Below are 56,458 nucleotides of genomic sequence, written 5' to 3'. Positions count from 1 at the left end.
CTTCTCGCTTCTGTTCTCCGGCCAGCGGTACGTGACGAGCGGCGTCTCGGCCATCGTCATCAGCCTCGCGCCCGTCCTCACGCCGCTTTTCGCGTGGCCGATGCTCCCCGACGAGCGCCTCGACGCGTTCGGCTTCCTCGGCGTCCTGCTGGGGTTGGCCGGAACGGTACTCATCGCCCTCGCCTCGGGGTCGGTCGGCGGCCAACTGCTCGGCGTCGTCCTGCTGTTTCTCGCCGCCGCGGCGTGGGCGTTCGGCTCGGTGCTCGTCAAGCGTCTCCCCGGCAACCCGCCGGTCGTCCCGATGCAGGCGTGGATGATGCTCCTCGGCGCGGGCATGCTCCACGTCACGAGCCCCGTCCTCGGCGAATCCGGCCTCGAAAGCGTGGCGTGGTCGCCGCAGGTCGTCGCCGCGCTCCTGTTTTTGGCCGTGCTGTGTAGCGCCGTCGGCTTCATCGCCTACTTCGTCCTGCTCGACCGCATCGGCGCGGTCGAAATCAGCCTCGTCAACTACGTCACGCCGGTCGTCGCCGCCATCTCCGGCTGGGCGTTCCTCGGCGAGCGCGTCGGCCCCGTCACCATCGCCGGCTTCGCGCTCATCCTCCTCGGCTTCGCGTTCATGAAGCGCGACGCGCTCGGCCCGCTGGGTCGCCGCCTCGGCGTCCGCGTCGGTCTCGTCGCGCCCGAGCCGGCGGTCGACCCGGACGCCCTCCCGGCCGACGACTGAGTCGGTCCCGTCGCCGACCTCGCAGGCGGTCGGCGGACGCTCGCGAAACTGTCGCTCCGAGGGTGACGGCGCGAGTCTCGACCCGTCTTCAAAAAAAAGCTCCGTCACGTCCGACGCCGATGTTAGAGCCGGCGTCAGTCGCGTTGCTCAGTTGCTGGTCTCGTTGCCGGACGACGTGGTCGTCTCGTTCGCGGTCGTCGTCTCGGTGGCCGTCGCGGTCGCGGTTTCGTTCGCGGTCGTGGTTTCGGTGGTCGTGACCGTCTCGTTTGCCGTCGTCGTCTCGGTGACCGTCTCGTTCGTCGTCGTTGTGGTCGTCTCGGTTGCCGTCGCGGTCTCCTCGGCGGCGACTTCGTGGGTCGCGAGGACTTCCTCGGCACCCTCGGTGCCGACCCAGACGACTTCGACCGTCGAACCGGTCTCCGCGGACTCGATTTTCTGGAAGTTACCGACCGAGACGGGGAAGTCTTCGGTCTCTTCGCTGTCGTCGACCCACGTCGCGGCGCGCTCGTCGTCGACGGCGACGTAGACCTCGCTCGTCGACTCGTCGGTGATTTTCTCGCCGCCCATGTGGACGACGCGGAGGACGCCGCCGTTCGTGCGGAAGGCGAGCTCGGGGTCGGGAACCTCGGCCGGCTCGGCCTCGGTCGTCGTTTCCCCGGCGGTGCCGTTACCCGTCTCGTTACCCGAGGTCGGCTGTGACTCGGAGCCACCGCCCATACAACCGGCGGTGGTGAGGAGGGCTCCCGTCGCGGCGACGCTCTTCAGGAAGGTACGTCGTTCCATACGCCACGATTTGCAAGCTACTATATATGTCTTTTAGTTTACAGTTTGGGGCTAGATAACGACGCACACGACGGGTTCTCATAGTTCGTATATCGAGTAATTACAATAATCCGACCTGTCCGAGCACCCAGAGAGCGACGAGCACTGTGGCCGCGCCGAGCGCGACGAGGAGCAGGGCGATAGCGGCGACCGCGGCCAAGAGGAAGCGCCGGTCGGCCGCCGCGGCCGCGGGGGAGGCGTCGTCGTACCGGGTCTCCAACAGCCGGACGTTCCGGGCGTTGGCCTTCCACGCCGCGTCGAACACGTCGCCGACGAGCGGGAGCGACCCGACGGTCGCGTCGAGGACGACGTTGCCGAGCATCCGCGCGAGCGTCGCCCGCGGCACGCCGAGCATGGCGGCCTCCACGAGGATGTACGCCGAGAGCGCCGAGGCCGTCGCGTCGCCGATTCCCGGCACGAGCCCCAGTATCGGGTCGAGACCGACGCGGTAGTTCGTCCCCGGAATCTCGAACGCCTCGTCGAGGTAGAAGCTCACCGCGCGGAGCCGCGCGAGGGTCTCCTCGTCGCCGACGCCCGCCGACTCGAAGTCGACGACTGCGTCGGGTTCTAACGGTTCGTCGCCGACGCCGACGCCGTCGCTCGTCGCCGCGGGCGTCGCCGAGGAGTTCGTCGAATCGTCCACACCCAGCGAGTCGCGCGGGCGGGACTTGAGGATAGCGTCGAGCGGAAAAACGAGCGCGACGCGTCGCCCCCACGATTCGGGCGAGCGCGTCGCAGAGCTACGAAACCGGACGCCGTCGTCTGACCAAGCCGGACGCGGGGCCGACGGCGGACCCCCTGTGGTCGGTGGCCGAGCTTAGAGGCCCACCTCCATCGCGCGCTCGACGACGCCCGCGCCGTAGCGCTCTTCCAACTCCTCGTGTTGGTCCGGGCGGTTCTCGTACACGTCTTGGAACAGGCTGATGGGCGTCATCGCGGCCTGATAGGTCGCCTCGTCCCACATGCGGTCCTTGGCGATGTCGATTTCGGTGCCGCCGATGCGGAGCGTCGCCGACTGCGTCATGGCGATAGCGCCGCGGCCGGCCTCCTTGGCCGCCTCGAACTCCTCCATGGAGTCGACGATGTCGTCCATGCTCGGGACGTACGAGGTCAGCCCGAGCAGTTCCTCGCGGAGTTCGTCCGCGGTGAGTTCCCGCGCGTCGCCGCCGACGCGGAGTTCGTAGCCCTCGTCGGTGGGTTCGAGCGAGAGGCGGTCGCCGTCGTACGCCTCGACGCCGTCCTCGGACGCGAGTTCGACCTCCTCGCCGCCCGCATCGAGGAGCCAACTGCCGGTCTTCGGCGGGAGCGGCGAGGTGTTGGCCTCGACGACCTGCCCGGGCGTGAGCGACCAGATGCCGAGCATCCCCTTCGCCTGGTTCTCGGTCATGCGCTCGCGGTAGCCCTCCACGTCGCGGATGTCGTCGTAGGGGCCGTCCACGGCGATACAGCCGGCGGCGCTGGCCCCGCGGGAGGTGTTGTGTCGAAGCTCCGGCCACGCCGGGAGTTCGCCGGTGGGCGTCATAGCCCGCATGTCCTTCGTGTAGTCGACCTCGCCGTCGACGAGGAGGAACAGGCGTTCGAGGTTGTTCGTCGGCTTGCCCATCTCGTCGCGGAGGTCGCCCATGGCGAGTTCGGCCTCGCCGCTCTCGATGATGACCGACATGGCGAGGCTCCCCTCGTCGAGGCCGTGTTCGTTCTCGACGATGGTGAAGAACTCGTCGGCCTTCTTCCAGTCGTCGATGCCGCCGACCTCGGGGATGACGAAGCCGTCGATGTGCTCGACCGCGCCCCGCTCGGGGTCGGTGATGTCGAGCATGTGCTGGAAGCCCTGATACCGGGTCTCGGGGCTGTCGCGGTGCCAGACCATCCGCGGGTGAATCTCGCCGGGGAAGTCGGCTCCGCGTTCGGCGACGACCTCGACGATGTTCTCGGCCCCCTCGTCGCGCATCGACGGCGCGGTGGCGTCCTCGTTGTCGGGGACCCACACGTCGGGCGCTTGCATCCCGCGGAGACCGGCCGCCCGTCGGAGCATCTTCGCGGAGTCGTCTTCGCCCTCGACGGCCGTCGGCGAGGTGAAGAACGTCCGCACGAACTCGCGGTCGTGTCTTCGCTCAGTCATCGTCGTTGCTCGTGATGGGGTCGGCCTGCTCCTCGCTGAACCCTTCGGACTCCTCGATGCGCCGGCGCGCCTCGGGGTCGAACTGCGTCTCGATGTCCTGATACCGCGAGACGAACGACAGCTCGTGGTGGCTCTCGGTCGGGTGGTCGAGGTAGCGCTGTTCGAGGTCGAACTGGCCCTCTTCGTCCTGTTCGGCGAGCTTCTTGAAGTCCTCGTAGACGGAGTGCGCGCCCGAGTGGAGGCCGAACAGCGTGATGAAGATATACTTGTAGCCGAGGTCGCCCAGCTCCTGGAACGTCAGCGGGTCCTCCTCTTCGGACCACGCGAACGACGACGAGTAGTTGAACGCGAGCTTCAGGTCCGGGTGGGTCTCGTGAATCTCCTCGGCGTAGGCGACGGCGTCCTCGCGGGACGGGTTCGGCATCTCGGGCCAGACGATGTCGACGCCGGCGTCGGCGTAGATGCGGCCGCGTTCGACGTGCTCGTCCCAGTCGCCGTTCGAGGAGCCGTAGGCGTCGGTGCGGGCGATGACGACCGTGTCCTCCGACTGCTTGGCGTCGACGGCCGCCTCGAAGCGAGCCTTGGCCTTCTCGCGGGAGACGATTTGCTTGCCGGCGATGTGACCACAGCGCTTGGGCGTCGTCTGGTCTTCGATGTGGACGGCGGCGACGCCGGCCTTCTCGTACTCGCGGACGGCGCGGCGGACGTTGTGGATGCCGCCGTAGCCCGTGTCGCAGTCGGCGATGACCGGGAGGTTCGTCGCCTCGACCATGCGCTTTGCGTTCTCGACCATCTCGGTCATCGTGACCATCTCCAGGTCCGGGAAGCCGAACTGCCCGAGGACCGTCGAGTAGCCGGACATGTAGGCGGCGTCGTGGCCCGTCATCTCGGCGAGGCGGGCGTCGAGGGCGTGGTACATGCCGGGGGCGAACACGAAGTCCTGCGTGTTCAGCATCTCCCGCAGTTCGCGGGCCTTCTGGTTGTCAACATCCTGTGCGAAGACGTCGCTGTCGAGTTCGGTCGGGTTCATTGGGTGTCGGTGGACTGCATCGTTCGCTCGATGCGGTTCAGTTGGGCGCGGAGCGCGGCCAGTTCGCGCCGGATAGTGGTCATCTCGTCGTCCTCGCCCGGTTGTCGGATGAAGGGGACGAGCGGCGCGTCCATGTTCTCCTCGTTGTTGGGGTAGCGCCGCGCGGCGCGAGGGCGAGTCGTCGTCGAGCGAGGGGTGGTCGGCGTGCGGGTCGTCGTGTCGGTTCGGGTCGTGTTGTCGCGGTCTGTCATCGGTTACGTCGGTGGGGTCGGCGGTCGGTAGCGGTCGGTTCGAATCGCGGTCGTCGAGCGGTCGGATGCGTGGTGTGCTTCGGATACTACCATCGGATGTCTCCTCACCCGGTTCGACTGCCGAGGAGTACTAATAGTTAATGATTGATAATGATAATATTAGTTAATGACTTAGTTCTGTACGAACGGATATTAGGCCCTAATTTGACACGTGGTAACACATCTAACTGCTTGAGCGGGGTTCGAGCGTCGTCGGTTTCCCCGGCGACCGGGCGTGCCACGCCGTGACGGGGCGTTCCGCGGACACTACGCTTAATCGCGTCCACGCCCGACGACGCACCAACGAATGGCATCCGCGATTGAGATACGCGACCTGACGAAGTCCTACGGCGACGTCCGCGCCCTCGACGGCGTCGACCTCGACGTTCCGGAGGGGTCGTTCTTCGGGCTGTTGGGGCCGAACGGGGCGGGCAAGACGACGTTCATCAACATCCTCGTCGGCCTCGTCCGCAAGACCGGCGGCGAGGCGAGCGTCTTCGGCTACGACGTGGAAGACGACTACCGCGAGGCCCGCGACCGCATCGGCCTCGCGCCCCAGGAGTTCAACGTGGACCGCTTTTTCCCCATCCGTGAGGTGCTCGAACACAAGGCGGGCTACCACGGGATTCCGCACGACGAGGCCGCAGAGCGCGCCGACGAGGTGCTCAAGCGCGTCGGCATCTACGACAAGCGCGACACCCGCTTCGACTGGCTCTCCGGCGGGATGAAACGCCGCTTCATGCTCGCGCGGGCGCTCATCACCGACCCCGACCTGCTCATCCTCGACGAGCCGACCGCCGGGGTCGACGTGCAACTGCGCCACGAACTCTGGGAGACCATCGTCGACCTCAACGACAGCGGGACGACCATCCTCCTTACGACCCACTACATCGAGGAGGCCGAACGCCTCTGCGACGAGGTCGCCATCCTCGACTCCGGCTCCGTCATCGAGGTCGCCAGCCCCGAGGAACTGATGGACCGCGGCACCGACGACATCGTCGTCCAACTCCGCGACCCGCCGACGGCGGTGCCCGACTTCGCCGCCGACGACGACCGCGTCGACGCGGTCGAATTGGACGGGACCCGTCTCGTCGTGACGGCGCAACAGGGCGGCCTCGTCGCCCCCGACGTGGTGCAGGCGCTCGACCGGCAGGGCCACGAAATCGTCGACCTCGAAATCTCCCGCACGTCGCTCGAAGAGGTGTTCGTCGAGATGACGAGACAGGGTGAGGGCCGCGCCACCGCGGAGGTCGAACAATGAGCCTCGCGAGTCTCACGAGCCTCGACGTGACCGGCTTTTACGCCCTGCTTCGCCGCGAGGTCCTCCGGTTCGTCCGCCGCCCGCGCAACACGTTCGTCCCGCCGTTTATCACGAACGTGCTGTACTTCTCCGTGTTCGGCGTCATCCTCGGCGAGCGCATCAACGAAATCGCGGGCGTCCCGTACATCCTGTTTATCCTCCCCGGCCTCATCGTCCTCGGAGCCGTCTCCAACGCCTTCGAGAACGCCTCGTTTTCCATCTTCCACGGCCGCTGGAACCGCTACATCGAGGAGGCGCTCACCTCGCCGCTTTCGTACTCCTCGATGGTCGGCGCGTACGTCCTCTCCAGTGCGACCCGCGGGGTGCTCGTCGGCGCGCTCGTCGCCCTCATCGGCGCGTTCTTCACGTCCGTCGGCGTCGCCCAACCGTTCTACCTCGTCGCCTTTATGCTCGTCATCACCCTGCTTTTCGCGGGCCTCGGCGTGGTCGGCGGCCTCTGGGCCGACGACTTCGACGACCTGACGATGATGAACCAGTTCATCCTCCGCCCGCTGGTGTTCTTCGGCGGCGTCTTCTACTCGCTCAACGAGATTCCCGAGACCTTCCAGCAGGCGTCGCTCCTCAACCCGATGGTGTACATGGTCAACGGCGTCCGCTACGGCTTCCTCGGCGTCACCGAGGTGGACCCGAACCTGTCTCTCGGCGTGCTGACGGCGCTCACGCTCGGCGTCGTCGGCCTCAACGTCGTGCTGTTCCGTCGCGGCTACGGGCTGACCGACTGAACCGGTCACGACTCCCGTTTTTCGGTGTCTCGGCGTCGCGGCTTCACTCACGATCCCGACGCGTGCCGACAGTCGTGTCCGCAAGACTGTCTTTTCTAATGACAACTATTTTGACACCGGCTCTAGAACTCTCGTCCGCAGTATGGTATCAAAACCCTCCTCCGCGGCGTCGACGCGGACCGTCTCGGTCCTCGCCCTCGTCGCGGCCGTCCTGGTTGGAGCATTCCTCGCCCCCGTCGTCTACGACGCGGCCGCGCCCACCCCAGACAGGGTCGCGGTCATCTCGGTCGACGGGACCATCACCTCCTACACAGCTGACCAGCTGGAAGAGGATCTCCACGAAGCGCGAGAGAACGAATCGGTAAAGGCGGTCGTCCTGCAGGTCGACAGCCCCGGCGGCTCCGCGGCCGCCTCCGAGCGGATGTACATGGCGGTCAATCGGACCGCCCAAGAGATGCCCGTCGTTTCGAGCGTCCAAGGCGCGGGCGCGTCGGGCGCGTACTACACGATGCTCCCCTCCGAGAGCATCTACGTGACGCCCTCCTCGATAATCGGGAGCGTCGGCGTCCGCGGGTCGGCCCCCATCGGCGGCTCGTCCAACGAGATTCGCACCGGGCCAGACAAGGCCTCGATGACCGTCGACCAACGCGAAGCCCAGATTGAGACGCTGAAACACGCCTTCGTCGGTAGCGTCATGGAGCACCGCGGCGACGAGCTCTCGCTGTCGCGCGAGGAAGTCGCCTACGCGAAGGTCTACACCGGCGCTCGCGCCACGCAGAACGGCTACGCCGACGATATCGGCACGCTCCAGACGGCCATCGACCGCGCCGCCTCCGAGGCCGGCCTCGAAAACTACGAGGTCGTCGAGAAGGAGCCGCCGACCCGCTCGGGAATCATCCTTCTCAGCTCGCAGAACGGCAACTCGACGGTCGTCGTCGACGAGAGTCCCATGGGCTACGACGGCGTTCGCGCCCCGCAGTTCCTGATGGTGTACGGACAGGTGCAGTACGAAGACGAGGTGATCGGCAATGTCTCAGCGTAACCTACTCCGCGGGGCGGCCGTCTTCGCGGTCGCGCTCGCCCTCATCTTGGTCGGGGCCGCGGTGGCACCCTACGCCGTCCAACTCGGCGGCAACGACTCGGCAGACACCCAAAACGCCGCGAAACAGGCGTTCGACGCGGACGAACTCGTCGCCACGCCCGGCCCCGAATCGGGCGAGGTGGCGATGGACTCGAACGCCGCACCGAAGACCGTCCTCATCGACGTGGCCCACCAAAACGACGTGAGCGAGTCCGACGTGCAACCGCTCGTCGACGCCCTCGTCGCCAACGGCCATCAGGTGAAGTACCTCACCCGCGAGGACGCCCAGCGGGACTTCAACGCCTCGCTCCGGCGGGCCGACGCCTTCGTCGTCGTCAACCCCGAACGGCCGTACACCAGCGACCAGCTCGACGGCCTCCGGTCGTTCGAAGACGCCGGCGGTCGCGTCGCCCTCCTCGGCGACCCGCAGTCCGCGGGCACGACGAGCATCCTCGGTCTCATCACCGTCTCGGTGTCGTCCGGGACCACCGGCGGCGACGCCGGCCTGACCTCCGACTACGGGGTCTCGTTCGGCTCCTCGTCGCTGTACAACATGCACGACTACTACCTCAACTACGAGAACGTCTACGCCGCGCCCGAGGGCGACACCGCCCTGACCGAGGGCGTCGACGAGGTCGTGTTCCGCGACGCCGCGCCGCTTTCGATTTCGGACGACAGCGTCTCGCCGGCGCTCGTCTCCGGCGGCGAGACCCGCGTCGAGTCGGTTCGCAAGACCGGCCCGTACACGGTCGCCGCCCAGAGCGAGACGGTCGTCGCCATCGGCGACGCCGACTTCCTCGCGCCCGAGTCGGCCTACGAGGCCGACAACGAGGTGCTCGTGGGCAACCTCGCGGACTTCCTCGTCTCCGGTGACAAGGAGTCCGGCGCGCCCGAACCGGCCACGCCCGAAGCCGGCGCCCCGGCCGGTCCGGCACCGGGTTCGACAACGGGCTCGGCACCCACCCGAGGAACCACGCCCACGCCGGCGTAACTGCGTCGCCCCGACGCGACCGAAGCCGGCCGCCCGCGTTCCCGTCTCGAACTCGACTTTTTTGTCACTCGCCTCCGAGCGACCGCTGAGCCGCCGTCAGGCGTCGTCGCCGCCGTCGGCGACCCTGTCGGCGATGCGGTCGGCGTCGGCGTCGTCGGCCGCGCGGCTTCGCTCGACCAGCCGCGCGAGGATGTCCGCCGAGACGCCGGACACGTCGCCTGCCTGAATACCCCACAGCGTCGCGTAGAGGCCGCCGAGTTCGACCAGTTCGTCGTGGGTGCCCGATTCGACGACTTCGCCCTCGTCGAGGACGACGATGGCGTCGGCGCGGCGAACCGTCGAGAGCCGGTGGGCGATGACGAGCGTCGTCCGACCCGCCGAGAGGCGGTCGAGCGCGCGCTGAATGAGCAGTTCCGTCTCGGTGTCGACGGCGCTGGTCGCCTCGTCGAGGACGAGAATCCGCGGGTCTTGGAGCATCGCGCGGGCGATTGAGAGCCGCTGGCGCTGGCCGCCCGAGAGCTTCACGCCGCGCTCGCCGATGCGGGTGTCGTAGCCGTCGGGGAGCCGCGAGACGAACTCGTGGGCCTCGGCGGCTCTCGCGGCCGCGACCATCTCCGCCTCGGTCGCGTCGAACGCCCCGTACAGGAGGTTCTCCCTGACCGTGCCGTCGAAGAGGTACACGTCCTGACTCACGTAGCCGATGGCCTCGCGGAGGTCCCGGATTCGAACGTCGCGCACGTCGCGGCCGTCCACGCGGACCGCGCCGCCCGCGGGTTCGTAGAGCCGGAGGAGGAGCTTTGCGACGGTGGATTTCCCCGCGCCCGTGGGGCCGACGAGCGCGACGGTGTCGCCCGGTTCGGCCGCGAACGAGACCTCGCGGAGCACCTCGCGGCCGGTCGCGTAGGCGAACGACACGCGGTCGAACTCCACGCGACCGGCGACCGCGTCGAGGGCGGCGGCGGCGGGCGCGTCGCGGACGACGGCCTCGCGGTCGGCCAGTCCGAAGATGCGCTCGCCCGAGGCGCGGGCGTTCTCGTAGGAGTTGACGATGCGGCCCGCGCCGGACAGCGGGTCGATGAACCGCTGGGTCATGAACAGGAACGTGACGAACTCGCCGACGAGCAGGTCGCCGGTGAAGGGCCCGGGCGGGCCGAAGATGAGCCAGACGCCGCCGATGGCGAACGTGGCGGCGAACGCGACGCCAGCGAGGAGTTCCATCGACGGCTGGTAGAGGTAGTCGAGCCTGACGACCGCGAGGGCGCGCCGGTAGTAGTCCATGGAGGCGTCGGCGACGCGGTCGGTCTCGTAGTCCTCGGTCGCCGAGGCCTTGATGACCTCCATCCCCGAGACGTTGTTCTCGATGCGGGTGTTGAGCGCGCCGACGCTCTCGCGGAGCGCGCGGTACAGCGGCCGAATCGTCCGCATGAACCAGACGGTGAAGACCGCGAGTAGGGGGACGGCCACGAGCGTGACGACCGCGAGCTGGGCGTTCAGGTAGAACAGCACGCCCGCGATGCCGACGACGGCGACGACCAACTGGAGGCCGCCCGAGAGCGTGCTGTCGAGGAACGTCCGGAGGTTGCGCACGTCGCCGTCGAGAATCGACAGCACCTGTCCGGTCTGTTTGTCGTCGAAGAAGGCCATGTCGAGGCGCTGGAGCGCGTCGTAGGTGTCGACCCGGACGGCGTGCTGGACGCGGTTCGAGTAGACGGCGAGGCCGAGACCCTGCACCCACGAGAGCGCGACGCCGCCGACGAACGCCCCGATGACGAGCCAGAAACTCAGCCAGAACTGCCCGGAGACGGTCGTCGGTAACCACGTCGACGGGACCAACGGGAGGGCGTACGCCGTGTTTCTGAAGAACACCGCGTCGATGGCGACCCCGAGGACGAGCGCCGGCACGACCGCGATGAGTCGCCCCAAGACGCTCGCCAGTAGCCCGACGACGAACCACGCGAGGTTCTCGCGTCCGTACTCGGCGAACAGGCGGACCATCGGGTCGCGCCCGGCTTGGTGGCTCACTTACCTGAGGTAAGCGTCCAGCGGCTATGACGTGCGCGGTCGGGGTGATTCGCGTCGTCGCCGTCGGCCCGGCGCTCTCTTCTCGCGCCGTCGGCCCCCGCGTCCCCGCGCGAGTGAACAGCGATAAGACCCTCACGCGCCGAGTCGGATTCATGCGCCAATTCATCGTCATCGGCCACGACGCGCCGACGACGCCCGACTTCTCGCTCGACGACATCGCGGGCGGGGCCGGCCGACTCGACGTGCTCTGTCGCTGTGTCAACTCCGCGTTCTTCCTCTCGCACGACATCCGCGAGGACGTTCGGGTCCACCTCGTCCTCGGCGACGAGTACACCGTCCGCTTCGAGGGCTCGGAACTCCGCCGACTCAACCCCGACGAGCGCTCCACCGCCGCCCTGATTCGCAAGGCGCTCGAAAAGCGCGAGGAGGCCATCGGCCACATGCCCGCCGAGTCGTCACCGGGGGTCTCCATCCGCCGGATGGGCTTCGAGACGACGCTGGAGGAGGCCGCCCGCGACGCGACCGTGGTCGAACTCCACGAGGACGGCGACCCCGTGGTTCAGGTCGAACCGCCCGAGAACCCGCTTTTCGTCCTCTCGGACCACCACGACTTCACCGACGAGGAGGCCGAGTTGCTGGCGGCCGCCGCCGACGAGCGGGTCCGCCTCGGCCCCGAGATTCTCCACGCCGACCACTCGATTACGGTCGCACACAACTACCTCGACACCGCGGGCTATTCGCGGTACTGAGTCGGGGTCGGCGGTGTGTCACGCCGTCTGACGGTGGCCCACAATCACAACTGTTAAACGCGACGGTGGCTTGCCTCAAAATGCGGGCCGGTGGGGTAGCTTGGTATCCTTCGGCCTTCGGGTGGCCGTAACCTCAGTTCGAATCTGAGCCGGCCCATATTCTCCCCACCTTTCACGACCCACGAGCGACAGCCAGTGGTCTGAAAGGTGTGGGAGATTTCACCCGGCGAAGATTCGAATCAGGGAACGAACGAAGTGAGTGACCGTGGTTCGAATCTGAGCCGTACTCGCGAACGCAGTGAGCGGGTGCTTGCGACGAGCGAAGCGAGTCACAGTGGCCCATTTCTACCCCTTTCAACGCCAACGAGCACCGCGTAGCGTGTGTGAGTCCACCCGAAACAGTTGTCTGGACGACTGAAGATTCGAACGCCCGAGCGACAGCGAGGGACGTTCGAATCTGAGCCGGCACCTGTACCGAAACCACCTGAGTTTAGGACGGTATCTGTGAACGAGCGTCACTGCCGAGTCGCTGGTGAGACAGTCGCACAGCTGAGTCAACGAAACACTGTTTCACTCGCAACGCCCCCACTCGCGCCCCGAGAACCGAAGCAATTATCAATTTTAGGTGGGCCTAAAAACTATGGAGCACGACGAGACGCCACGGACGGGACTGACGCGGCGCGACTACGTGAAATACGGCGGCGCGGCCGTCGGCGGCGGCCTGCTCGCCGGCTGTACCGGGGGAAGTGATTCGGCGTCGACGGCAGACGCCGACACCGAGTCGGCGGCGAAGACCGCGACCGAGGCGACCACCGACACGGAGACCGAGACGCCCGCGGACGCGTCGTACTCGGTGACGATGTCGCCGGTCGGCACCGTCGAGTTCGACGAGCCGCCGCAGAGCATCTTCACGCGGCTTTCCCACCACGCGGGGATGGCGTTCGCGCTCGGCCGCGGCGACGACGTGAACGCGGTCAACGGGCCGGCGTACTACGACGCGACGTGGAAGCAGTTCACGGCGCGGCTCCCCGGCGTCGAGGTCGACTGGGCGGACCTGTACCCCTCGTGGGAGACGAGCAAGGAGAAGCTGTACGAACTCGACAGCGACGTGCATCTGGCCGACCCGGCGTGGGTCGTCCAACTCGAACAGTGGGACATGGCCGACATCGAGGAGGTCGCCGACAACATCTCGCCGTGGTTCGGGAACTCGCTGAGCGGCCGTCACGCGTCGCCGACCGATGAGTGGACCGGCGACTACGAGTACTACACGCTGTGGGAGCAGTTCGAGAAGGTCGCGCAGGTGCTCAGAGAGGAGGAACGCTACGAGGCGCTCGCGGCCGTCCGCAACGACCTGCTCGCCACCATCGAGGAAGGGCTTCCGCCGGAAGACGAGCGCCCGAGCGTCGTGTTGCTCACCGCGTCCGACATCGAAGGCCAGATTTGGGCGTACACGGTCGGCAACCCCGGCTTTATGACCTCGCACATCCGGCCGCTCGAACCGCACGACGCGTTCGAGGGCTCCATCGAGTCCGGGTCGACCGTCGACTTCGAGGCGCTGTTGGAGGCCGACCCCGACGTGGTCCTCTTCCTGAGCGGGATGCAACCGAGCGTCAGCATGAACGACCTCCGGGCGACGCTCGAAGCCGACCCCGTCGCCGCGGAGATTTCGGCGGTCCGGAACGGCCGCGTCTACCCGCAGGGCGCGCGCTATCAGGGGCCGATTCTCAACCTCTTCCAACTCGAGATGAGCGCCAAGCAGTTCTATCCCCAGACGTTCGGCGAATGGCCGACCTCGGACGGCGGCCCGTACCCCGAAATCCCCGTGGACGAACAGCTGTTCGACCGCCAGCACGTCGCCGACATCATCAACGGCGACTTCTGAGCGGCGGTCGCCCACGCCGCACCGACGGCCCCGCCAACCGGCCCCGCATTCTCCGTCGCCGCCCGACACAAGAGATTTGTGCCGTCCTCGACTTCACCAGCTAGACAGATGACGGACCGACCCGCGGTCGACCGCCGGGCGTTCCTCGCCGCGCTCGGGAGCGCCGGCGTCGGGTCGCTCGCCGGGTGTTCTGCCCTCGGCGGCGACTCGGCCGAAACCACCAGCACCGCCGCCCCGACCGAGCGCGTCGACGACGACGTCGCCCGCGACCTCGCGGCGCGGTTCGCGCCGACGCTCTACTTCGAGGCCGACGAGACGTGGTTCCCGACGGACCCTCGGTCGTACGCGAGCGACCGAGACGGCGAGACGGTCGTCGACGGCTTCGACGCGCTCGACGGCTATCACGCGACCCAGCGGGAGACCGGCGAGCGAGCACCGGAGCCGACGGTGTTCTACAACGTGGTCGGCTACGAGGGGTCGTCACTGACGGCGGTGCAGTACTGGTTCTACTCGGTGTTCGACCAGTTCACGACGAACTTCCATTGGCACGATTGGGAGGTCCTGCACGTCTTCGTCGACACGGCGGACGACGAGCCGGTCCCGCAGTTGTACGTCGCGAGTTCCCACTCGCGGTCGGTGCCGAACAACGAATTTCTCGACCCGGACCCCGCGCGCCCGCCGCGGGTGCTTTCGGAACTCGGGTCGCACTCCAGCGCGCTGTCGCTCAACGACCGGGCCGACCGGTTCCAGCGGCTCCCGACGGGCGGGACGTTCGCGGACATCACGAACCGGGCGTTCGACCGCATCGAGGACGCCGCGGAGATTCCAATCGCTTACGGGCTCCCGCGAGACGAGGGCGCGCGCCTGCCCTACGTCGTTCCGGAACTCGACGGCGCGCCGGTGTACGAAGACGAGCGGCTCCCGTCGGTCACGCGCGACTCCCTCGTCGGCGAGGCGCTCACGGTGCGGTCGTTCGACGCGCTGTCGTCGCCGCCGACGGACCTCCCGGCGCGGTCGACGGGGCTGGTGTTCGCCCCCGAGACGGCCGGCGACAGCGACGCCGACATCGAATACGCGCTCGTCCCCGCGGGCGAAGTCGAGCACATCGCCGCGTTCACCGGGCCGCAACTGAGCTTCGAGTTCGCGGTCCCGGGCTTCGTCGAGGACGCGATTGCGAGCCACCTCACGACGACGAGCGCGCCGTGGAGTCAGCCGCGCTACGCCGACCCCGCGGCCGACATCTCCGACCCGACCCACCGGAGCGCCCTCGCCGAGCGGTACGACGTCGTCGACGCGCCCTCGACGCTCAACACGCTTTTCGTTCGGGTGACGGAGGCCGTCACCGACGCGGACGCGCCGGACGGCGAGGGCGTGACGACCCGCGAGTCGGGCGTCGAATCCGTCCTCCTCTTGGAGAGCGACCCCGAGGCCGCGCCGACGTTCGGCGGTCTCGGCGTCCTCCGGGGCGTGCCCGCGGGCGAGCACCGACTCACGGTCAACGGCGCGGGGGCGGCTCCCCACAGCGAGACGGTTCGCGTCGGTGACGCGGGGTCCGGGCCGGCGTCCGCGACGGAGACTGAATCGTCATCCGGCGACGGTGACGGAGAAACGGTCACAACCGCGGGGGTGGACGGCGAAGTCCCGCTCGTCGCGCGGGAGTCGGCGACGAAAGTCGAGGTCGACGCCGACGGGACCGACCGCGACCTGGCGGCGCTCGCGCTCGAAGACGATTTCGGCGGCCGACTGTACGACGCGCCGCTGTCCGGGCCGGACGCCGTCTACGTCCACCGCGGCGGCGCGTACACCGTCGAGGTCCGCGACAGCGACGACGAACTCGGCGCGTTCCGGGTGAACCCCGACCCCGTGAACGGAGAGTCGGATTCGGACGGCGACGCCGCGCCCGACCCGATTCCGAGCGTCCGCATCGACGAGCCGCGGACCGGGAAGGCGTCGCTTTCGACGTTCCTCGCAGACATCTCCGCGGAGACGGCCGCGGCGGTCGCGGCGGTCGACGACGACAGTGACGGCGCTGACGATTCGGACGACTCGGCGGAGACGGACACTCCGAACGACTCGACGGGAACTGCGGCGAGCGGCGGACGAGAGAACGCGGTTCGCGGGCTGGCGCAGGCGCTCGACTCGGTCGCGGAGGCCGCACGCAGAGCCGCCGAACGCGCCGAGGCGGGCGACCGCGGACGGGCGGACGAGAGTCTCGACACCGTCGCCGCGCGACTCGAACGCGTGGCCGAGCGGCTGGCCGCGGCTCGCGGGGAGCTCCCGGGGTCGCTCTCGCGGGCGACCGACCGGCGACTCGAACAGGCGCGGCGGCGCTCCGAGCAGGCCCGTGCGGCCGACACGCTCTGAGTGGTGCGTGGATAGGTCGCGTAGCCGACCGGCCGCGAACGCGTCGCTCGCCGGTCGAATATACGCAAAATGTGAGTTATCGTTCTGCCGCGAAACGCGGCGTACTAAATTAGTTTAAAGGCGCGTGAGGTTCGTCGCGCGGGGGCCCTTGGGGGCCTGCTCGATGTCGAACTCAACATCCGTGCCTTCTTCGAGGTCCGGGCCGCCGATGTCTTCCATGTGGAAGAACACGTCGTCGTCAGCATCGTCCGTCGAAATGAAACCGTAGCCGCCAGTGTCGTTGAAGAAATCAACGTTTCCTTTCGCCATTGCTTTTGAACACACACGCCCTTTACGGATAAGACTTGTGAGGGTCGTGCTGTCATGGGGGTTATTTTATTGAATCTTTTTCTGAATCGTCGGTGTTTGTAGACGAATGTTCTGGTATGTCGGTTCTCCCCCGCACTCGCCCCGAGGTTCGTCGCCGATTCCGCGATATCCTGTGGTATCGGCAGTTCTGCGCTCGGACGCGTCTGCCCCCAGCCGACGAGGCTTTACGCGTGGCCGGTCGGTCTCCGACACCGTGGATGCTAACGACGTTCGTCGGAAGTGGGCAGACCGGTCGGGAGAGTTCTCCCCGGAGTACTACGCGTACTACGGGCCGAACGAGACGAGCGAGTCGATTCGGCGCGTCTTCGAGGAGCGTCTCGACCCCTCGGCGTCGATTCTCGAACTCGGCTGTGGTCCCGGTCGGCACCTCTCGCACCTCCGCGAACACGGCTTCGAGAACCTCCACGGCGTCGACATCAACCCCGACTGCTTCGAGGTGATGGCCGACGCCTACCCCGACCTCGCCGACTGCGGGACGTTCTACGCCGACGCAATCGAGGCGGTCGCCGAGGAGTTCTCTCCGGGCCAGTTCGACGCCGTCTACTCCGTCGAGACGCTCCAGCACGTCCACCCCGACGACGCGTGGGCGTTCGAGGCGGTCGCTCGAAGTGCGAGCGACTACGTCGTCACCGTCGAAAACGAGGGCGACCGGTCCGTCCCGCCCGAGGACCGCGGCGTCAACGACGAGGAGTACGACTTCCCGCTGTACTACCGCGACTGGGCGGCCGTGTTCACGCAGTTCGGCTTCGAACAGGTCGCCCGCGAGTACGGCGACCGCGACACGCTCCGGGTGTTCCGCCGGACCGAGTGAGGCCGCGAGCGCGGCCGCTCCGCGCTCACCTCAGAAGCCGCCGTAGCGGAGATACACAATCTCGGCGATGAGGACGAGTTGGAACAGCCCCTGCACGCCGCCGAGCATGGCGTTCTGTTTTCCGATGGCGAAGATGACGCCGGGGTCCGGGTCGTCGGAGGTCATCTCGAAGTACATCCGTATCTCGCCGGGCATCAGGAAGCCGAAGCCCTGCACCGAGAGGACGGTGACGACCGCCAGCGCGACGATGATGGCCGGGGTCGTCATCTGAAAGTCGCCGATGGTGGTCGCGACCCACGCGAGCGACCCGACGGTGGCGACGGCGAAGACGACCTGCCAGCGCCGGTCGCGCCACGCGTTCAGCCGACGCCCGAGCAGGAGGAGCGTCGGAATCAGGTTCGCGGCGGTGAACAGCGCGAGCCACGGTTCGGCGTGGGGAAACACCCCGAGTCGCTGGGCGAGCGTGATGCCGCCCGCGATGGTGACGAGCGCCATCGACGGGAGGAAAAACGCGGTCTTCGGCGTGAGGCGCTCGAACACCGCGGCGCTCTGTTCGTCGGTCAGCCCGCCGATGACCGGCCCGAGAATCGCCCCCATGAACAGGTCGGTGCCCGTCCACAGCAGGCCCGCCATGACGTGGACGAACGTGTGTTGCTGGAGCGACCCGACCGTCACCGCGTACGCGAGTGCGACCACCGAGACGGCGACGATGCCACCCGCAAAAGCCGGGTTCGCCCGTCGTGCCATGCCCCCGATTGTCCCACCAATCGTTGCCCTGTGTTGGCTCATCACGTTCGAGACGTGTACTAGCGGTGATAAAGCCGGCGACGGACGCACTTATCCCCCTCTAACTCCCACCCTCCGACCATGACTGACGCCCTCTCGTTCGATATCACGAGCGTCGACGACGTCGCGGCCAACCGCAACGAGGTCGTCGCCGCGGTCGAGGCCCACGCGGGGACCATCGCGCGCGAGCTCGCCATCCTCCAGGGCGGCGACTACGGCCAAGAGACGTTCAAGACGCGCCGCGGGACGTGGACGCTCAAGTACGAGGCGGGCGCGCTCCAGTACCTCCGGTTCAAGGGGAAGTCGGGCGGCGAGACGTACGTCGTCTCGACCAAACAGCCCCCGGAGCCGAAGGCGCTCGGAACGGCGATGCAGGACTACCCGGCGTTCGTGGAGGCGTACAACGACCACGTCGAGTCGCTCGACGGCGTCCTCGACGACGTGCCGACGGAGTTCCCCGCGGTGACGACGACCGAGGAAATCGTCGCCCAGCGGGACCAACTCGTCTCGACCATCCGCGAGGTGGCCGACACCATGGCGGGCGAACTCAACCGCTTCGACGGCGAGTACGGCACCTTCACCCAGCGGGTCGGCGGCACCCGCTGGGAGCTGAAGTGGGACGGCCCGCGGGCGTCGTACCTGCGCGTCGGCGGCGAGGGCGGCATCTACCTGCTGTCGCAGTACGAACCCCCCGCCGCGCCCGACGTGCGCGAACTCGCCGGCGACTTCGTCGCGTTCGTCGAGGCGTACAACGAGTACGTCGACGACCTCGAAGCCGACCTCGCGACCGTCTCGTTCGACGACGCTGGGTAGCGGGGTATCGCGACGCTTTTGGAAACACCGCCGCCACGTGAAGACATGAGCGACGACGACCTCGCGTGGGAGACAACCGACACGCGCATCGACTACTCGTGTCCCGGCTTCGACATCCGCATGGACGACGTTCGGCTCCCCGACGGGACCGAGACGGACTTCCACTACGTCGACGAGCCGGCGGCGGTCGTCGTCCTCCCCTTCACGCCCGACGGCAACGTGGTCGTCATCGACGAGTGGCGACAGGCCGTCGGCCGGACGAACCGCGGCCTCCCCGCCGGCGGCACCGAACCTGACGACGACGACTACGCGGCGGCCGCCCGGCGCGAACTCGCCGAGGAGACCGGCCACGAGGCCGAATCGGTCGAGCCGCTCGTGACCGTCGAACCGTCCAACGGCATCGCCAACTCGGTCCACCACTACTTCGTCGCGCGCGGGTGCGAGCCGAGCGCCGACCAGAACCTCGACTTCAACGAGAGCATCCGCCCGACGACGGTCGACTACGACGACCTCACGCGGGCCGTCCTCGCGGGCGAGGTCCGCGACGCGCGGACGGTCCTCGGCGTGCTCTACTACGAACTCGCCGGCGAGTAGTCGGCCCGTGCGCGTCCGGTCGCGTTGTGCCCGGTCGCTCGCGTCGCGTTCGCCCCTCGAACCCCGTTCCGAGGCGAGAAGGATTTTGACGCCGGCGCTCCAACTGGTCGCCTGTGGCTACTACGACGCGCCTCCCTGACCTCGCTCGGTCCTTCCTCGCGGCGATCGCCCTCGGCGGCGGCGGTCTCGTCGTCGGAACGATACTCGTCGTCATCACGCAGTTCGCGGCGGTGAGCGCGGGCGTCGAACTGACGCCGCTCGCGCTCATCGTCATCTCGCTCGTCCTCCTGCAGGGCATCGCCTTCGGCGGCGTCGCCCTCGTCTACAGCCGGTACCGCGGCCTCGACCGCTCGTACTTCGGCGTCTCCGTCCCGTCGCTCCGCGACGTCGTCGCGGTCGTCCTCGGCTACGTGACGGCGCTCGCCGCGGCGTTCGTCGGCGCGTTCCTCGTCTCGACGTTCGGCGTCCAAGCGGGGTCGAACCAGGTGACCGAAATCGCCGCGCAGGACCCCGAGGTGCTGTTGCTCCTCGTCCCGGCGTCGTTCCTCCTCATCGGCCCCGGCGAGGAACTGCTGTTCCGCGGGGTCGTCCAGAACCGCATCCGCGAGTCGTTCGGCCCGGTGCCGGGTATCGCCCTCGCCAGCGCCATCTTCGCCGCGATTCACTACGTCGCGCTGACCGGCGGCGCGGGCGGCCGACTCGTCACCATCGGCATCCTGTTCCTCCCGAGCGTCGTCTTCGGCACGGCGTACGAACTGACCGACAACATCGCCGTCCCGGCGCTCATCCACGGCGCGTACAACGCGACGCTGTTCTCGCTGGCGTACCTCGTGTTCAAGCTCACCGAGATGAACCCCGGCGGGGTTCCGACCGGCCTGCTGTTCTGAGCGGCCGGGGATACCAGCCTTTTTCCTTCGCTGGCCCCTCGAACAGACGTGTTCTTCTCCACACTCGTGTCGGTAGTCGAGGGACTCGTCCCGGCGGCCGTCACGGGCGATATGCTCGTCGTCTTCGCGCTCATTCTCCTGTCTCTCGTCTTGTTCGCCACCGAGTGGCTCCCCATCGACGTGACCGCCATCGTGGTGATGGTCCTCCTGATGATGCTGGAGCCGTGGACGCAGATTTCGCCGCGAGAGGGCCTGTCTGGGTTCGCCAGCCCCGCGACCATCACCGTGCTGGCGATGCTCATCCTCAGCACGGGCGTCAACCGGACCGGCGTCGTCCAGCAAATCGGACGGAAGATGGCCGAGTTCGCCGGCACCAGCCGCACGAAGCAACTCGCCGCGACGATTGGCGTCACCGGCCCGGTGTCGGGATTCATCAACAACACGCCGGTCGTGGCCATCCTCGTCCCGGTCGTCGTCGACCTCGCGCACAAGGGCAAGATCTCGCCGTCGAAGCTCCTCATGCCGCTTTCGTTCGCCTCGATGCTCGGCGGCACCCTGACGGTCATCGGCACGTCGACGAACATCCTCGCCAGCGACATCGCGGCCCAACTCGGACAGGAGTCGCCCGGTCTCGGCCTCCACGCCTTCGGCATGTTCGAGTTCACCAAGCTCGGGGTCATCGTCTTCGCGGTCGGCGCGGTCTACCTCATGACGGTCGGCGTGCGCCTGATTCCCAAGCGGGTGCCCGCCGAGGACGACCTCGTCGAGGAGTACGCGCTCCAGGAGTACCTCGCCGACGTGGTCGTCCCCGCGGACTCGTCGCTCATCGGGCAGACCGTCCAAGAGGCGCTCGGCGACGACGACCTCGACATCGACGTGCTACAGCTCATCCGCTACGGCGAGCAGTTCCTCGAACCGCTGGCCCGCAAGGAGATTCACGAGAACGACACGCTCCGGCTCCGCACGAACCGGGAGACGCTCGAACGAATCATGCGCTCGGAGGGGCTGACGTTCGTCGGCGGCCCCCGCTCGGAGAGCGACCTCCACCCGGGCGAAGCAGAGCCGGTCATGGTCGAGGTCGTCGTCCCCTCGGGCTCGTTTCTCGTCGGCGAGAGCCTCGCCAGTTCGACGTTCCGACAGCGCTACGACGCGAACGTGCTCGCCTTTCGGACCCGCGGGAAGGTCGTCCGCGACCGGTTCGAGGACATCGACATCCGCGTCGGCGACACGCTCCTCGTGCAGGCCCCGCCCGACAGCCTCACGCGCCTCGTCCAAAACGAGGACTTCATCGTCGCCCACGAGTTCGACGACGTCGACTACCGAACCGAGAAGACGCCGTTCGCCATCGCCATCATCGCCGGGGTCGTCGCGCTCCCGGCGTTCAACGTCCTCCCCATCGTCGTCTCGGCGCTCGGTGGCGTGGTCGCGATGATTCTCACCGGCGTCCTCAAGCCGAACGAACTGTACAAATCGGTCGAGTGGAACGTCATCTTCCTGCTCGCGGGCGTCATCCCGCTCGGCGTCGCGCTCCAACAGACGGGTGCCGCGGCGCTCCTCGGCGACGCCGTCGCCTCGACGGCGACGGTCCTCCCCGCAATCGGCGTCCTGTGGGTGTTCTACCTCGCGACCGGGTTGCTCACGAGCGTCATCTCGAACAACGCGAGCGTCGTGCTCATGATTCCGGTCGCCGCCAGCGCCGCCCAATCAATCGGGGCCAACGCGTTCTCGTTCGTCCTCGCCGTGACGTTCGCGGCGTCGACGGCGTTCATGACGCCGGTCGGCTACCAGACGAACCTGTTCGTCTACGGTCCCGGCGGCTACAGGTTCTCCGACTTCCTCCGCGTCGGCGCGCCCCTGCAGTTGCTCCTGTCGGTCGTCACCGTGGCCGGCATCGCCTTTTTCTGGGGCGTCGGCGCGTAGGCGCGTCCTCTCGGCGCGCGAGCCGGCGGAAAAACGTTCGTCGGGCGCTCGCTCGCGCGCCGGTCGTCTGTCGTCGGTCAGTTCGGGCGGTCGTCGTCGCCGCCGTCGGCCCGCATCGCCCGGTTGGGGGCCGAAGCCGCGGGCGTCGCGGTTTCGCGGCCCGGTGCGCCGCCGGCCGCGCGCCCGGATTCGAACCGCGCGACGAGCGATTTGAGCTGTTGTGCGCGCTCCGACAGCGACGAGGACGACGCCGCAATCTGCTGGGTCGCCGCCGTCTGTTCTTCGGCCGCGGCGGAGACGTTCTGCGCCTCGGACGCCGTCCGGTCGCTGAGGTTCGTTATCTCGTCCATCATCGTGACGACCTCTTGGGTCGACTGCGCCTGCTCGTCGGTGGCGCTACTGATAGACTGGATGGAGTCGTTGCTGTCTTCGATTTTGTGGACGATTTCCTCGAGCACGTCGACGGTCTCGCCGACGGTCTCGCGGCTGGCTTCGACCTCGGCCTGCGTCTCGAAGGTGTCCTCGGCGACGTTCTCGGTCGACTGCTCGATGTCGCCGATGAGCGAGTCGACCTCCTGGGTCGCCTCGGCGGTCTCCTCCGCGAGCGTCTTCACCTCGCTGGCGACGACGGCGAACCCCTCGCCCGCGTCGCCCGCGCCCGCCGCCTCGATGGAGGCGTTGAGCGCGAGGATGCTCGTCTTCTCGGCGATGTCGTCGATGAGGTCGACGACCTCGCTGATCTGGGTGACCGACTGCTGGAGGTCTTCGACCTCCGTGACGGTCTCCGTCGACCGCGACTCCAACTGCTCCATCTTCTCGATGGTCGAGCTGGCGGCCTCCTGGCTCTCCTTGGCGCGCCCGACGGTCTGTTGGGACTGCCGCGCGATTTCCTCGGACGACGAGGCGATCTCCTCGATGGTCGCAGAGAGGTTGCTCAGTTCGGACTCGGCGGCGTTGAGGTTCCGGTGTTGCGTCTCGTTGCCCGCCGAAATCTCTTCGATGCTGTTGGCCACGTCCGTGCTCGTCGTCTTCACGGCGTCCGCGCTCGCGGTGACCTCGGAGCTCTCGTCGTCGACCTGCTCGGCGAACGTCTGTATCTGGACGATGACCGAGTCGATGGCCTCCAGCATTTCGTTGAACCCGCGGCCGATGCGACGCATCGCGTCGTTGTCGCTCTCGGCGTCGACGCGGACGGTGAGGTCGCCGTCGGCGGCCGTCTGCATCGCGTCGCCGTAGCTCTCGGCCTGCCGTTCGAGGTCCGTCGTGAGCGCGTCGAGTTCGCGCCGCCGTTCTTCGGCGTCGCTGACGAGCTCCTTCATGTCCGCGACGATGGCGAGCGTCGCGGTGCCGCCGATGGCGAAGACGGCGACCGTGGCGGTCATGAGCGGCGAACTCGCGAGGTCGAACACCTCGGGATAGATGCCGACCTTTTCCAGCGTGAGGCTGGCCATCCACAGAATCGCCAGCACGGAAGCGAACGCGTACGTCAGCCAGAACGACGCTTCCGCGTCGGTGTCGCGGTAGTTGAGCCACGCCAGCACCGCCGCGCCGATGAACCCGAGGGTTCCGATAGCGTCGAAGAACGCGTCGATTATCACGAGCCCTCACCGCCTTTGATGACGTTTTTCCGGCGGACGTACGCCGCCGCGAAGAACGTGACTCCCGCGAGGCCGATGCCGAACGCGTGCTCGACGAAGTTGAGCACCGACCCGAGGAACAGCGCCTCGACGTTCGTCGCGACCATCCCGACGACGAGCAGGACGTAGCCCGCGGCGAACAGTTTGGTCTCGTCTCTGTACTGCGTGATAACCGGTACGAGCCCGACGAGGGCGACGGCGAGCGCGGTTACTTCGAGTGGCGATAAGTCGGCTAACATCTGACTGTTCGGTTGAGCCAATCTCTTTGTAAACTGTTCGCCCAAAAAATCACGTTTGATACCTCTCGTGTATATTATCTAGAACATATCAAGGAATAATCTGGTATGTATCCGTGCGTCCATTTTTCGGCGGCCGGCCGCCCCGCGAACGCAACCCTTACCGCCGCGCTCGGGAAACGCCACTCCATGCGCGACCACTTCGAACTCCGCGACGGGGACCTCGCCGGCCGCATCGGCCGCCTTTCGGTCCCGCGTGCGGGGGTCACCGTCGAGACGCCGGCGCTCCTGCCGGTCGTCAACCCGAACATCGACACGATTTCGCCCGCGCGACTGGAATCCGAGTTCGGCGCGGACATCCTCATCACCAACTCCTACATCATCAAGACGAACGAGCACCTCCGCGAGGAGGCGCTGGACGTGGGCCTCCACGAGATGCTCGACTTCCACGGGGCCATCATGACCGACTCGGGGTCGTTCCAGCTCGCCGAGTACGGCGAAATCGACACGACGACCGAGGAGATTCTGCAGTTCCAGCGCGACATCGGGACCGACATCGCCACGCCGGTCGACATCCCGACGCCGCCGGACGTGGCCCGCGAGCAGGCCGAGACGGACCTCGAAATCACCAGGCAAGCTCTCGCCGACGCCGAGGCGGCCGACACGGGCGAGATGCTCGTCAACGCGCCCGTTCAGGGGTCGACCTACCCGGATCTCCGCGAGGAGGCCGGCGGCCACGCCGACGCGACCGACCTCGACGTGTTCCCCGTCGGCGCGGTCGTGCCGATGATGAACGCCTACCGCTACGACGACATGGTCGACGCCGTCGCGGCCGCCAAACGCGGTCTCGGCGTCGACGCCCCGGTCCACCTGTTCGGCGCGGGCCACCCGATGATGCTCGCGCTCGCCGTCGCGCTCGGCTGTGACCTGTTCGACTCCGCCGCCTACGCCCTCTACGCCCGCGACGGCCGTTATCTCACGGTTCGCGGGACCGAACACCTCGAAGACCTCGAGTATCTCCCGTGTACCTGCCCCATCTGCACGGAGCACTCGCCCGACGACCTCCGGGCCGCGGGGTCGAAACGACAGGAGCAACTGCTCGCCGAGCACAACCTCCACGTCACCTTCGCCGAACTCCGCCGCATCAAGCAGGCCATCCGCGACGGCGACCTCATGGAACTCGTCGAGGAGCGCGCCCGCTCGCACCCGGCGATGCTCGACGGCTACCGGGCCCTCCTCGACCACGCCGACCAGCTCGAACGCGAGGACCCCGCCTCGAAGGGCGCGTTCTTCTACGCCTCCAACGAGAGCGCACACCGACCCGAGGTCGCCCGCCACCACGCCCGCATGGACCGCCTGACCGCCGAGGGGCACGTCCTCCTCACCGAGGGCGGTATCCCCTCCGGCGACGACTTCGACGCGACGTGGCGCGTCGTCCCGCCGTTCGGTCCGTTCCCGCGGGCGCTGTCCGAGACGTACCCGCTCACCGCCGAGGTCCCCGAGCGACTCGACCGCGACGCCTACGAGCAGGCCGCCCGCGGCGTCTCGCGGCTGGTCGAGGAGAACCCCGACGCGGCGTTCACGCTGGCGCACGACGACTGGCCCGAGTCGGCCCTCGCTCGCGTGCCCGACTCGGTCGAGTTGGAGTCGCTGTCGGCGGTCTCCGAGCGATTGGCCGACGAGGAGTCAGACGACGGGCGTGAGGAGGGCGACTCCACCGGACTGTCAGACGAGTGACGTTGCCCCAGCCGGTCGCGTCGGCGTCTGCCGGTCGATGCTCTTAGGTTCACCCGACGTATCAACGAACACGATGGAGGCTGTCCTCTGGTACGTGCTCACGGGAACCCGCGGCGGTGAAAACCGTGTGCGCATCCTCAAGACCGTCGAGGAACAGCCCAGAAACGCCAACCAGTTGGCCGAGACGCTCGACCTCGACTACAAGACCGTCCGACACCACCTCGACGTGCTCATGGACAACGACGTGGTCCAGCGAAGCGGCGACGACTACGGCGCGGTCTACCTCCCGTCGCCGCGGTGTCGCGCCAACTGGGAGACCGTCGAGACGATCGTCGAGCGGATGGACTGAGCGTGCGAGACAGGGACGCGGTGATTATGGAAAGATTTGGGAAAGCGTATATCAGGATGACGGGGAAAGGGGAGAACGAATGAGTATCTGGGTGGACGTCGCGACGGTCTCCTCGGGCGTCAACGTCGTCGTGCTCCTCGCACTGTCGGCGGTGTGGGCCCGAAACTACCTGACCTTCAGGTCCAAACACGCCGTCGGCCTCCTCGTGTTCGGGGTGTTCCTCCTCGCCGAGAACGCGCTCGCCTTTTACATGTACATCCTCGACCCGACGCTCTCGGGGTGGTTCAGCACCGACGTGCCCGTCATCGCGTGGCGGCTGATGATGCTGTTGCACGTCTTCGAGACGCTCGGCCTCGCGTTCCTCGCGTGGATTACGTTCGACTGAAAACGCCGCGCGCTCCCGTTCCCGTCTGATTCTCCGCCCCGCCCGCTCAGTTCCGGTGTTTCCGCTCGTGAGTCGGGTGCTCGGAGATGTAGACGCTCGTGTGGTCCGGCACGTCTTCGGTGACCCACGAGTTCGCGCCGATGCTCACGTGGTCGCCGACGGAGACCGCGCCGAGCACCTTGGTCCCCGCGCCGATGACGACGCTGTCGCCGATGTCCGGGTGGCGCTTGTACCCCTTCTTGAGCGAGTGTTCGTCGTCTTCGTCCTCCTCGAAGTGGAGCGCGCCGAGCGTGACGTCCTGATAGATGCGCGCCCACTCGCCGATGGTCGTCGTCTCGCCGATGACGACGCCGGTGCCGTGGTCGACGAAGAAGTAGTCGCCGATGGTCGCGCCGGGGTGGATGTCGATACCCGACTCCATCTTCGCGTACTCGGCGAGTTCGCGGGCGTACGCGGGCGCGCCGGCCTCGTAGAAAGCGTGGGCGACCCGGTGGACGACAATCGCCTGCACGCCCGGATACGACCGGATGATTTCGACGTAGCCGCGGGCGGCGGGGTCGCCCTTGTACGCCGCCTCCACGTCTTTCTTCAGCGTCTCGCGGATGTCGGGGAGTCGCCTGACCACCTCGTCCACGATTGGCTCGGGGTCCTCGTCCGTGTAGGGGTCGATGCCGGAGTAGCAGAGCGCGCCGAAGTTGGCGACGGCGTCGCGGAGGAGTTCCTCGTCTGCGACCCACGGCCCCGCGTTCCAACAGCGGGGAAACAGGAGGCGCTTGATGAGGTCTACGTCCTCTCGCAGGTGGTTCCGCCGCGGGAACGAAAGCGACGTGTCCGTGGGGAAGGGGTCGTCGTCGGCGCGGTAGGACGCCGCGAGCCCGAGATGCGCGTCGCCCGTGTAGCTGTAGGACATCCGATAGCGATAGTTGGTGGACGAACGCTATTTAACCTCGTCTCATCGGGCCCGATTCGCCGCCTTCGCGTCGCGGGTCGCCCGGTCGAACCGACGGCAGTCTGCCGTCGTGTTCGCCCCTGAGACGGGGTGCTCCCCAATCCCTGTATAAGGCTTCTGGCCGCCGAAATCGGGCGACTGGGGACACATCGGGGAGAGATTTGGGTGACAGTTCGGAAAATCTTCTTTTAAATATTCGTCCCCCTCTGAGACATGCGACGCACACTCGCAGTGCTGATGACACTCGTAGTGGTCGTCGGGGGCGTCCCGGCGGCCGCCGCGGCACAACAGGAGACCACGGCCGTCTCCTTCGAGAACCAAGCGACGGGCGGCACGACCGTGACGGTCGACTCCGTCACGCTCCCCGAGGGCGGCTTCGTGACGATTCACGACGCCTCCGTCACGGACGGGAACGTCCTCGGGAGCGTCGTCGGCTCGTCGGCGTACCTTTCGGCCGGCACCCACGAGGACGTGACCGTTCACCTCGACGAACCAATCGACGAGTCCGGCACGTTCGTCGCCATGCCCCACATGGACACCGACGGCGACCGCGTCTACTCGTTCGTCGCGGCCAACGGCGAGGCCGACGGCCCGTACACGGCCGACGGGAGCGCCGTCGTCGACACCGCGACGGTCGACGCGAGCGCGACCGTCTCGATGTCCGACCAGCCCACGACCGGCGACTCGGTCGTGGTCGACCGCGTCGAACTCTCGCAGGGCGGCTTCGTGACGGTTCACGACGCGACGGTCACCGAGGGCGCGGTGTTCGAGAGCATCCGCGGCACCTCCGCGTACCTGCCCGCCGGCGTCCACGAGAACGTCCGCGTCGAGCTGGACGCGCCCGTGACCGAGAACACGACGCTCGTCCCGATGGCGCACATGGACACCGACGGCGACGAGACCTACACCTTCCCCGAGTCAGAGGGCGAGACCGACGGCCCGTACACGGCTGACGGGAGCGCCGTCGTCGACACCGCGACGGCCACGCCTTCGGACACCGCGAGCGTGAACTACACCGCGCAGGCCACCGGCGGCTACTCCGTCGTCGTCGACTCGGCGTACCTGCCCGACGGCGGCTTCGTGACGGTCCACGACGGCACCGTCACCGAGGGCGCGGTGTTCGAGAGCATCCGCGGCACCTCGATGTACCTCGAACCCGGTCTGCACCGCGACGTGCGGGTCACCCTCGACGCGCCGCTGAACGAGACGACCACCGTCGTCCCGATGGCGCACATGGACACCGATGACGACGAAATGTACACCTTCCCCGAGTCGGAAGGCGAGGCCGACGGTCCGTACACGGCTGACGGGAGCGCCGTCATCGACAGCGGCACCGCGACCGTCTCCGCCAGCGTCGACTACACGACGAAGTCGTCGGACGGCGCGACCGTCGTGGTCGACCGAGTCGAACTCTCGCAGGGCGGCTTCGTGACGATTCACGACCCGTCGCTGTCGGGGGGCGCGGTGTTCGACAGCGTGGTCGGCACCTCGATGTACCTGCCCGCCGGCGTCCACGAGGACGTCGAAGTCACCCTCGACGAGCCGATTCGCTCCTCACAGGTGCTCACTCCCATGGCGCACATGGACACCAACGACAACGAGGCCTACGACTTCGTGACCAGCGAGGGCGACGCGGACGGCCCGTACACCGCTGACGGCGGCGCGGTCGTCGCCAGCGCCCACACCTCGGTCAACGCGGTCGTGACCGCGATGGACCAGTCCGGCGACGGCGCGACCGTCACCGTCGAGTCCGTCACGCTCCACGACGGCGGCTTCGTGACGGTCCACGACGGCACCGTCACCGAGGGCCAGGTCTTCGAGAGCGTCCGCGGCACTTCCGCGTACCTCGAACCCGGCACCCACGAGAACGTCGAAATCACCCTCGACGCGCCGTTCGAGGAGTCCGGCACCGTCGTCCCGATGGCGCACATGGACACCAACGGCAACGAGGTCTACGACTTCGTGACCAGTGAGGGCGAAAACGACGGTCCCTACGTCGCCGCCGGCGGCGCGGTCGTCACCACGGCCGACTACACGGTCGAAGGCACGATGACCGAGACGACGACCGACTCGATGACGGACGAACCGACTGAGACGATGACCGATGAACCCGCGACCGAGATGGGGGACGAGCCGATGGAGACGACGACCGAGTCGTCCACCGACGCGCCCGGCTTCGGTCTCGTCGTGGCCCTCGTCGCGCTCGTCGCGGCGGCGCTCGTCGCCGCCCGGCGTCGGTAACCCCGCTGACGACGCACCGGCCCACCACCACACAGAGGCACCCTCTTTTCGTACGCCGCGCGGGCCAGAAAAGCCACCCCCGCGCGGCACGCCCCCCGCTTGGGGTTATTTCGATTGCTTCATCCGCGACGCGTAGTCCCACGTGTGCATCCGCTCGGGTCGAATCCGAATCACGACCTCGTCGCGGTCGGGCGAGAGCAGTCGCTCGGTCAGTTCCGAGTCGGTGTCGCCGAGATAGCGCGTGATGAGTCGCCGCAAGACCGCCTTCTCCGCGTCGGGTTCGACGGTCGCGGTTCCCCGGCCGCGGACGCCCCGGTACGGCGGGTCGTTGGTCGAGATTTCGAACGCCACGTCGTCGTGGGCGCGGAGAAATCGCACCACGTCGGCGTCGGCCGCGGTGGCACACCGGAGTTCGGCCGTCTCGGGGTCCCACTCGTACCACAAAGAGAGCATCCAGAGGTCGTCCGCCGGGGTGCGACACGAGAGTCGGACCGGGACGGCCGCGTCGGCGAGGAAGTCGTCGACGCGGGCGCGTGACCACGGGCCGGTGGGGTCGGAGGCGTCCATACCTCCCCTTGGGGTGGCGGGGGCTAAGTCGTGTAGGCCGAGTGGTCGGTCTCGGTCGCCGGCCGCGCCCGCAGAAGACAAGTTAATTGCCTATCGGGGGCCGAAAGCGGGTATGACCGATTACTTCGAGGTTCACGCCCGCGACGGCGCCGCCCGAATCGGGGAGTTGCGGCTCTCCGACTCGGTGACGACGCCGGCGGTCGTGGACGACGTGCTCGCGGACGCCGGCAGTCTCTGGGCGGCCGAGCGCGAGCTCCCCGACGGCTCCGACGACGTGCTGACCGTGCTCCCGCATCGCTCGCTCCCCGCCGGGAGCGCCGACGAGGTGCGCGAGTCGTTCGCCGTGGACTACCCCGACGTGGACTACCCCTCGGCCGCCGTCGTCACCGCCGACACGGCCGACGACTACGGCGCTGACGCCTACGTCCTCTCCGACGCGCAGGGCTTCGTCGGCCACGCGCGCGCCTTCCGCGACAACGTCATCGAGGCGAAGGAGAACCTCCCCGCCGACACGGCGCTGATGCTCTCGGGCGTCGCCACGCCCCGGAACGTCTCGCTTCTCGTCTACGCCGGCGTCGACCTCGTCGACGAGACGCTCGCTCGCGCCCGCGGGCTGGAGGGCTTCTACCTCACCAGCGACGGCGAGTACTTCCTCGAAGACCTCGACGAACTCCCCTGCGCCTGCGAGGCCTGCCGCACGCCCGCCTCGGAGTTCACCCGCGCCGACGCCGCCGACCACAACGCCAACGCCCTGCGCGCCGAACTCGCGCGGGTCCGACGCCGCGTCCGCGACGGTCGGCTCCGCGACTACGTCGAGGGGCAGGCCCGCCACGGCCAGTGGCTGACCGCCCTGTTCCGCCGGTTCGACCAGCAGTACAACTTCATGGAGGAGCGGGTCCCCGTCATCCGCGACTCGGAGCTCACCGCCGCCTCCGAGGAGTCCATCGACCGCGTGGAGATTCAGCGGTTCGCCGACCGCGTGACCAAGCGCTATCGGAACCGCTTCGACAACCCGCTCGTGCTCCTGCCGTGCTCGGCGAAAAAGCCCTACAGCGAGTCCCAGAGCCACCGGCAGTTCCAGGAGGCCGTCCAGTACCGCGCGCACATGGTGTCGATGACCTCGCCCATCGGCGTCGTCCCGCAGGAACTCGAACTCACCTACCCCGCCCAGCACTACGACTCGGTCGTCACGGGCGACTGGTCGGAAGACGAGAAGTCGTTCGTCGCCGAGGTGCTCCGGCGCTATCTGGAGCGCAACGACTACCCGCGAATCGTCGCGCACGTCCCGCCGGGCGCGTACACGGAAATCGTCGAGCGCGTCGCCGACGACCTCGGCCTCGACGTGGAGTTCACCGTCTCCGAACACCCGACGACGACGGAGTCCATCGGGAACCTGATGCGGACGCTCGACGGCGAACCCAAGTTCACCCGCGAGGAGCGCGAGCACAACGTCGTGAAGGCCCTCGCCGACTACCAACTCGGCCCGGACGCGGGCGACGCGCTCTTTTCGGACGTGGAGCTGGAGATGACGAGCCGGTTCCCCAAGCTACAGGTGTGGAACGACGCGGGCGTGCAGTTGGCGACGATGGTCCCGCAGTACGGCGTGCTCTCTTTCACCCTCGAAGGCGCGAAGGTGTGGCGCGACAGCGACGCGCCGACGAAGACGGTCGAAATCGACGGCTTCGTCCCCCACGGCTCGGTGCTCGCGCCGGGCGTCGTCGACGCCGACGAGGACATCCGCCCGGGCGACGAGGTCGTCGTCGAGGGGCCGAAGGCGTTCGCCATCGGCCGCGCGGAGATGGGCGGCCGCGAACTGGTCGAGTCCACCCGCGGCGTCGGCGTCGAGATTCGCCACGTCGAAGAGCGGTAGTTCGACCCCGGTTCGGCGAGGAGTCTCCGATGCGACCCGAAAACCGCCCGACACGCCGTAGATATCACAAACATAACATTCCAATGACCATTCGTGTCGCGGTGGTTAATCAGCCTTTGAACGCCGCTATATCGGATTTATCCCCGGTTTTCTATGCACCCGAGTATGGCGGAAATATCTCGCCACTATAACTTTAAGTAGCATCCCGGCCCAACGTGGGCAATGATGGTAGAACGACACAAGGGGCGAACGGAGTTCGACGACCTCCCCGACGAGGGAGCGGTAGACTGGACGATTACCCATGCGCTGTTGGCGGCGAGCGATTCGACCTCGCGGGCCTTAGAATCGCATCTGTTGCGGGCGCAGTACCACCGTGACGCCGGGTTCGACACGGCGGTGACGGAGCGCCACATCGACGACGCAATCGACCGACACACGCGGATTCTCGAGGATTTGCGCCTCGCGCGCGACGCGCTCGAACACCGGTAACCCGCTCGAGGCCGCCGCGCTGACGCCCTCCGCCGCGCGAACCCGGCTCGGTGGCCGTTCACATAAGTTGTTTATTTAACAGCGGCTACGAACAACCGTGTATGAAGTTGGCCGTCCCAACTGACTTCGACATCCTCGAGGCGCTCGCAGATAGGAGGCGAAACACCGCCGTGAATCTCTCGTATATCCTCGATAAGAACCGCTCGTACATCAACACGCGACTGCCGATTCTCGCGGACTACGGCCTGTTGGCGCGCGTCGGGCCCGCGCCGAACTCCGGGCTGTACGAAATCACCGACAAGGGGCTGGTCGTCCTCGACAACCGCGACCAGTACCGAGCCGACGGCGTCGACTTCGACGCTCTCGTCGAGTCCGAACTCAGGGCGCGGACCGACGAGACGGACGCCTAACAGAGAACGACGCGCCGCAACCGGAGGTCGGGACGGCCTTCGGAGGCACCCCGGCGCGCTGTTTCTCGCGAGGAGCGGCGACGCCGCTCAGTCCCGCGGTCTCGACGGCGTCCGCGGTGTCGACAACCGCCCGCGCCGTGATGCGGCCGTCGCCGCCTTTTTGCCGCCTTGCCACCCAGTTCGAGGCATGGCTGTCGAACCACTCTCGCTCGGCGTTCCGAAACCCATCATCGACTCGCTCCCAGAGGCGGACGGCACGGCGGCACAGGACATGCAACGCGCCGTCGAGGGGCTCGAAACGCGGCTGAACCGCGCCATCGAGGGCGCCGACACGGAATCCGAGGCCGCCGGCTACGTCGTCGACGCGCTCGAACGTCTGGAAGGCCACTACGAGCGCTACGACGAGTTCATCCCCGAGCTCCGCGCGTGGGGGCAGTCGCCCATCTACGCCATCGCGTGGCGGAACCTGCAGGCGGACCTCATCCTCCAAATCGAGGAGTACGAGTGGCTGAAACCGCACATCGACCGAGAACGAAATCTCCGACTGGTCGAAGACGGCATCAGATTCGGCAAGTAGTTGCGACGCCCGCGGTTCTGACTGACGGTCTGTTTTCGGACCGAACGCCTTTCTACCATCAGTTGTGTTTGCCTCATACAATATTCTTGTATTATGAGAAATTATAGAATCAAATTAAATAATCTTATAAATATATTTTTATCTATATTATCTCGTTACTTACTTAATTATGCTCTAATCGGCCACATATTCAATATTAAATGGCGATTTCGATGGGAAGTGCGAGTATTAATTCTGGCGTCCATCATTCTTCACTCCCACGTAGTATTTCACAATTAAAACTATTCTGTGGTTGGGGATCGAGTCGACCGTGTTCGCTCGACCGGTAACTCTCCGGGCGGTCGTGAATATCGCTGTCGCTCGCAAAGATTGGTCGCGCGCCCCGTGAAGGGTGACCGAACCTAATGGGGAAGGGGGGGAAGGGGGATGAGTTCGGTCAGTGGATGCGTCCGAGGGGTTACTCTGTACGGTACTGCATCCAATTGAACACAATCGCTTCGAATATATAAATGATTCTGATTGTCAGTCTGGAGAACAATCCGGCAGTGGTGTAACGACTATAACTTTGTTACAGCTACTGAAACGACTATGCGCATCGGTGTCGTAGCACAGGACATGGCGGACCGTTCCTCTCCCCGTCGTCCCGAAGACGCCTTCGCCCGGGCCACCACGCACATCGACCGCGCTGAAGAACTGTTGTGGGAATGCACCCGCGACCTCCCGGACAACGCGGACGACGAGTTCGCCCGGCTCTTCGAGGGGTTGTGGGCAGTGCAGAACGAACTAGCGCAGGTGTCGTTTCCGGGGGACTGCGCCGACGAGCGCGGCGGCCCCTCGCGGGGGGGTTTCGACTTCCCGACGACCGACGACTGACCGCGGTTCGACGCCGGGTGAGCTTCGCCTTCGGGCGGTTCGGCAGACGCGATTTCGCTACTCTACCTGTCGCTCTATCCACTCGCTCGCGTCGACGACGAGTTCCGACAGCGCCTCCTCGACGGGCACGTCGCCCGCGAGACCGACGCTCCATGTGACCTGCGACTGAATCGCCTGTAGATTGAGCATCGTGTTTTGGACCCGCGACGCCAGTACCACCGGAACCGTCGCGTCGAACCGGCGGATTCCTTTGACCGCCTCGACGCCGTCGAACGCCGGCGGGGCGTGGAGGCAGACGACGAGATGCACCGGCCCCTCGGTCAATCGCTCGAACAACACCCGACTCGACCTCACGAACTCGACGTCCACGTCGCGCTCTGTCGCTATCGGACCCGCCGGTGGCGGACCGTAGGCGAGGATGCGCGGCGTCGCCGCTATGCTAATCTCGGACACGCGTCCGACTGTTCGCCGAGGGAGTATTTGACACTTTCTCCGACCCGAGACCACACCGGGCGCGGACGGCGGTCGAGACCGGTGAAAGAACGCTGGACGGACCGCCGGTGTCGCCGATTCAGAACAGGGAATCGAGGCGGTCGTCGACGACGGCCTCCGTTTTGTCTTCGCTGGCGGCGGCGTCGGCGTCCCGTTGGCGGCGAGCCCGCTCGGCCTCGACGCCGGTCGACCGAACCTCGGCCACGCGGTCGCTCCGCGACACGTCGCCGAGGAGCACGAGCACGCCGACGTGGTTCGACTCCGGAAGCGGGTAGTCGCCGCCGCGGACCTCCATGCTCCCGGTCTGCTCTTCGACCCACGTCCGACTCCGCTCGATGGCCTTCCGGTTGAGCCACTCGGGCGGGCCGCTGACGACGACCAGTCCCCGAGAGGCGGAGTCGACGTCGCACGGGAGCGTGAGTCGTCCGAGCACCGCCTTCCGCGTCTGGGTCGTGATGCGGTTGATGGAGTCGAGTTCGTCCGCCGACGACGACCCCCCGCCCAAGAGTCCCGAGATGCTGAATCCGCCGCCGCCGTCGCTCTCGGGGAGTTCGCTCGCCGCGTAGCCGATAGTCGAGATGCCGCCGCCGCGGAGGGTGTTGATGACCTCCGAGGAGTCGACGACGCTCTCGCCGACCGACCCCGACTCGCCTACTTCGCCCGAGGCCAAGAGGATGCCGAGGCGGCGCACGAGTTCCTCGTTCATCGACTCGTGGGCCGCCGCGACGTCCTCGCCGCTTTCGGCCCACGCGCCGTTGTCGAACGCGAACACGTGGTCGGTCACGTCCACGAACCCCTTGAGCGACCGCGCGGCGTTGCGCGAGTAGAGCGCGCCCTCGTCGGCGGCGGGGAGGATGCCGACGCCGTAGATGGGCTGTTCGTAGACGCGGTTGAGGTGCTTTGCGAGCACGGGGGCCGCGCCGCTCCCCGTGCCGCCCCCGAGACCAGCGAAGATGAGAAAGGCGTCGGCCGTGGAGGTCGGCGCGCCGTCGGTGCCCCGCAGGAGCTGTCGGCTGTCGCGCTCGGCGAGCTCCGCGGCGAGCTCGTTGTCCGCGCCGACGCCGTGGCCGCTCACCTCGTCCGCGCCGAAGAGGATGCGGTTCTCCTCGGGAACGAGGTCGAGGCCGCGGAGGTCGGCCGACGCAGTGTTGTACGCGACCGCGTCGACGACGTAGTCGGCGTTCGTGCGCTGTTCGTACCGGAGGAGGGCGTCGAGGACGTTTCCACCCGCTTGCCCCACGCCGAAGCAGAGGACCTTCATCGTCTCTCTTTGACACGTCATCAGTGGTGAATCTTCTGTTAGTACACTGTCACAGCCAGACTCGGACGCGCCGCCGACGGGGTAGTTCTATACGACCCCCGCGAGAACCATCGGCAGACGCCATGACCTGTCCGCGGTGTTCACAGCCCCTCTCGACGCTTTCGTTCGACGGCCGCGCGGCGCGCTACTGCGAGCGATGCGGCTTCGTCGGCGTCGAGACGGTCCACGAGCGCGACGCGCCGAGCCGAGAGTCGTGGGACGACGCGATAGCCCGCTTCCACGAGCGGGCGCTCCGCGAGGCGCGCGAGCGGGACGGGAACGCGGGCGGTGCTGGCGGAGCCGACGGCGGCGAGTCGACCGACGGCGACACCGAGGTCGAATCCGAGCGCAACGAGGTCGGCACAGAGGACGACGAGGACCACACAGAGAGCGACGAGGACGACAGCGACACGACTACCGACGCGGCTGATGCCGGTGACGACGAGGCCGACGACGAAGCCACCGACCGCGAGCCCAGTGACTCGCACCTGAAAAACGGGGAGGACGGCGACCGCGGGGACCGCGCGGGCGACGAGTGACGCGCGCTCGCGCGTCGCCGGCGGCGCGTCGACCTCGGTCGTGACGTACTGTCCGGTCGGTCCGTCAGTCAGCGTCGGCGCTCAGTTCGATTCCGGCGCGGCTTCGGCTTCCGGTTCGGGCTCGGAGGTGCTCCCGTCGGACTCCTCTTCGGAGCGGGCGGCGACGAGCGACCCGCGGGCGACGCTGTACAGCGGGCGGTCGATGCTCCGGACCTCGTTGACCGAGAACGGAATCGTCGAGTCTTCGAGGTGGTGTTCGAACAGCTCCTCGAAGCCGTCGGGGCTGGAGGTGCCGCCGGTGACGACGACGGGCACGTCGAGGCCCTCCTCGATGTCCTCCTCGTCGACCTCGCGTTCGATGTTCTCGATGACGTAGTCGAGGAGGTTCTCGTAGTAAATCGACAGCGCGCCCTCGACGCCGCCGACGTCCGTGCGGAAGTCGAGCTGGAAGTCGTCTTCCTTGATGGACGTGACCTTGTCGACGGCCGTGCCGGTGGCCTGTGCGGTCTGCTGGTCGATCCAGTCGCCGCCGCGGGCGATGGAGAACTGCATGACCGGCACCGCGTAGTACGCCAGACAGATGTTCGTCATGCCCGCGCCGAACGAGACGCCGAGGCCGGTGAAGTTGTTGTCGGCGAGTTCGCTGTAGATGACCGCCATCCCCTCGTTGATGGGTTCGGGGTCGTAGCCCATGTCGCCGAGCATCGATTCGAGCGTCTTGTCGTGATACAGCGTCGAGAGGTCGGAGTCGATGGGGTCGGCGGGACTCGAATAGAACAGGCGCTCGTTCGGCCGGGAGGGCGAGCCGACGACCTGCTCGATGATGAGCTTGATCATCGGAATCGCGGAGGACTCCTCGCTGGAGAGGATGCCGTGTTGCATCGGCCGTCGCGTCTCCTTGCCGAAGATGTTCGCGAAGTTGAGCGCGTCGTCACCGACGACGTACACTTTGTCGTCCTTGCGGATGTGGAGCACGTCGCTCCGCGAGAGCATCTGCTCCGCCATGTCGCTGTAGTCGATTTCGACGAACGAGTTTCGTTGCTGGACAAATACGGTCTCACTCCCATCCTGACTCGCGGACAGGATGTTCATGGTTCCTACGTCAAGGCCTTTCGCCATACCTCACGCGTCGCAGGGCTGTCGCATAAATCTGTATGCGCTCTTGACGTTCAGTTCGGTCGATGAATGTAACGCCGAACGACGCCGAGTCGATTCCCAACCGACGGCCCGGCGTCCCGACCCGACTCAGGAGAACAGTCCGCGAATCCGGTCGACCAGTCCCTCGGAGTCCTCGCGTTCGGCTTCCGCCTGCTGTTGCTTCCGTAACTCGGCCAGCGCGGCGGTCTGGTCGTCCGTGCTGTCGCCGACCGCCGTGTCTTGCTTCCCGCCGCGGAGGCCCTGCAGGCCGGCGACCGCGTCGTCGACGCCCCCGCCGCGCGTCTCGGTCGCCTTCGCGTTCTCGAAGCTCGCGCGGTCGACGTCGTCGACGGCGGAGGTATCGAGCTTCAGGCGGGTGGTCTCGGTCTTGCGGACGCCGCCCCACGACAGTTCGCTGTCCGACAGCGCCTCGTCCATGTCGCGGCGGACCTGCGCGGCGACGGCTTCCTCGTCTTCCTCGTCGGCCGCGTCTGACTCCGCGTCGTTCCCGCCCGCGGCGGGCCCGCTCGTCCTCGCGCGGGCGAGTTGGAAGCCGACGAGCGACGTGCCGCTCGCGGCGACGACCGCCACCGCGCCGAGCGAGTAGACGCCGACGATGCGGCCGCTCCGGTCGGCGCTCGCGGCGACGTTCCAGTTGTGGGGGTACGCGCCGACGAACTGGACGACGGCGACCGCGCAGACGACCAGCCCCGCGCCCGCGAGGAGCTTCGGGAACCGGTACCGCGAGGGGAGCAGGACCACGACGGAGGCGAGGAGGAGGGGAATCCCGAGCGCGCCGGTGACGCCCGCGACCTCGCGGAGTTCGTACTTGAAGATGTTCTCGGGCGGGATGCCGCCGCTCCACACCACCGCCGCGAGCGCGACGGCGAGCAGTCCGATAGCCGTAAAGAACAGCGCGAAGCCCGCGTAGACGGTCGTCTCGTCGGGGTCGGCGTCGACGTACCGTCGGTAGAGGGCGATGAGGGTGTTCTGCCCGTCACTCGACATACCTCAGACCATTCCCCCGCGCGACATATAATGTTCGCCGCGGGCTTCGTCCCGCCGCCGGCGGCCGACCCGACGCCGCGTCACGGGCCGCCGGCGCGCTCGACGGTCACGTCGTAGGCCGCGACCGTGTCGTCGAGGGTCGCCTCGGTGAGCGTCGGGTCCGCGTCGAACCGCGCGCTGGTGAACCGAGCGGGACCGTGGACGACGGTGTCGCCGAACGCCGCGGCGTCCGTCACGTGCGCGTACGCGAAATCCAGCCGCCCGCCGATTTCGACGCCGAAGGTGAGCGTTCCGACGGTGCAGTCCGAGAGGTCCACGTCGCGGGCGACGCGGACTCCCGAACAGAACAGCTCGTCGCCGAAGCGCGCGTGGTCGCAGACGACGCTTTCTTCGACGACGGCTTCGACCAACCGGACGGGCGACTCGGCCGAACAGACCACGTCGGAGAGGTCGAGCCCCCCGTCGACGGTCGCGCGGACGAACGACGCCGGCCCCGACTCGAACCGCGCGCTCCGGAAGCGGAGCGCCCGGCCCTCGACCGTCGCGTTGTCGAAGTAGACCGGGCCGTCGAACGCGCTGTGGGTGAAGTCGACGGTCCCGCCGCGGGCGGTGAGTCCCGTGCAGTCGACCCGGTCGCCGAAGGCGGCGGTCGTCGCGTCGATGCCGCCGTCGACCGTGAGTCGGGTCGCGTCGACGCCGCCGTCGACCGTCAGGTGTTCGAGCGAGAGGCCGTCGTCGACGGTCGCCGCCGCGGCGACGACGTCCCCGCGGACGCGACAGTGCGCCAGCGAGAGCCGATGGTCGCACGTGGCGCTCCCGAGGTCGAGGCGGCCGTCCAGTCGGGTGTGGGAGAACCACGCCGGCCCGCCGAAGTACGCCTCCGCGACGGACACGTCGTCGTCGACGACGCCCTTCCTGAACGTCGCCCCGCCCTCGAAGCGCGCCGCAGTCGCCACGACCGTCTCGGCGCTGAAGCCCGTCGCGTCGAAGCGCGCGCCGAAGCGCGCCTCGCAGAGCACCCAGCGGTCGCCGGCCTGCAGGTGGCGACAGCTGACCGCCTCGGACGCGTCGAGACGTTGCATGCACACCGCGCCGCCGACCGAGACGCGGTCGAGGCGGAGCGCGCCGTCGAGCGTCGCGTCGCGGAGGTCGATGTCCGCTTTCACCATCGCGCCGCGGAGGTCCAGCGACGCGTCGGACGCGGGCGTTACCCCCGCGAGGTCGATGCGCTCGAACGCCCCACCGACGAACGCCGAGGGCCGCGCGTCGTCTTCGACCGCCTCGCGGAGCGCCTCGGTGACGGCCGCGGGCCGCGTTTCCTCGACGGGGCGATGGAACAGACAGCGGTCGGCGCCGTCGCTCGCGGGGTGCGGACACCGCCACACCGACGGCGACTCGTCGGCGCCCGTCTCGTCGGCGGCGTCGAAGACGTGCTCGTAGGCACAGCGACCGGTGTGTTCCACGTCACTCGACCGTTCGTCGGTATCGAGTAAATAGATTGTCACGATGTCGGACGCGTCGCCCCCTCGGGCTCGCGGCCGCCCCCGCCGCGGTCGCTCGGGTCACTCCCCGGCGAACGGAGCGTCGACTTCCGCGTCGCCGACGACGGCCGACAGCGTCGCCGCGAACTCGAAGTCGCGGGCGGGCAACGCGACCATCCGGACCGTCTCGCCGGTGCCGTCGCGGAAGCCGACGACCGTCCGGTCCGATTCGAGTTCGACGGAGCAGTCGGCGAAGACGGGCCGGTTGAGCTGTATCGTCCGCACCGCTCGCACTTCGTCGGGGGTCGCCTGCGCGCCGTCGTGTCGAATCTGGACGAGTCGCGTCTCGGTCAGGAGCACCGTCATCTCCTCGTAGTGGCTGACCGACCGGAGCGTCTCGCGCTCGCCGACGAACTGGTGAATCGACTCGTAGAAACTCACAACTCGCTTACTCTATCCACTCGTATCAACGTATCTACACAGTAGTTCACCGACGACGAGTTTCCCGTCGGTGCGGGTTGCGAGGCTCACAACCCGCGTTCGGACGGGCGGGCGCCGACCGCCTGTCAGAGGCGAGCAGGCGGGACGGGTCGCCGTAACTGGGCAATCGTGCTGTCCACATCCTGACCAACGCGACTGCCCGCCGTACAGTCGTTGGCCGGACTATATCAACGTATGCCTAGCGGCGCGGTCGGTCGAACGCGGAGCCGCCGCGGTCAGTCGGCGGCCCCGAGCGCCGGGTCGCCCGCCAAGACGACGATGTCGGCCATCCCGCGCACGGACTCGAACGGAACCCGGACGCCGCGCGGACCGACCTCCAACTCCTCCGGCGGGTCTTCGACGGAGACGAGAAGCGCGGTCACGCGGTCGTCGTCGAGGTCGACACAGAGGTCGACGGCCTCGCCCAATCGCTCGCCCGAGGCGGTGTACACGGGGCGGCCTTCGATGCTCGGAATCGGTTCGATGCCCGTCGGTGACTGGGGGACCATACCTCCGGTATCGGACGTGTCAATAAAAAACACCTCGGTCGGCGCAGGTCGTGTCGGTCCCGGAGTTCCGACGCTCGCGGTGCGCTCGGTCCGGACGCGGTATCCGGATTCGGCGCGCGTCGCCGCGACTGGAAGGTCGTCGTAGGCGCTCGTGGCGGCGTGAACGGCGAATATCCATAATTTCCGATACGTATTTAGGCTCACCTAACAGATAACCATCTGGTCAGGATAATTAAGTCTCGGTGTTCCTTCCGTAGACCCACCACCACTACCGAGGCTTCTGACCACATTCTGGTCTCCGAAGTCGCCCGCGAGCGCGCGCTTTTCCCGCGCGGAATCCGTTGAGTCGTCGTCGGACGGCCGGTGTCGCTCTCGTCGCTGGAGGGCGTTGTTCACGTTTATGTTACTGCATCTACACTCTCAGATATGGTAGACAATCCGACACGGGCGTACGGCGCGCTGGTCGTGGTCGTCGCGGCGGCCGTCAGCGGTGCCGTCATCCTCTCGGGATTCGTCGCTATCGACTTCGTGCTCGACGCGGTCACCGTCTGGGGCTACATGGCCGCGGTCGGCGTGATGGTCGTCTGCGCGGTCGTCAGTTGGCTGACCGACCTCCCCGGTATCCTGTCGAGCGAGTTCGGGGGAAGCGGCCGGTAAGCCGCCGGGGAACGGCCTCGAAAACGCGACGCGCCCCGTTCGACTCCTCTGCGATCAGTCGTCGTCCCGCTTCTGGTCGGTCGTAATCATCGATTCGCGGATGTCCTGTAACCGCTCGGTGCCGCGGAGTTCGGACATGTTCACGCCCAGCGCGTCCGAGTCCTCGTCGGTGGCGACGCCGCTCGTGAGGATGCTCCGGACGCCCTCCTCGACGGTCATGTCGATGTCGTACACGTCGTCGGCGGGGATGTAGGTGAGCAGGCCGCCGGTGACGGGGTTCGGCGCGAGCGGGAGGAACATCGAGACCATCTCGCCGTGGCCGGTCGACTGCTCGATGGTCGCGGGCGAACCCCCCGTCTGGAAGCCCAGTACGTACACGTCGTCGTCGAAACACTGGACGAGTTTCACGTCCTGGAACTCGTCGGCCCCCTCGTCGAGGACCACGTCGCCCATGCGGCGGAAGCTCTTGTACACCGTCCCGACGCCCGGAATCGACGAAATCACGAGGTCGAACGCGCCGATGATTTTCTCGCCGTACTGGTTGCGGCCGACGGTCCCCACGACCGCGACGATGCCGAAGAGGACGAGTAGCGCCACCAACTCGGTGAAGAAGTCGACGACGAACGAGTAGACGCCGAGGTCGATGAGGAGGCTGATGAACTCGACGCTCTCGAAGCGGCTGATGACGCCCGCCCAGCGCAGGAGTTCGATGAACGGTTCGAGGGCGTTTCTGACGAAGTCGATGCCGACGCGCAGGACGTACAGTGTGATGACGATGGGAATCATAATCGCCACCCCCGTCAGCAGGGTGTTGTACGCCCGTTCGTACAGCGACTGGCCGGTCTCTTTGGCGCTCACGGCGAGCGTACCCGGCGAGCGCGGAGGGTCTGCGGAGGACACGCCCGGAGATTTCCGTGGGCGATAAAAATAGTACTGGCAGTCGAACTGTCCGCGTTTCAGACGCGTGTCGGCGCGGGCGCTCGCGGAGCGTCCGGCGAGAAGCGAACCCGTCGAGCGCGACGAAAACGGGGACCGCGAGCGGGCCGGGAAGACCCGAGTACGGGAACCGTGAGCGACGACGAAAACCGAGACGGCGGCCCGCGCCGTCCCGAAGCGGGGTCAGGAGACGACTTCGAACCGACCGACCGAGAGGTCGACCGCGAGCTGTTCGCGCGGGTAGACGAACTCCTCGTCGTCGTACGTCGTCCGGACGGTCTCGTCTTCGATCTCCACCACCGTCTGTTCCGTACACAGCGTCGAATGCCGGATGGTCGACCCCTCCGTGATTACGTGCGGGGCGACCTCGATTGCTTGTGCCATCGTTTCACTAACGGGCGGTATCGAGTATAATTCTTTCGCAGTCATCGAGAATTATCGTTCAAATGTGACTATATAGTGGTATTGTCGGGTGGATTGTGCACTTTCTGTTGTGGTTGCCTTCACACCGGTCGGTGTCGCTCTGACGGACCCGCGCGTCCTAAAGACAGCAGTCGGGGGAACCGGACGCGCCCCTCTCGGGTGCGGCACCACTCTCGGTCGGTACTCGCGTGATTCGACGCGGCCCGCGAGTCTGCGGTCGCCCCGGCGCGTCAGTCGCGCTCGAACGGGTCGGCGTCGGGCAGTTCGTCGTCGAGAACGGCCGCCACGGCGTCGACGAACGGGTCGTGCGCCGACAGCGCCTCGCGGAGCGCCTCGTAGTAGGCGACGGTGTCGCCCGCGAGGAAGCGGGAGTCGACCCGCCAGAGCGTCCGCCCGGTGCCGAACTTGCCGGCCGGGAGGTCGTCGTGTTCGTCGCGCAGCTCGTCGAGCGCCGCGACGAGCCGCTCGCGGAGCGCCGCGTACGGCGAGTCGCCGGAGAAGTCGGCGTCGCCGTGGACGCCGTCTTCGAGGTGGAGTTCGAGCCGGAACTGCCCGCGCTGGAGGGCGCGCGGCGTCGGGTAGTGCTCGAAGTGGAGGTCGTAGCCGCTGTCGCGGCCGCGCTCCCACGCCGCGGGGGTGACGCGGCCCCACGGTCGCCCCGAGTCGAGGGCGTGCCACGCGTGTGCGCCCGCCGGCGGCGACGCGCGGAGGTAGTCGGCCCACTCGTACTGGAGGACCTCACGAGCGAGCTTCGCTACGGCGTCGCGGGTTGCATCGACCTGTAGCTCGTAGTCGAAATAGAAGCTCGTTTCGTCCGCGGTGTCCGGGCCGTTCATACCTCCCTGCTAGACGCCCACACGGATAAAGATTCGACACAGACTCCCGCGAGTCCGTGCGTCTTCCCCGCGAACCCGCGACTACGTGGGCGTCGGCGGGCAGTTCTGTCAGTTGGCGCTCGATCAGTCCCCGCGCCGCATCGCGTCCGACCCCAAGCAGAGCAACGCACTAGGGGGAGTGTCGCGGATAGAGTATAACGCTAGTACCTACGTTATAGTGAGGCTGTGAATAGTGAGGCTGTGAAAACTGTCCGTGGCGCTGTGCGCGAAAACACAATACTCGGTCGGAAGCCGCGTCCCGAAAAGTATTACTAACGCGATAGGTCAATAAAACTATCATCTGAATGTAAAACCTCGAAGAGAGGGTCGCCGACCCGGCTGAATCGGATGGACGGAGACACACCGGCGCTCACCCGAGAGTTTCCCGAAGAGGCGTCCGGCGTCGCGTGCGGGGTCCCGCTTCGTGGTCGGGCGGTCACCGATGCAGGAGTTCGTTCTCAGAACTCACCACTCGGCCGCCGAGGCCGGCGAATACGGACGGGAGACGTTCTGCGACGACCTCGGGAACAGCGACGAGAGATGGACGTTCTCGGCGGCCGAATGGGTCAACGCGAAACGTCTGCCAGTGTCCGGTTTCGTGCCGTTCGAGCCGTGTGCCGTTCGAGCCGTATCCGCACCGCGTGCTCGTGGGTTCCGGACGGCACGCGGCCGGGTGTCGAACGTGCTGGTCAGCCCGACTGAATGTGCCTCTCGGGCGCACTCACTGACGCCGGTGACCGCGCTTCCGGCCGAGTTGCGGAGCGCGTCACGGCCGCACAGCGAGAACTATCAAATATCAGCCATACTCTGCGAGCAGAGGTATTCGGTCGTCTTTCGGGGTAGTTCGGCGTCGCTTCCGGCGTCGGCCGTCGCGGACGAGACGCTCCTCCCGCCGCGCCGGTGGTCGTCCGGCCGGTTCACTTGGAAGGTTCACTCGGACTCTCCGTCGAACGCGGCGCGCACTCGCGTTCGAACGTCGGCGGGACTCGCCGCCGACCGGTCGCGCCGGGCCATCCGTCCGGTGACGAGGTCGAGGAGGTCGAGCGCAGTCAGGACGTCGCGGACCTCGGCGCGGTCGAGTCCGAGGCGGCGCTCGACTTCGTACAGCGTCTTCGCACCCGCGACGGCCGCACACACGTCTTCGGTCGAGCAGTCGAGCGAGGCCACCGACGCGGGAAGCGGCGGGAGGTCAACCGGCCCCGTCGGGTCGGCGGCCGCCTCGCCTCTCGCCTCGGCTGGCGGGTCTGCCCCGGCCGAACTCTCGTCGTCAGCGACGCGCGGCTCCGGTGTCCGCGCCCCGTCGCCCGCGTCGCTTGTCCCGCTCGAAGCCGTCGTCTCGGTCGACTGTCCGTAGGACTCCGGCTCGTGAATCCCGCGTCGAATCATCTGGTTGCGGACCGTCTGCGAGGTCACGTCGACCCCGAGAGCGGCGGTCATCTCCTTGAACGTCTCGCAGGTCTCGTAGACCTCCCGAAGCCGAACCGGGTCGTGATGCGCCGGGACCGCGTCGCGCTCCGGCTCCGGCTCCGCATCCGTGTCCGCTTTTGCGTCCGCGTCCACCGCCGGCTCCGTCGTCGTGCTGGCGTCCGCGCTCGTCTCGGTCTCGGCTTCGGTGGCGTCGCCCCTCGACGCGGATGCAGGTCGGTCACCCTTCGGTGTTCCGTCGCTCCCCGTCGAGATTGCGGACTCCATCGTCGGTGGCGACACGCCGGCCCCGACGGGGGCGCCACCCGCCGCGTCGTGCGTCCCGGAACCGTCGGCTCGGGCGACCGTCGGCTCGGTCGGTTCGGTCGGCTTGGTCGATCCGGAGTCGCGCTCGGCGGTGCGGCCGGCCGACGCCGATTGCGGGTCGGCGTCGCCGCTCGCCGGGGGTGCGAGCGCCACGTCGAGTCCGAGCCGAAGCCGGCCATCTGTGACCGACGCCGACGGCGACGAGACGGAGAGCCGGTCCGGGTCGACCGCGCACTCCGACGAGAGGTCGTACTCGACGGTGACCGAAGCCACGGCACCGTCAACGGCCGAGTCCCTCCCGCTCGCCAACTCGAGCTCGCAGACCGCTCCGGTCGTCTCCGTAACCTGTTCGAGAACCGCCGCGAGCTCTCGGACGTTCCTGGCCACTTCCATATGTTGATGTCAACTGTGTCACATCGCATATAGTTTATTGCTGTCGGTGTCCTCTAGTAATATATATTCTATACAGGCGTCCGCTCGCTCGCCTTCCGACAGCGAGTCGAGTGGCTTGGGCTCGTCCGGGTCGCTCGGTCGTCGCAGATGACCGACGCCCGAGCTGTTTTTATGCCTTGAAGCGACGCTACAGACGTATGGACGTGTCTCCACTCCACGGTATCGCTCCGTTCAGCGCGGAGCGACGTGCGATGCGAATCCTGTTGGTCGACGATAACGAGGCGATGGTGGAGCTGTCCGCGACCTTTCTCGAACGCGAACTCGACGACGTCGAGACGGCGACGCACACCGACCCCGGGTCGGCGCTCGACGAACTCGTCGGCGGGGAGTACGACTGTATCGTCAGCGACTACGACATGCCGGGGATGGACGGGCTCGAACTCCTGACGGCGGCGCGCGAGCGGGGCATCGAGCTCCCGTTCGTCCTCTTTACCGGCAAGGGGAGCGAGGAGATCGCGAGTCGCGCCATCTCCGCCGGCGTCGACGAGTACCTCCAGAAGGGCGGTCCCGAGGAGTATCCCGTCTTGGCGAACAAGGTCTCGAACCTCGTCGAGAAGTACTGGGCCGAGACGCACATGCGACGCGGCTTTCTCGCGATCGAATCGGCCGAGGAGGGAATCGGCATCATCGACGGCGACGGCGTCTACCAGTACCTCAACGAGGCGTACGCCGCGCTCTACGACCGCGACCGGACCGAACTCATCGGCGAACACTGGGCCATCCTCTACCCGGACGACGAGGCCCGGCGGTTCCACGACGAAATCCTCCCGCAACTCGAAGCCGAGGGGTCGTGGCGGGGTTTTTCGACCGGCCTCACCAAGGGCGGCGAGCCGGTTCCGGAACGCCTCGTGCTGACGCAGATGGACGACGGGGGACACGTCTGTATCGTTCGGGAACTCACCGAAATCGACACGCTCCGGGCGGAAGTCGAACTGAAAGACCGGGTGCTCGACGCCGTCGACGTCGGCATCGCCGCCATCGACCCCTCGCTACCCGACGACCCCGTCGTCTATCTCAACGAGGCGTTCGAGACGCTCACGGGCTACGACGCCGAGTCGGTGACGGGGCGCAACTGTCGGTTCCTCTACGGTCCCGAGACGGACCCGGAGGCGGTCGCCGAGATTCGGGCGGCCGTCGAGGCCGGCGAGCTGATATCCACGGAGATTCGCACTTACGACGCCGACGGCGAGCCCTTCCGGAACCGCCTCGACGTTCGCCCGATTCGGGACGACGACGGCGCGGTCGAGTTCTTCGTCGGCTTCCATCGCCCGGTCGACGCCGACGACGCGCCCCCGTCTTGACGTGATGCTCGGGGGCACCGCCGATATACTGGAAACGGTGGGGTGTCCCCGACGCGAACAAGAACTACGACCGTGGCGAGCGTCTCTGGACTCGTGTCTCGACGCGCCCGCCTCCAACAGTTCCTCGTCCTCGCCGCGTTCTTCTATGCGGTGTACTGGCTCGTCGACGACTCACCGCTCATCGCGGCCGGGTGGGTCATCGTCGGACTGCTCAATCTCTACACGCTCAGACGCGAGGCTGAAGCGAGGGGCGATGACGCAATCGATGTGTGACCGCAGAACAGGGGTTGTGTGTCGGTCCGTCGTTACTCGTCCGAGGCGCGCTTGAAGAACGCGAGCGCCGCGCCGAACAGCGTCAGGTTCTGGAGGAACGACGTGAGTTCCTCGTCGCGGGCGTCGTCGTCGACGGCCCAGAAGTCGTGCATCGTCGGCGTGACGCCGGCGAAGAACGCCGCGACGCTCGCGGAGGCGAGCTTGGGGAGCTTCCAGAGGCCGATGCCGATACTCCCACCGAGGAGCAGGCCGCTCGCGGCGGGGACGAGGCGGTCCGCCTCGGGGACGCCCTTCGCCTCCGCGTAGGCGATGCGGCCGTCGAGGTCGGTCAGGTTGCGAATCGCCAGGACGGCGAGGCCGCTCGCGAAGAGGGCGCGGGCGAGCCGCGATGGCGTGTTGGGTTCGGATTCGTCGGGAGTTGTCATCACCGTTTGAAAGCGGATTCAAAATTATAAGGGCTCTGGTTACGAACCACTCGATGCGTTTTTATTGTTCCCGCGTTCGCCTCCCGAATCCGCGTTCCCCCGTCGCCGGACTCGCAAGCGCGCGAACCAGTAGTGCGCGGTCCCGTACCGACGGGCGCGCGGCTCTCGTCGTACCGACGCGCACGTCTCGCTTGACGGAATCTCGTCAGACGGGATTCTGACGCGGCCGTGACTGCGGCACGTCTTCGTTTAGCATCACCATTATAGTCTCGTGGCGTCATGTTCCGCCGCGTATGGACCCGTCTCGTGACGCGTCGCGTTCGCTCTCGGTGTCGGCGTCTATCGACGTTCTCTACGTCGAAGACGACCGCGACTTCGCGGCGCGCGCCGCGGCGCAACTGGAACGCGAGTGCGGGCGACTTACGGTCCATACCGAGTCGGACCCGCGGGCCGCGCTCGACCGGATTCGGAGCGGCGACGCGGCGTTCGACTGCGTCGTCTGCGACTACGACATGCCCGACCTCGACGGCTTCGACGTGTTGTCGCGGGTCCGCGACGAGTTCCCCGACCTGCCGTTTATTCTCTTTACCGAGCGGGGCCGCGAGGAGGTCGCGGACGAGGCGTTCTCCGCGGGCGCGACCGAGTACCTCCGGAAGGGCGACGACGCGACCCAGTACCGACTCCTGGCCACCCGTATCGAGAACGCCGTCGAGCGCACCCGGACCGCTCGGACGCCGCGGAGCGAGACGCTCGAGACGCGCCTGTCGGTCAGGGAACGAGCGATGGACGAAGCGCCCGTCGGAATCGTCCTCACCGACCCCCACGCGGCGGACAACCCCATCGTCTACGCCAACGAGCAGTTCGCCGACCTCACGGGCTACCGAATCGAGGAGGTGATGGGGCGGAACTGTCGGTTCCTGCAGGGCGAGCGGACGGACGAGGCGGCCGTCGCCGAACTCCGGTCGGCGGTCGAAGAGCGCAGGCCCGTGACGACCGAGCTACTGAACTACCGCAAGGACGGCACCGAGTTCTGGAACCGCGTGCGCGTCGCGCCCATCTTCGACGACGACGGCGCGGTCGAGTTCTTCGTCGGCTTCCAAGACGACATCACGCCGCGGAAGACCTACGAGGAGCTCTTGCGTTCGAACACCGCGCGACTCGAAGCCCTGTTCGAACACTCGCCGGACCTCGTCGTCGTCCACGAAGACGACGGCACCATCCAAGACGTGAACCAGCGGATGTGCGAGGAACTGGGTTACAGCGAGTCGGAACTCGTCGGCAAGACCGTCTGGGACCTCGACCCCTCTTCCGAACGGGACCGCTCGGAGTCGTTCTGGGCGGACCTCCCGACGAACGAGCCACAGCGGTTCGAAGGCGCGCTCGAACGCCGCGACGGCACGACGTTCCCCACCGAGGTGCACCTCATCCAGCTCAACCTCGCCGGGGAGGACCTGTTCGTCGCGATGATTCGCGACATCAGCGAGCAGAAGGCGCGCGAGGCCGAACTCGTCGAGCAGAACGAGCGACTCGACCGCTTTACGAGCGTCGTGAGTCACGACCTCCGCAACCCACTGCAGGTCGCGGTGGGCCGGCTCGAACTCCTCGGAGACGACTGCGACAGCCATCACATCGACGATATCGACCGCGCGCTGGACCGCATGGACGACCTCATCAGCGACCTGCTCGTGCTCGCCCGAGACGGCGACGACGCCATGACGGTCGAACCGGTCGCGCTGTCCGACCTCGCGCGGACGTGCTGGCAGAACGTGGTGACCGACGGCGCGACGTTGGCCGTCGAGACCGACACCGTCGTCGACGCTGACCGCGACCAACTCCAGCAACTCCTCGAAAACCTGTTTCGGAACGCTGTGGAACACGGTTCTACAGGCCGCCGGACGGAGTCCGACGACGCCGTCGAGCACGGCTCGACGGGCAACCGGACCGCGTCTGGTGACGCCGCCGAACGCGGTTCCGCCGACGGCGGTGTGACCGTCACTGTCGGCGAGACCGACCGCGGGTTCTTCGTCGAAGACGACGGCGTGGGAATCCCTCCGGAGGACCGCGACACCGTGTTCGAAGCCGGCTACACCACGTCGCCGCAGGGGACCGGCTTCGGCCTGAACATCGTCTCGCAGGTCGCGGCCACACACGGCTGGGAGGTGACGGTCTCGGAGGGGTCCGAAGGCGGTGCGCGGTTCGAGTTCCGCGTCGACTGAGCCGCCTCAGGCGTCCTCGTCGCCGAGTCTGAACTGCTCGTTTTCGGAGACCGCGTTGAGGACGACGCTCGTGTTCGACTCCCGAATCGGGGCCTCGCTCAACAGCGCCTTGATCTGGCGGTTCATGTCGTCGGTGTTCCTGAACTTCCCGACCGCGAGCACGTCGTAGTCACCGGTGACTTCGTACACCGAGACCATCTGCGGCTCGTCGGCGAGCAGTTCGGTGACCTCCGAGAGGGCGCTCCCCTCTACTTTGAGGTGCATGACCGCGGTCACGTCGTAGCCCAGCGCGTCGTAGTCGACCCGGGGCGTGTAGCCCTCGATGATTCCCTCGTCTTCGAGGTCTCGCAGGTGGTTCGAGACGGTCGTCACCGACACGTCGAGTTCTTCGGCGAGGCTCCGGAGACTGCGCCGCCCGTCTTCGAGGAGCGCGTTGATGAGGTCGGAATCGAGGTTCTCGTAGGTCATCTCCGAATCTTTTGCGTGTGATTGTCATTAATCCCCCGGTCTAAATTGACGATTCGGTGAATTGTCGCCCAGTCGCGTTCGGAAACTAGGTCGAGCGGACGCCGAACGGTCCCGTGCGCGTCCGGGTCTGTACGACCCTCGTCCGTTTACGGGCGGACGTGCGATAAACGAATATCTCACACTTTCGTCTCACCCGTTTACCATGCGAAAATAGCGCATAATTATTTATGTTACTCAGGATTGAGTGAGTCTGAGGCAACACAATGACAACAAGGGACACTGGTGCAGGCGATTCGGCAGACGAGACAGGGACTCGGGAAACGCGACGCGGCGTCGAGCGCCGCGACGTTCTCAAATCGGGAATCAGCCTCGCGGCGATAGCAGGGGTCGCGGGCTGTCTCTCGGGGGACGACTCCGAAGAGACCACGACAGCCGCCGCGGACGACGGCGGCGGCGACGACTCGGAGACCAGCGGCGAGACGACCGAAAGCGGCGGGTCGGACGGCGAGACGACGAACGTCGCTATCGTCTCCAGTCCGGCCGGTTTCGGCGACCAAGCGTTCAACGACCTCGCGCTTCAGGGGCTTCAGACGGCGGCCGAGGAGTACGACATCGAGATTCAGCAGGTCGAGGAGACGAACCAGTCGAACTACCAGACGGTTCAGTCTCGGCTCGCCGAGAGCACGAACCCCGACTACGACCTCGTCGTGCTCGTCAGCTACAACCACACGCAGGCGCTCCAGACGAACGCCGAGGCGTATCCGGACCAGAACTGGATGCTGATAAACGACTCCATCGACCAGCCGAACGTCGCTGGCTACACGTGGGCGAACCACCAGATGTCGTTCCAGGCGGGCGTGCTGGCGGGGACGATGACGACCCGCGAACTCTCCTACGAGGGGAACTCGCTCGACCCCGAGACGTCCACCGTCGGGTTCGTCGGCGGCGTCGACGGCTCGCTCATCAACGCCTTCGAGCGCTCCTACCGGGCGGGCGTCGAGTGGGTCGACGAGAACGTCGACGTCACCGTCGGCTACATCGGGAACTACACCGACACGCAGACCGCCAACAACATCGCAACCTCGCAGTACGACGCCGGCGCGGACATCGTCTACCACGCCGCGGCGGCGGCGGGACAGGGCGTGTTCCAGGCGGCGCAGGACGCGAACCGCTTCGCCATCGGCGTCGACGCGGACCAGTCCGTCACGCTCCCCGAGTACGAGGACGTCATCATGGGCTCTGCGGTGAAGTACATCAACGAGGGGACCTACGAGGTCGCGGAGGCCACCGTTCAGGACAACTGGTCGGCGGTGCAGGGCGCGAACATCCTCGGTCTCGAAGAGGAGGCCGTCCGCGTCGTCTTAGGGCAGGCGGTCGGCGGCGAGCTTCCGGACGTGGTCACGGAGAACCTCGAAGCGGCGAGAGAAGCCATCATCAACGGCGACGTCACCGTGCCGTGTAGCGCCAGCGGTTGCTAGCGACGCCGCCATGGCACCACCTCGCAGGGTTTTTACTGACAGCGTAGACTCCAACCCATGACAGACACGACCGCACCAGCAGTTCAGCTCACGGACATCACGAAGCGCTTCGGCGACGTCGTCGCCAACGACAGCGTCGACCTCGCGCTCGACCGCGGGTCGATTCACGCCGTCATCGGGGAGAACGGCGCGGGCAAGACGACCCTGATGAACGTCCTGTACGGCCTGTACGACCCGAACGAGGGGACTATCGCCGTCGACGGCGAGCCCCGCTCGTTCGACTCGCCCAGAGACGCCATCGCGGCGGGCATCGGGATGATTCACCAGCACTTCCAGCTCGTCGACAACATGACCGTCCTCCAGAACGTCGTGCTCGGTCACGAGCCCTCGACTCGGGGACTCGTCGACGAGCAGGCGGCCCGCCGTCGCATCACCGAAATCTGCGATACCTACGGCTTCTCCGTCGACGAGCATCTCGACACGCCAATCGAGGAGCTCGGGCTCGGCATCCAACAGCACGTCGAAATCGTCAAGAGCCTCTATCGGGGCGCCGACACGCTCATCCTCGACGAGCCGACGGCCGTGTTGACGCCCCAAGAGGTCGAGGGGCTGTTCGACGTGATGGAGGCGCTCACCGCCGACGGGCGGTCGCTCATCTTCATCACCCACAAGCTGGACGAGGCGATGCACGCCGCCGACGACATCACCGTCCTTCGGGACGGGAGCGCCGTCGGGACGGTCGACGCCTCGGCGACCTCGCAGAACGAACTCGCCCGCATGATGGTCGGCCGCGAGGTGCTTTTCGACGTCGACTCGGCGGACCGAACGCCCGGCGAGGTCGCGCTCACCGTCGACGGCGTGACCGTCCGCGACGAGCGCGGGCTCGAACAGGTCCGCGACGTGAGCCTCACCGTGCGGGAAGGTGAGATTCTCGGCATCGCCGGCGTCGAGGGCAACGGCCAACAGGAGCTCATCGAGGCCATCACCGGGATGCGAACCCCGGAGCGGGGCACGGTCTCGCTTCAGGGGCGCGACATCACCGAGCTGTCTCGCCGCCGCCGCATCGAAGACGGCATCTCGTACGTCCCCGGCGACCGGCTCGAAGAGGGCCTCGTCCAGGACTACACGCTCGTCAGGAACGCGCTTTTGAGCAACCAGACGATGGACGCCTTCTCCGACGGCCTGTTTCTCGACTGGGGGCGAATCGGCGACCACGCCGACGAGATCATCGACGAGTACGACGTGCGCCCGCGGAACCCCGAGGCGACCGCGAAATCGCTCTCGGGCGGGAACCAACAGAAGTTCATCGTCGGCCGCGAGCTCGAACGCGACCCGTCGGTGCTCGTCGCCGCCCACCCGACCCGCGGCGTCGACATCGGCTTGATAGAGTTCATCCACCAGCGGTTCCAGGACATGCGGGAGGAGGGTGTCGCCATCCTCCTCGTCTCGTCGAAACTCGACGAGGTCCAGAAGCTCTCGGACCGCACGGCGGTCATGTACGAGGGGTCGGTCGTCGACACCGTCGACCCCGACGACGTGACCGAAGAGGAACTCGGCTTACTGATGGCCGGGCGGGCTCGGGACGGCACCGAACGCGCGGCGAGCGGCGTGGAGGGCGACGCGTGAGCGACGCCGCGACCGGCGTCCGGTCTCTCGCGGACCGCATCGCCGACCACATGCTCGACGCGTCGGTGCTCGAACGCGTCGTCATCGCGCTCGTCGCCACCGCGCTCGCGTTGCTCATCGGCGCGGTCATCGTCGCCGCCTCGGGGTACGACGCCGTCGAGTTCGTCTCGTCGCTCGTCTACGGCGCGGTCGGGAACGCCTCGAACCTCGCGTTCATGCTCCGGCAGTCGTCGATGCTGATTCTGACGGGCGTCGCGGTCGCGGTCGCGTTCCGCGCGGGCGTGTTCAACATCGGCGTGCAGGGCCAGTTCGTCGTCGGCGGCTTCGCGGCCACCCTCGGTATCCTGTTCGCCGCGCCGTTGCTCCCGAACTCGTCTATTTCCGCGATTCCGCTGATGGCGCTGGCCGCGCTGTTGGCGCTGGCGGCCGGCGGCGCGTACGGGGCGCTCCCGGGGATGATGAAGGCGTACGCCGGCGCGAACGAGGTCATCACGACCATCATGCTGAACTTCATCGCCTCGGGCGTCGTCTACTTCCTGCTCGACGCGTACCTCCGCCCGGAGGGTGCCGCCGCGCCGAACACCGAACAGTTCCCCGACTACGTCGGGCTTCCCGGGCTCGTCTTCGAGAGCCCGTCGTTTTCCATCCTCGGCCTCGGGGTGGCGCTCCTGACGGTCGCCGTCGTCTATCTGGTGATGGACCGGACCGGCTTCGGCTACGACCTCGTCACGAGCGGCTACCAGGAGCCCGCCGCCAAGTACTCCGGCGTCGACCCCAAGCGGATGATCGTCCGGACGATGACCATCTCCGGGATGATCGCCGGTCTCGCCGGCGCGCTCTTCGCGATCATGATTCTCGGCTACTACAGCGACCCCAGCACGTTCCCCACGTTCGGCTTCGATGCCATCGCCGTGAGCCTCCTCGCGGCGAACAACCCGCTCGGCGTGATTCCCGCCGGCCTGCTGTTCGGCGGCCTCGACGCCGGCGGCCAGTACATCGGCTTCACGCTCGACGTGCCGAGCGAACTCGTCGACGGCGTCATCGGGCTCATCGTCCTGTTCGTCGCCGCGCCGGAGCTGTTCCGCGCGGCGGGACGGTACACCTCGCTCGGGGGTGACCGCGAATGAGCACCGCTCGCGCGCTCGTCGACGACCGCCGGGCGCTGTTGGGCGTCCTCGGGGGGCTCGTCGCCGTCATCGCGCTCCTGCTTTTCACCGACCTCCCGGGGTCGGACCTCGTGACGGTCGGCGCGCTCGAACGCGCCTTACAGGCGGCGACGCCCATCGCGCTCGCGGCCATCGGCGGCCTGTACGCGGAGAAAAGCGGCGTGTTCAACATCGGGCTTGAGGGGTTCATGATATTCGGCGCGCTCGTCGGTGCCGCGGTCGCCTGGCTCCTCGCGGGCGGCGAAGGTATCACGCAGGCACACCTCTGGGTTGCCTTCGTCGCGGTCGCGCTCGTCTCCGGCGTGCTGGCGACGCTGTTCGCCGTCCTGTTGATTCGGTACGAGGCCAACCAGATCGTCGCCGGCCTCGCCGTCTGGTTCATCGGGCTCGGCTTCGGGCCGTTCGCCGCCACCGTGCTGTGGGGCGGCGTCTCCAGCCCCTCGCTCCCGAACATCGACGCGGTTTCCGTGCCCGTCCTCGCCGAGATTCCGGTCCTCGGACGGCTGTTCTTCGACGCCTCGCCGCTCGTCTTGCTGACCATCGTTGTCGCCGTCGCGGCCTGGGTCGTCCTGTTTCGGACGCGCTACGGCTACTGGGTCCAGGCGGCCGGCGAGAACCCCGAGGCGCTCGACACCGCCGGCATCGACGTCAACCGCGTCCGCTACGCGACGGTCATCTTCTCCGGCGTCATGGCCGGCCTGGGCGGCGCGGTCCTGTCTATCGGCATCGGGAGCGGGTTCACCGGCACCGGCGTGACGATGGTCGACGGCCGCGGCTGGATCGCCATCGTCGCGTACCTCTTCGGCAACTACAACCCGCTCGGGACCTACGGCGCGTCGCTCCTGTTCGGGGCGATGGACATGCTCC

The 56,458-nt window shown here is 67.2% G+C and carries 56 protein-coding genes and 1 tRNA gene (2 of these 57 only partly in view); 32 read left to right on the top strand and 25 right to left on the bottom strand.

Annotation, left to right across the window (positions count from 1 at the left end):
* Window positions 1–724, top strand: partial view of a DMT family transporter gene (locus tag C441_RS16315; protein ID WP_007276084.1) — the 3' portion only. It extends 254 nt beyond the left edge of the window; 724 of the gene's 978 nt are visible here — the last part of the coding sequence; the start codon falls outside the window, past its left edge; it ends in the stop codon at window positions 722–724.
* A gap of 147 nt (window positions 725–871) precedes the next feature.
* Here C441_RS16315 and C441_RS16310 read toward each other — a convergent pair whose 3' ends face one another.
* The 5 genes from C441_RS16310 to C441_RS16290 form a co-directional block, all read right to left on the bottom strand.
* Entirely contained in the window at window positions 872–1,507 is a 636-nt protein-coding gene (locus C441_RS16310) for a twin-arginine translocation signal domain-containing protein (protein ID WP_007276083.1), read from the bottom strand.
* 100 nt (window positions 1,508–1,607) lie between these two features.
* A complete protein-coding gene (locus C441_RS16305; protein WP_007276082.1) occupies window positions 1,608–2,189 on the bottom strand; it encodes a DUF4112 domain-containing protein in 582 nt (193 codons plus the stop codon).
* A gap of 174 nt (window positions 2,190–2,363) precedes the next feature.
* Entirely contained in the window at window positions 2,364–3,665 is a 1,302-nt protein-coding gene (gene aceB / locus C441_RS16300) for a malate synthase AceB (RefSeq protein WP_007276081.1), read from the bottom strand.
* A complete protein-coding gene (aceA, locus tag C441_RS16295) occupies window positions 3,658–4,695 on the bottom strand; it encodes an isocitrate lyase (protein ID WP_007276080.1) in 1,038 nt (345 codons plus the stop codon). The genes aceB and aceA overlap by 8 nt, the downstream gene beginning before the upstream one ends.
* Window positions 4,692–4,946 carry a hypothetical protein gene (locus tag C441_RS16290; protein WP_007276079.1) on the bottom strand — a complete coding sequence of 85 codons (255 nt, stop codon included), beginning with the start codon at window positions 4,944–4,946 and terminating at the stop codon, window positions 4,692–4,694. The genes aceA and C441_RS16290 overlap by 4 nt, the downstream gene beginning before the upstream one ends.
* A gap of 346 nt (window positions 4,947–5,292) precedes the next feature.
* Here C441_RS16290 and C441_RS16285 point away from each other — a divergent pair, with 346 nt between their 5' ends.
* The 4 genes from C441_RS16285 (at window position 5,293) to C441_RS16270 (ending at window position 9,100) form a co-directional block, all read left to right on the top strand.
* Window positions 5,293–6,246 (top strand): ABC transporter ATP-binding protein, encoded by a 954-nt coding sequence (locus tag C441_RS16285; protein ID WP_007276078.1) that lies wholly within the window; start codon window positions 5,293–5,295, stop codon window positions 6,244–6,246.
* On the top strand, window positions 6,243–7,028 hold the full coding sequence (locus tag C441_RS16280) for an ABC transporter permease (RefSeq protein WP_007276077.1): 786 nt from the start codon (window positions 6,243–6,245) through the stop codon (window positions 7,026–7,028). Before C441_RS16285 ends, C441_RS16280 begins: the two co-directional genes overlap by 4 nt.
* A gap of 142 nt (window positions 7,029–7,170) precedes the next feature.
* Complete coding sequence (locus C441_RS16275; protein ID WP_007276076.1) at window positions 7,171–8,070, top strand: S49 family peptidase; 900 nt, start codon at window positions 7,171–7,173, stop codon at window positions 8,068–8,070.
* Window positions 8,057–9,100 (top strand): DUF4350 domain-containing protein, encoded by a 1,044-nt coding sequence (locus C441_RS16270; protein WP_007276075.1) that lies wholly within the window; start codon window positions 8,057–8,059, stop codon window positions 9,098–9,100. The genes C441_RS16275 and C441_RS16270 overlap by 14 nt, the downstream gene beginning before the upstream one ends.
* Before the next feature lie 96 nt (window positions 9,101–9,196).
* On the opposite strand, the gene C441_RS16265 is transcribed toward C441_RS16270, so the two are convergent.
* Entirely contained in the window at window positions 9,197–11,095 is a 1,899-nt protein-coding gene (locus C441_RS16265) for an ABC transporter ATP-binding protein (RefSeq protein WP_007276074.1), read from the bottom strand.
* A 179-nt stretch (window positions 11,096–11,274) separates the two neighbouring features.
* On the opposite strand from C441_RS16265, the gene trmY reads away from it, so the two are divergent.
* The 4 genes from trmY to C441_RS16245 all read left to right on the top strand — a co-directional run bounded on the left by trmY (window position 11,275) and on the right by C441_RS16245 (window position 16,117).
* The gene (gene trmY / locus C441_RS16260; protein WP_007276073.1) at window positions 11,275–11,871 is read left to right on the top strand and encodes a tRNA (pseudouridine(54)-N(1))-methyltransferase TrmY; all 597 of its coding nucleotides are present in this window, start codon (window positions 11,275–11,277) and stop codon (window positions 11,869–11,871) included.
* An 84-nt stretch (window positions 11,872–11,955) separates the two neighbouring features.
* Window positions 11,956–12,028, top strand: a tRNA-Pro gene (locus C441_RS16255).
* Between the two features lie 483 nt (window positions 12,029–12,511).
* Complete coding sequence (locus C441_RS16250) at window positions 12,512–13,753, top strand: ABC transporter substrate-binding protein (RefSeq protein WP_007276072.1); 1,242 nt, start codon at window positions 12,512–12,514, stop codon at window positions 13,751–13,753.
* A gap of 108 nt (window positions 13,754–13,861) precedes the next feature.
* On the top strand, window positions 13,862–16,117 hold the full coding sequence (locus C441_RS16245) for a hypothetical protein (RefSeq protein ID WP_007276071.1): 2,256 nt from the start codon (window positions 13,862–13,864) through the stop codon (window positions 16,115–16,117).
* Window positions 16,118–16,231: 114 nt separating this feature from the next.
* On the opposite strand, the gene C441_RS16240 is transcribed toward C441_RS16245, so the two are convergent.
* Window positions 16,232–16,426, bottom strand: a complete 195-nt coding sequence (locus C441_RS16240; protein WP_004041873.1) for a cold-shock protein — start codon at window positions 16,424–16,426, stop codon at window positions 16,232–16,234.
* Window positions 16,427–16,679: 253 nt separating this feature from the next.
* Between C441_RS16240 and C441_RS16235 the strand changes: the two genes are divergently transcribed.
* Window positions 16,680–17,297, top strand: coding sequence for a class I SAM-dependent methyltransferase (locus tag C441_RS16235; RefSeq protein ID WP_007276070.1), 618 nt, complete (start codon window positions 16,680–16,682; stop codon window positions 17,295–17,297).
* A gap of 30 nt (window positions 17,298–17,327) precedes the next feature.
* On the opposite strand, the gene C441_RS16230 is transcribed toward C441_RS16235, so the two are convergent.
* Window positions 17,328–18,044 (bottom strand): hypothetical protein, encoded by a 717-nt coding sequence (locus tag C441_RS16230; protein ID WP_049920652.1) that lies wholly within the window; start codon window positions 18,042–18,044, stop codon window positions 17,328–17,330.
* 120 nt (window positions 18,045–18,164) lie between these two features.
* Between C441_RS16230 and C441_RS16225 the strand changes: the two genes are divergently transcribed.
* From C441_RS16225 to C441_RS16210, 4 genes are all read left to right on the top strand, one after another.
* Window positions 18,165–18,896 (top strand): hypothetical protein, encoded by a 732-nt coding sequence (locus C441_RS16225; RefSeq protein ID WP_007276068.1) that lies wholly within the window; start codon window positions 18,165–18,167, stop codon window positions 18,894–18,896.
* A 45-nt stretch (window positions 18,897–18,941) separates the two neighbouring features.
* On the top strand, window positions 18,942–19,490 hold the full coding sequence (locus tag C441_RS16220; protein WP_007276067.1) for an NUDIX hydrolase: 549 nt from the start codon (window positions 18,942–18,944) through the stop codon (window positions 19,488–19,490).
* Between the two features lie 113 nt (window positions 19,491–19,603).
* A complete protein-coding gene (locus tag C441_RS16215; RefSeq protein ID WP_007276066.1) occupies window positions 19,604–20,377 on the top strand; it encodes a CPBP family intramembrane glutamic endopeptidase in 774 nt (257 codons plus the stop codon).
* A 48-nt stretch (window positions 20,378–20,425) separates the two neighbouring features.
* A complete protein-coding gene (locus C441_RS16210) occupies window positions 20,426–22,297 on the top strand; it encodes an SLC13 family permease (protein ID WP_007276065.1) in 1,872 nt (623 codons plus the stop codon).
* Between the two features lie 77 nt (window positions 22,298–22,374).
* On the opposite strand, the gene C441_RS16205 is transcribed toward C441_RS16210, so the two are convergent.
* The gene (locus C441_RS16205; protein ID WP_007276064.1) at window positions 22,375–23,895 is read right to left on the bottom strand and encodes a methyl-accepting chemotaxis protein; all 1,521 of its coding nucleotides are present in this window, start codon (window positions 23,893–23,895) and stop codon (window positions 22,375–22,377) included.
* On the bottom strand, window positions 23,892–24,173 hold the full coding sequence (locus C441_RS16200) for a hypothetical protein (protein WP_007276063.1): 282 nt from the start codon (window positions 24,171–24,173) through the stop codon (window positions 23,892–23,894). The genes C441_RS16205 and C441_RS16200 overlap by 4 nt, the downstream gene beginning before the upstream one ends.
* A 186-nt stretch (window positions 24,174–24,359) precedes the next feature.
* Between C441_RS16200 and tgtA the strand changes: the two genes are divergently transcribed.
* The 3 genes from tgtA to C441_RS16185 all read left to right on the top strand — a co-directional run bounded on the left by tgtA (window position 24,360) and on the right by C441_RS16185 (window position 26,641).
* Window positions 24,360–25,907 (top strand): tRNA guanosine(15) transglycosylase TgtA, encoded by a 1,548-nt coding sequence (gene tgtA, locus C441_RS16195; RefSeq protein WP_007276062.1) that lies wholly within the window; start codon window positions 24,360–24,362, stop codon window positions 25,905–25,907.
* A gap of 73 nt (window positions 25,908–25,980) precedes the next feature.
* Window positions 25,981–26,256 (top strand): winged helix-turn-helix domain-containing protein, encoded by a 276-nt coding sequence (locus tag C441_RS16190; protein WP_004041883.1) that lies wholly within the window; start codon window positions 25,981–25,983, stop codon window positions 26,254–26,256.
* Between the two features lie 79 nt (window positions 26,257–26,335).
* On the top strand, window positions 26,336–26,641 hold the full coding sequence (locus C441_RS16185) for a hypothetical protein (RefSeq protein ID WP_007276061.1): 306 nt from the start codon (window positions 26,336–26,338) through the stop codon (window positions 26,639–26,641).
* A 46-nt stretch (window positions 26,642–26,687) separates the two neighbouring features.
* Here C441_RS16185 and epsC read toward each other — a convergent pair whose 3' ends face one another.
* Window positions 26,688–27,551 carry a serine O-acetyltransferase EpsC gene (gene epsC / locus C441_RS16180; RefSeq protein ID WP_007276060.1) on the bottom strand — a complete coding sequence of 288 codons (864 nt, stop codon included), beginning with the start codon at window positions 27,549–27,551 and terminating at the stop codon, window positions 26,688–26,690.
* 276 nt (window positions 27,552–27,827) lie between these two features.
* On the opposite strand from epsC, the gene C441_RS16175 reads away from it, so the two are divergent.
* Window positions 27,828–29,831, top strand: coding sequence for a DUF7282 domain-containing protein (locus C441_RS16175; RefSeq protein ID WP_007276059.1), 2,004 nt, complete (start codon window positions 27,828–27,830; stop codon window positions 29,829–29,831).
* Window positions 29,832–29,936: 105 nt separating this feature from the next.
* Here C441_RS16175 and C441_RS16170 read toward each other — a convergent pair whose 3' ends face one another.
* On the bottom strand, window positions 29,937–30,398 hold the full coding sequence (locus C441_RS16170) for a pyridoxamine 5'-phosphate oxidase family protein (RefSeq protein WP_007276058.1): 462 nt from the start codon (window positions 30,396–30,398) through the stop codon (window positions 29,937–29,939).
* Between the two features lie 112 nt (window positions 30,399–30,510).
* Between C441_RS16170 and arcS the strand changes: the two genes are divergently transcribed.
* The 5 genes from arcS to C441_RS16145 all read left to right on the top strand — a co-directional run bounded on the left by arcS (window position 30,511) and on the right by C441_RS16145 (window position 34,617).
* Window positions 30,511–32,268 carry an archaeosine synthase gene (gene arcS / locus C441_RS16165; RefSeq protein WP_007276057.1) on the top strand — a complete coding sequence of 586 codons (1,758 nt, stop codon included), beginning with the start codon at window positions 30,511–30,513 and terminating at the stop codon, window positions 32,266–32,268.
* Between the two features lie 222 nt (window positions 32,269–32,490).
* Window positions 32,491–32,757, top strand: a complete 267-nt coding sequence (locus C441_RS16160) for a hypothetical protein (protein WP_007276056.1) — start codon at window positions 32,491–32,493, stop codon at window positions 32,755–32,757.
* 101 nt (window positions 32,758–32,858) lie between these two features.
* Entirely contained in the window at window positions 32,859–33,167 is a 309-nt protein-coding gene (locus C441_RS16155; RefSeq protein ID WP_004967326.1) for a hypothetical protein, read from the top strand.
* A gap of 187 nt (window positions 33,168–33,354) precedes the next feature.
* On the top strand, window positions 33,355–33,744 hold the full coding sequence (locus C441_RS16150) for a hypothetical protein (protein WP_004967325.1): 390 nt from the start codon (window positions 33,355–33,357) through the stop codon (window positions 33,742–33,744).
* Between the two features lie 615 nt (window positions 33,745–34,359).
* On the top strand, window positions 34,360–34,617 hold the full coding sequence (locus tag C441_RS16145; protein ID WP_007276055.1) for a hypothetical protein: 258 nt from the start codon (window positions 34,360–34,362) through the stop codon (window positions 34,615–34,617).
* 57 nt (window positions 34,618–34,674) lie between these two features.
* Here the strand turns inward: C441_RS16145 and C441_RS16140 are convergent, their stop codons facing one another.
* Entirely contained in the window at window positions 34,675–35,070 is a 396-nt protein-coding gene (locus C441_RS16140; RefSeq protein ID WP_049920650.1) for a histidine kinase, read from the bottom strand.
* A gap of 118 nt (window positions 35,071–35,188) precedes the next feature.
* Entirely contained in the window at window positions 35,189–36,370 is a 1,182-nt protein-coding gene (locus C441_RS16135; RefSeq protein WP_007276054.1) for a tubulin/FtsZ family protein, read from the bottom strand.
* 122 nt (window positions 36,371–36,492) lie between these two features.
* Between C441_RS16135 and C441_RS16130 the strand changes: the two genes are divergently transcribed.
* A complete protein-coding gene (locus tag C441_RS16130; protein WP_007276053.1) occupies window positions 36,493–36,948 on the top strand; it encodes a zinc finger domain-containing protein in 456 nt (151 codons plus the stop codon).
* Window positions 36,949–37,029: 81 nt separating this feature from the next.
* On the opposite strand, the gene C441_RS16125 is transcribed toward C441_RS16130, so the two are convergent.
* The 5 genes from C441_RS16125 to C441_RS16105 form a co-directional block, all read right to left on the bottom strand.
* Window positions 37,030–38,067: a hypothetical protein gene (locus C441_RS16125; protein WP_449271543.1), complete on the bottom strand. Its 1,038-nt coding sequence runs from the start codon at window positions 38,065–38,067 to the stop codon at window positions 37,030–37,032.
* Window positions 38,068–38,193: 126 nt separating this feature from the next.
* On the bottom strand, window positions 38,194–39,093 hold the full coding sequence (locus C441_RS16120; RefSeq protein ID WP_007276051.1) for a DUF7139 domain-containing protein: 900 nt from the start codon (window positions 39,091–39,093) through the stop codon (window positions 38,194–38,196).
* Between the two features lie 80 nt (window positions 39,094–39,173).
* A complete protein-coding gene (locus C441_RS16115) occupies window positions 39,174–40,556 on the bottom strand; it encodes a pentapeptide repeat-containing protein (protein ID WP_007276050.1) in 1,383 nt (460 codons plus the stop codon).
* Between the two features lie 99 nt (window positions 40,557–40,655).
* A complete protein-coding gene (locus C441_RS16110; RefSeq protein ID WP_007276049.1) occupies window positions 40,656–41,015 on the bottom strand; it encodes a hypothetical protein in 360 nt (119 codons plus the stop codon).
* Window positions 41,016–41,290: 275 nt separating this feature from the next.
* The gene (locus C441_RS16105; RefSeq protein WP_004967316.1) at window positions 41,291–41,563 is read right to left on the bottom strand and encodes a PRC-barrel domain-containing protein; all 273 of its coding nucleotides are present in this window, start codon (window positions 41,561–41,563) and stop codon (window positions 41,291–41,293) included.
* Between the two features lie 426 nt (window positions 41,564–41,989).
* Here C441_RS16105 and C441_RS16100 point away from each other — a divergent pair, with 426 nt between their 5' ends.
* Window positions 41,990–42,220: a hypothetical protein gene (locus C441_RS16100; protein WP_004967315.1), complete on the top strand. Its 231-nt coding sequence runs from the start codon at window positions 41,990–41,992 to the stop codon at window positions 42,218–42,220.
* 54 nt (window positions 42,221–42,274) lie between these two features.
* On the opposite strand, the gene C441_RS16095 is transcribed toward C441_RS16100, so the two are convergent.
* The 4 genes from C441_RS16095 to C441_RS16080 form a co-directional block, all read right to left on the bottom strand.
* Complete coding sequence (locus C441_RS16095) at window positions 42,275–43,078, bottom strand: DUF502 domain-containing protein (protein WP_007276047.1); 804 nt, start codon at window positions 43,076–43,078, stop codon at window positions 42,275–42,277.
* Window positions 43,079–43,339: 261 nt separating this feature from the next.
* Window positions 43,340–43,540: a hypothetical protein gene (locus C441_RS16090; RefSeq protein WP_007276046.1), complete on the bottom strand. Its 201-nt coding sequence runs from the start codon at window positions 43,538–43,540 to the stop codon at window positions 43,340–43,342.
* A gap of 269 nt (window positions 43,541–43,809) precedes the next feature.
* The gene (locus C441_RS16085) at window positions 43,810–44,415 is read right to left on the bottom strand and encodes a hypothetical protein (RefSeq protein WP_007276045.1); all 606 of its coding nucleotides are present in this window, start codon (window positions 44,413–44,415) and stop codon (window positions 43,810–43,812) included.
* 969 nt (window positions 44,416–45,384) lie between these two features.
* A complete protein-coding gene (locus C441_RS16080) occupies window positions 45,385–46,578 on the bottom strand; it encodes a hypothetical protein (protein WP_007276044.1) in 1,194 nt (397 codons plus the stop codon).
* A 197-nt stretch (window positions 46,579–46,775) separates the two neighbouring features.
* Between C441_RS16080 and C441_RS16075 the strand changes: the two genes are divergently transcribed.
* A complete protein-coding gene (locus tag C441_RS16075; protein ID WP_049920649.1) occupies window positions 46,776–47,939 on the top strand; it encodes a PAS domain-containing protein in 1,164 nt (387 codons plus the stop codon).
* Between the two features lie 93 nt (window positions 47,940–48,032).
* Window positions 48,033–48,212: a hypothetical protein gene (locus tag C441_RS16070; RefSeq protein ID WP_049920648.1), complete on the top strand. Its 180-nt coding sequence runs from the start codon at window positions 48,033–48,035 to the stop codon at window positions 48,210–48,212.
* Between the two features lie 32 nt (window positions 48,213–48,244).
* Here C441_RS16070 and C441_RS16065 read toward each other — a convergent pair whose 3' ends face one another.
* The gene (locus C441_RS16065; RefSeq protein WP_004967305.1) at window positions 48,245–48,637 is read right to left on the bottom strand and encodes a hypothetical protein; all 393 of its coding nucleotides are present in this window, start codon (window positions 48,635–48,637) and stop codon (window positions 48,245–48,247) included.
* 293 nt (window positions 48,638–48,930) lie between these two features.
* Here C441_RS16065 and C441_RS16060 point away from each other — a divergent pair, with 293 nt between their 5' ends.
* Window positions 48,931–50,853, top strand: coding sequence for a PAS domain S-box protein (locus C441_RS16060; protein WP_007276041.1), 1,923 nt, complete (start codon window positions 48,931–48,933; stop codon window positions 50,851–50,853).
* Between the two features lie 6 nt (window positions 50,854–50,859).
* On the opposite strand, the gene lrp is transcribed toward C441_RS16060, so the two are convergent.
* A complete protein-coding gene (lrp, locus tag C441_RS16055; protein ID WP_007276040.1) occupies window positions 50,860–51,321 on the bottom strand; it encodes an HTH-type transcriptional regulator Lrp in 462 nt (153 codons plus the stop codon).
* Window positions 51,322–51,584: 263 nt separating this feature from the next.
* Here lrp and C441_RS16050 point away from each other — a divergent pair, with 263 nt between their 5' ends.
* The 4 genes in view from C441_RS16050 to C441_RS16035 are tightly spaced (at most 57 nt apart) and all read left to right on the top strand, a layout consistent with a single transcriptional unit that may run on beyond the window.
* Complete coding sequence (locus tag C441_RS16050) at window positions 51,585–52,799, top strand: BMP family lipoprotein (protein ID WP_007276039.1); 1,215 nt, start codon at window positions 51,585–51,587, stop codon at window positions 52,797–52,799.
* 57 nt (window positions 52,800–52,856) lie between these two features.
* Window positions 52,857–54,425: an ABC transporter ATP-binding protein gene (locus C441_RS16045; protein WP_007276038.1), complete on the top strand. Its 1,569-nt coding sequence runs from the start codon at window positions 52,857–52,859 to the stop codon at window positions 54,423–54,425.
* Complete coding sequence (locus C441_RS16040) at window positions 54,422–55,552, top strand: ABC transporter permease (RefSeq protein ID WP_007276037.1); 1,131 nt, start codon at window positions 54,422–54,424, stop codon at window positions 55,550–55,552. Before C441_RS16045 ends, C441_RS16040 begins: the two co-directional genes overlap by 4 nt.
* A protein-coding gene (locus tag C441_RS16035) for an ABC transporter permease (RefSeq protein ID WP_007276036.1) crosses the window boundary here: on the top strand, window positions 55,549–56,458 show its 5' portion. Its footprint extends 146 nt past the window's final position; the window shows 910 of its 1,056 coding nt (coding positions 1–910); its start codon is at window positions 55,549–55,551; its stop codon lies off the right edge, out of view. The genes C441_RS16040 and C441_RS16035 overlap by 4 nt, the downstream gene beginning before the upstream one ends.

Origin of the sequence: Haloferax sulfurifontis ATCC BAA-897 (genome assembly GCF_000337835.1) — an archaeon.
In the GTDB taxonomy this organism is placed as follows: Archaea; Halobacteriota; Halobacteria; order Halobacteriales; family Haloferacaceae; genus Haloferax; species Haloferax denitrificans.
This window is presented reverse-complemented; position numbering and strand designations above follow the sequence as displayed.

Bases quoted from the DNA above. Each gene is read 5' to 3' on its own strand.
- C441_RS16310 (WP_007276083.1), bottom strand. From the start codon at position 1,507: ATGGAACGACGTACCTTCCTGAAGAGCGTCGCCGCGACGGGAGCCCTC.
- aceB (WP_007276081.1), bottom strand. From the start codon at position 3,665: ATGACTGAGCGAAGACACGACCGCGAGTTCGTGCGGACGTTCTTCACC.
- aceA (WP_007276080.1), bottom strand. From the start codon at position 4,695: ATGAACCCGACCGAACTCGACAGCGACGTCTTCGCACAGGATGTTGAC.
- C441_RS16290 (WP_007276079.1), bottom strand. From the start codon at position 4,946: ATGACAGACCGCGACAACACGACCCGAACCGACACGACGACCCGCACG.
- C441_RS16285 (WP_007276078.1), top strand. From the start codon at position 5,293: ATGGCATCCGCGATTGAGATACGCGACCTGACGAAGTCCTACGGCGAC.
- C441_RS16280 (WP_007276077.1), top strand. From the start codon at position 6,243: ATGAGCCTCGCGAGTCTCACGAGCCTCGACGTGACCGGCTTTTACGCC.
- C441_RS16275 (WP_007276076.1), top strand. From the start codon at position 7,171: ATGGTATCAAAACCCTCCTCCGCGGCGTCGACGCGGACCGTCTCGGTC.
- C441_RS16270 (WP_007276075.1), top strand. From the start codon at position 8,057: ATGTCTCAGCGTAACCTACTCCGCGGGGCGGCCGTCTTCGCGGTCGCG.
- C441_RS16265 (WP_007276074.1), bottom strand. From the start codon at position 11,095: ATGGTCCGCCTGTTCGCCGAGTACGGACGCGAGAACCTCGCGTGGTTC.
- trmY (WP_007276073.1), top strand. From the start codon at position 11,275: ATGCGCCAATTCATCGTCATCGGCCACGACGCGCCGACGACGCCCGAC.
- C441_RS16250 (WP_007276072.1), top strand. From the start codon at position 12,512: ATGGAGCACGACGAGACGCCACGGACGGGACTGACGCGGCGCGACTAC.
- C441_RS16245 (WP_007276071.1), top strand. From the start codon at position 13,862: ATGACGGACCGACCCGCGGTCGACCGCCGGGCGTTCCTCGCCGCGCTC.
- C441_RS16240 (WP_004041873.1), bottom strand. From the start codon at position 16,426: ATGGCGAAAGGAAACGTTGATTTCTTCAACGACACTGGCGGCTACGGT.
- C441_RS16230 (WP_049920652.1), bottom strand. From the start codon at position 18,044: ATGGCACGACGGGCGAACCCGGCTTTTGCGGGTGGCATCGTCGCCGTC.
- C441_RS16225 (WP_007276068.1), top strand. From the start codon at position 18,165: ATGACTGACGCCCTCTCGTTCGATATCACGAGCGTCGACGACGTCGCG.
- C441_RS16220 (WP_007276067.1), top strand. From the start codon at position 18,942: ATGAGCGACGACGACCTCGCGTGGGAGACAACCGACACGCGCATCGAC.
- C441_RS16200 (WP_007276063.1), bottom strand. From the start codon at position 24,173: ATGTTAGCCGACTTATCGCCACTCGAAGTAACCGCGCTCGCCGTCGCC.
- tgtA (WP_007276062.1), top strand. From the start codon at position 24,360: ATGCGCGACCACTTCGAACTCCGCGACGGGGACCTCGCCGGCCGCATC.
- C441_RS16190 (WP_004041883.1), top strand. From the start codon at position 25,981: ATGGAGGCTGTCCTCTGGTACGTGCTCACGGGAACCCGCGGCGGTGAA.
- C441_RS16185 (WP_007276061.1), top strand. From the start codon at position 26,336: ATGAGTATCTGGGTGGACGTCGCGACGGTCTCCTCGGGCGTCAACGTC.
- epsC (WP_007276060.1), bottom strand. From the start codon at position 27,551: ATGTCCTACAGCTACACGGGCGACGCGCATCTCGGGCTCGCGGCGTCC.
- C441_RS16175 (WP_007276059.1), top strand. From the start codon at position 27,828: ATGACACTCGTAGTGGTCGTCGGGGGCGTCCCGGCGGCCGCCGCGGCA.
- C441_RS16170 (WP_007276058.1), bottom strand. From the start codon at position 30,398: ATGGACGCCTCCGACCCCACCGGCCCGTGGTCACGCGCCCGCGTCGAC.
- arcS (WP_007276057.1), top strand. From the start codon at position 30,511: ATGACCGATTACTTCGAGGTTCACGCCCGCGACGGCGCCGCCCGAATC.
- C441_RS16160 (WP_007276056.1), top strand. From the start codon at position 32,491: ATGATGGTAGAACGACACAAGGGGCGAACGGAGTTCGACGACCTCCCC.
- C441_RS16155 (WP_004967326.1), top strand. From the start codon at position 32,859: ATGAAGTTGGCCGTCCCAACTGACTTCGACATCCTCGAGGCGCTCGCA.
- C441_RS16150 (WP_004967325.1), top strand. From the start codon at position 33,355: ATGGCTGTCGAACCACTCTCGCTCGGCGTTCCGAAACCCATCATCGAC.
- C441_RS16145 (WP_007276055.1), top strand. From the start codon at position 34,360: ATGGCGGACCGTTCCTCTCCCCGTCGTCCCGAAGACGCCTTCGCCCGG.
- C441_RS16135 (WP_007276054.1), bottom strand. From the start codon at position 36,370: ATGAAGGTCCTCTGCTTCGGCGTGGGGCAAGCGGGTGGAAACGTCCTC.
- C441_RS16130 (WP_007276053.1), top strand. From the start codon at position 36,493: ATGACCTGTCCGCGGTGTTCACAGCCCCTCTCGACGCTTTCGTTCGAC.
- C441_RS16125 (WP_449271543.1), bottom strand. From the start codon at position 38,067: ATGGCGAAAGGCCTTGACGTAGGAACCATGAACATCCTGTCCGCGAGT.
- C441_RS16120 (WP_007276051.1), bottom strand. From the start codon at position 39,093: ATGTCGAGTGACGGGCAGAACACCCTCATCGCCCTCTACCGACGGTAC.
- C441_RS16105 (WP_004967316.1), bottom strand. From the start codon at position 41,563: ATGGTCCCCCAGTCACCGACGGGCATCGAACCGATTCCGAGCATCGAA.
- C441_RS16100 (WP_004967315.1), top strand. From the start codon at position 41,990: ATGGTAGACAATCCGACACGGGCGTACGGCGCGCTGGTCGTGGTCGTC.
- C441_RS16090 (WP_007276046.1), bottom strand. From the start codon at position 43,540: ATGGCACAAGCAATCGAGGTCGCCCCGCACGTAATCACGGAGGGGTCG.
- C441_RS16085 (WP_007276045.1), bottom strand. From the start codon at position 44,415: ATGAACGGCCCGGACACCGCGGACGAAACGAGCTTCTATTTCGACTAC.
- C441_RS16080 (WP_007276044.1), bottom strand. From the start codon at position 46,578: ATGGAAGTGGCCAGGAACGTCCGAGAGCTCGCGGCGGTTCTCGAACAG.
- C441_RS16075 (WP_049920649.1), top strand. From the start codon at position 46,776: ATGGACGTGTCTCCACTCCACGGTATCGCTCCGTTCAGCGCGGAGCGA.
- C441_RS16065 (WP_004967305.1), bottom strand. From the start codon at position 48,637: ATGACAACTCCCGACGAATCCGAACCCAACACGCCATCGCGGCTCGCC.
- C441_RS16060 (WP_007276041.1), top strand. From the start codon at position 48,931: ATGGACCCGTCTCGTGACGCGTCGCGTTCGCTCTCGGTGTCGGCGTCT.
- lrp (WP_007276040.1), bottom strand. From the start codon at position 51,321: ATGACCTACGAGAACCTCGATTCCGACCTCATCAACGCGCTCCTCGAA.
- C441_RS16050 (WP_007276039.1), top strand. From the start codon at position 51,585: ATGACAACAAGGGACACTGGTGCAGGCGATTCGGCAGACGAGACAGGG.
- C441_RS16045 (WP_007276038.1), top strand. From the start codon at position 52,857: ATGACAGACACGACCGCACCAGCAGTTCAGCTCACGGACATCACGAAG.